The 57671-nt window shown below is 73.9% G+C and carries 53 protein-coding genes and 1 riboswitch (2 of these 54 cut by a window edge); of the genes, 32 read left to right on the forward strand and 21 right to left on the reverse strand.

Translation table 11 applies throughout. From position 1 onward, the window contains the following. The 4 genes from AB0883_RS26845 to AB0883_RS26860 all read left to right on the forward strand — a co-directional run. Nucleotides 1-117, forward strand: partial view of a metalloregulator ArsR/SmtB family transcription factor gene (locus AB0883_RS26845; protein ID WP_366644104.1) — the 3' end only. The gene continues 723 nt to the left of window position 1, outside the view; only the last 117 of its 840 coding nucleotides appear in the window; its start codon lies off the left edge, out of view; its stop codon occupies nt 115-117. 430 nt (nt 118-547) lie between these two features. Beyond that, on the forward strand, nt 548-1036 hold the full coding sequence (locus AB0883_RS26850) for a hypothetical protein (RefSeq protein WP_366644105.1): 489 nt from the start codon (nt 548-550) through the stop codon (nt 1034-1036). A 111-nt stretch (nt 1037-1147) separates the two neighbouring features. Further along, nucleotides 1148-1768, forward strand: coding sequence for a class F sortase (locus AB0883_RS26855; protein WP_366644106.1), 621 nt, complete (start codon nt 1148-1150; stop codon nt 1766-1768). A gap of 89 nt (nt 1769-1857) precedes the next feature. Next, nucleotides 1858-2937 (forward strand): magnesium and cobalt transport protein CorA, encoded by a 1080-nt coding sequence (locus AB0883_RS26860; protein WP_366644107.1) that lies wholly within the window; start codon nt 1858-1860, stop codon nt 2935-2937. Between the two features lie 6 nt (nt 2938-2943). Here the strand turns inward: AB0883_RS26860 and AB0883_RS26865 are convergent, their stop codons facing one another. From AB0883_RS26865 to AB0883_RS26890, 6 genes are all read right to left on the reverse strand, one after another. Then, nucleotides 2944-5118 carry a N,N-dimethylformamidase beta subunit family domain-containing protein gene (locus AB0883_RS26865; RefSeq protein WP_366644108.1) on the reverse strand — a complete coding sequence of 725 codons (2175 nt, stop codon included), beginning with the start codon at nt 5116-5118 and terminating at the stop codon, nt 2944-2946. Nucleotides 5119-5359: 241 nt separating this feature from the next. Then, entirely contained in the window at nt 5360-6826 is a 1467-nt protein-coding gene (locus AB0883_RS26870; RefSeq protein WP_366644109.1) for an NAD(P)/FAD-dependent oxidoreductase, read from the reverse strand. Continuing rightward, nucleotides 6823-7083 carry a (2Fe-2S)-binding protein gene (locus AB0883_RS26875; protein ID WP_366644110.1) on the reverse strand — a complete coding sequence of 87 codons (261 nt, stop codon included), beginning with the start codon at nt 7081-7083 and terminating at the stop codon, nt 6823-6825. The genes AB0883_RS26870 and AB0883_RS26875 overlap by 4 nt, the downstream gene beginning before the upstream one ends. 43 nt (nt 7084-7126) lie before the next feature. Further along, nucleotides 7127-8314 (reverse strand): FAD-dependent oxidoreductase, encoded by a 1188-nt coding sequence (locus AB0883_RS26880; protein WP_366644111.1) that lies wholly within the window; start codon nt 8312-8314, stop codon nt 7127-7129. After that, the gene (locus AB0883_RS26885; RefSeq protein ID WP_366644112.1) at nt 8311-9231 is read right to left on the reverse strand and encodes a dihydrodipicolinate synthase family protein; all 921 of its coding nucleotides are present in this window, start codon (nt 9229-9231) and stop codon (nt 8311-8313) included. The genes AB0883_RS26880 and AB0883_RS26885 overlap by 4 nt, the downstream gene beginning before the upstream one ends. Before the next feature lie 73 nt (nt 9232-9304). Further along, the gene (locus AB0883_RS26890) at nt 9305-9841 is read right to left on the reverse strand and encodes a helix-turn-helix domain-containing protein (protein WP_089000224.1); all 537 of its coding nucleotides are present in this window, start codon (nt 9839-9841) and stop codon (nt 9305-9307) included. A 300-nt stretch (nt 9842-10141) separates the two neighbouring features. Between AB0883_RS26890 and AB0883_RS26895 the strand changes: the two genes are divergently transcribed. The 18 genes from AB0883_RS26895 to AB0883_RS26980 all read left to right on the forward strand — a co-directional run bounded on the left by AB0883_RS26895 (nt 10142) and on the right by AB0883_RS26980 (nt 30615). Then, nucleotides 10142-11749, forward strand: a complete 1608-nt coding sequence (locus AB0883_RS26895; RefSeq protein WP_366644113.1) for an ABC transporter substrate-binding protein — start codon at nt 10142-10144, stop codon at nt 11747-11749. Nucleotides 11750-11756: 7 nt separating this feature from the next. Then, a complete protein-coding gene (locus AB0883_RS26900) occupies nt 11757-12845 on the forward strand; it encodes an ABC transporter permease (protein WP_366644114.1) in 1089 nt (362 codons plus the stop codon). Next, the gene (locus tag AB0883_RS26905; RefSeq protein ID WP_366644115.1) at nt 12842-13759 is read left to right on the forward strand and encodes an ABC transporter permease; all 918 of its coding nucleotides are present in this window, start codon (nt 12842-12844) and stop codon (nt 13757-13759) included. The genes AB0883_RS26900 and AB0883_RS26905 overlap by 4 nt, the downstream gene beginning before the upstream one ends. A gap of 3 nt (nt 13760-13762) precedes the next feature. Then, nucleotides 13763-14740, forward strand: a complete 978-nt coding sequence (locus AB0883_RS26910; RefSeq protein ID WP_366644116.1) for an ABC transporter ATP-binding protein — start codon at nt 13763-13765, stop codon at nt 14738-14740. Further along, entirely contained in the window at nt 14737-15720 is a 984-nt protein-coding gene (locus AB0883_RS26915; protein ID WP_366644117.1) for an ABC transporter ATP-binding protein, read from the forward strand. The genes AB0883_RS26910 and AB0883_RS26915 overlap by 4 nt, the downstream gene beginning before the upstream one ends. 10 nt (nt 15721-15730) lie before the next feature. Next, a complete protein-coding gene (locus AB0883_RS26920; RefSeq protein ID WP_366644118.1) occupies nt 15731-16969 on the forward strand; it encodes an amidohydrolase family protein in 1239 nt (412 codons plus the stop codon). Then, the gene (locus AB0883_RS26925; protein WP_366644119.1) at nt 16966-18612 is read left to right on the forward strand and encodes a DUF885 domain-containing protein; all 1647 of its coding nucleotides are present in this window, start codon (nt 16966-16968) and stop codon (nt 18610-18612) included. The genes AB0883_RS26920 and AB0883_RS26925 overlap by 4 nt, the downstream gene beginning before the upstream one ends. Nucleotides 18613-18654: 42 nt before the next feature. Next, nucleotides 18655-19032 (forward strand): nuclear transport factor 2 family protein, encoded by a 378-nt coding sequence (locus tag AB0883_RS26930; protein ID WP_366644120.1) that lies wholly within the window; start codon nt 18655-18657, stop codon nt 19030-19032. Beyond that, nucleotides 19029-19355, forward strand: coding sequence for a TIGR04076 family protein (locus tag AB0883_RS26935; RefSeq protein WP_358088666.1), 327 nt, complete (start codon nt 19029-19031; stop codon nt 19353-19355). The genes AB0883_RS26930 and AB0883_RS26935 overlap by 4 nt, the downstream gene beginning before the upstream one ends. Continuing rightward, nucleotides 19352-20356 (forward strand): LLM class flavin-dependent oxidoreductase, encoded by a 1005-nt coding sequence (locus AB0883_RS26940; protein ID WP_366644121.1) that lies wholly within the window; start codon nt 19352-19354, stop codon nt 20354-20356. Before AB0883_RS26935 ends, AB0883_RS26940 begins: the two co-directional genes overlap by 4 nt. A 172-nt stretch (nt 20357-20528) precedes the next feature. Next, complete coding sequence (locus AB0883_RS26945; RefSeq protein ID WP_366644122.1) at nt 20529-22913, forward strand: discoidin domain-containing protein; 2385 nt, start codon at nt 20529-20531, stop codon at nt 22911-22913. A 70-nt stretch (nt 22914-22983) separates the two neighbouring features. Next, nucleotides 22984-25029: a glycosyl hydrolase family 28-related protein gene (locus AB0883_RS26950; RefSeq protein ID WP_366644123.1), complete on the forward strand. Its 2046-nt coding sequence runs from the start codon at nt 22984-22986 to the stop codon at nt 25027-25029. Nucleotides 25030-25303: 274 nt separating this feature from the next. Further along, nucleotides 25304-25978 carry a tryptophan 2,3-dioxygenase family protein gene (locus AB0883_RS26955; protein WP_366644124.1) on the forward strand — a complete coding sequence of 225 codons (675 nt, stop codon included), beginning with the start codon at nt 25304-25306 and terminating at the stop codon, nt 25976-25978. A 100-nt stretch (nt 25979-26078) separates the two neighbouring features. Beyond that, nucleotides 26079-27383, forward strand: coding sequence for a tryptophan 2,3-dioxygenase family protein (locus AB0883_RS26960; protein ID WP_366644125.1), 1305 nt, complete (start codon nt 26079-26081; stop codon nt 27381-27383). Then, on the forward strand, nt 27380-28558 hold the full coding sequence (locus AB0883_RS26965; RefSeq protein WP_366644126.1) for an aminotransferase class V-fold PLP-dependent enzyme: 1179 nt from the start codon (nt 27380-27382) through the stop codon (nt 28556-28558). The genes AB0883_RS26960 and AB0883_RS26965 overlap by 4 nt, the downstream gene beginning before the upstream one ends. Continuing rightward, a complete protein-coding gene (locus AB0883_RS26970) occupies nt 28555-29586 on the forward strand; it encodes a methyltransferase (protein ID WP_366644127.1) in 1032 nt (343 codons plus the stop codon). Before AB0883_RS26965 ends, AB0883_RS26970 begins: the two co-directional genes overlap by 4 nt. A 109-nt stretch (nt 29587-29695) precedes the next feature. Continuing rightward, the gene (locus AB0883_RS26975) at nt 29696-30067 is read left to right on the forward strand and encodes a hypothetical protein (RefSeq protein WP_366644128.1); all 372 of its coding nucleotides are present in this window, start codon (nt 29696-29698) and stop codon (nt 30065-30067) included. A 131-nt stretch (nt 30068-30198) separates the two neighbouring features. Further along, complete coding sequence (locus AB0883_RS26980) at nt 30199-30615, forward strand: YchJ family protein (RefSeq protein WP_366644129.1); 417 nt, start codon at nt 30199-30201, stop codon at nt 30613-30615. Nucleotides 30616-30654: 39 nt separating this feature from the next. On the opposite strand, the gene AB0883_RS26985 is transcribed toward AB0883_RS26980, so the two are convergent. The 8 genes from AB0883_RS26985 to AB0883_RS27020 all read right to left on the reverse strand — a co-directional run bounded on the left by AB0883_RS26985 (nt 30655) and on the right by AB0883_RS27020 (nt 38336). Then, nucleotides 30655-31200: a gluconokinase gene (locus tag AB0883_RS26985; protein ID WP_366644130.1), complete on the reverse strand. Its 546-nt coding sequence runs from the start codon at nt 31198-31200 to the stop codon at nt 30655-30657. Continuing rightward, complete coding sequence (gene manD / locus AB0883_RS26990; protein WP_366644181.1) at nt 31190-32524, reverse strand: D-mannonate dehydratase ManD; 1335 nt, start codon at nt 32522-32524, stop codon at nt 31190-31192. Before manD ends, AB0883_RS26985 begins: the two co-directional genes overlap by 11 nt. Further along, nucleotides 32452-33405, reverse strand: a complete 954-nt coding sequence (locus tag AB0883_RS26995) for a sugar kinase (RefSeq protein ID WP_366644131.1) — start codon at nt 33403-33405, stop codon at nt 32452-32454. The genes manD and AB0883_RS26995 overlap by 73 nt, the downstream gene beginning before the upstream one ends. Then, nucleotides 33402-34040, reverse strand: coding sequence for a bifunctional 4-hydroxy-2-oxoglutarate aldolase/2-dehydro-3-deoxy-phosphogluconate aldolase (locus tag AB0883_RS27000; protein WP_366644132.1), 639 nt, complete (start codon nt 34038-34040; stop codon nt 33402-33404). The genes AB0883_RS26995 and AB0883_RS27000 overlap by 4 nt, the downstream gene beginning before the upstream one ends. Nucleotides 34041-34044: 4 nt before the next feature. Continuing rightward, nucleotides 34045-35193 carry a galactonate dehydratase gene (gene dgoD / locus AB0883_RS27005; RefSeq protein ID WP_366644133.1) on the reverse strand — a complete coding sequence of 383 codons (1149 nt, stop codon included), beginning with the start codon at nt 35191-35193 and terminating at the stop codon, nt 34045-34047. Nucleotides 35194-35200: 7 nt separating this feature from the next. Then, nucleotides 35201-36016 (reverse strand): carbohydrate ABC transporter permease, encoded by an 816-nt coding sequence (locus tag AB0883_RS27010; RefSeq protein WP_121398463.1) that lies wholly within the window; start codon nt 36014-36016, stop codon nt 35201-35203. Continuing rightward, the gene (locus AB0883_RS27015; protein ID WP_366644134.1) at nt 36013-36963 is read right to left on the reverse strand and encodes a sugar ABC transporter permease; all 951 of its coding nucleotides are present in this window, start codon (nt 36961-36963) and stop codon (nt 36013-36015) included. The genes AB0883_RS27010 and AB0883_RS27015 overlap by 4 nt, the downstream gene beginning before the upstream one ends. 77 nt (nt 36964-37040) lie before the next feature. Further along, nucleotides 37041-38336 (reverse strand): sugar ABC transporter substrate-binding protein, encoded by a 1296-nt coding sequence (locus AB0883_RS27020; protein ID WP_366644135.1) that lies wholly within the window; start codon nt 38334-38336, stop codon nt 37041-37043. 140 nt (nt 38337-38476) lie between these two features. On the opposite strand from AB0883_RS27020, the gene AB0883_RS27025 reads away from it, so the two are divergent. Next, entirely contained in the window at nt 38477-39238 is a 762-nt protein-coding gene (locus AB0883_RS27025; protein WP_366644136.1) for a FadR/GntR family transcriptional regulator, read from the forward strand. A 141-nt stretch (nt 39239-39379) separates the two neighbouring features. Here AB0883_RS27025 and AB0883_RS27030 read toward each other — a convergent pair whose 3' ends face one another. From AB0883_RS27030 to AB0883_RS27045, 4 genes are all read right to left on the reverse strand, one after another. Further along, nucleotides 39380-40753, reverse strand: coding sequence for an MFS transporter (locus AB0883_RS27030; protein WP_366644137.1), 1374 nt, complete (start codon nt 40751-40753; stop codon nt 39380-39382). A 199-nt stretch (nt 40754-40952) separates the two neighbouring features. Beyond that, nucleotides 40953-42014, reverse strand: coding sequence for a hypothetical protein (locus AB0883_RS27035; protein ID WP_366644138.1), 1062 nt, complete (start codon nt 42012-42014; stop codon nt 40953-40955). A 52-nt stretch (nt 42015-42066) separates the two neighbouring features. Then, a complete protein-coding gene (locus tag AB0883_RS27040; RefSeq protein ID WP_366644139.1) occupies nt 42067-43137 on the reverse strand; it encodes a hypothetical protein in 1071 nt (356 codons plus the stop codon). Nucleotides 43138-43183: 46 nt separating this feature from the next. Beyond that, complete coding sequence (locus AB0883_RS27045; protein WP_366644140.1) at nt 43184-44815, reverse strand: serine/threonine-protein kinase; 1632 nt, start codon at nt 44813-44815, stop codon at nt 43184-43186. A gap of 272 nt (nt 44816-45087) precedes the next feature. On the opposite strand from AB0883_RS27045, the gene AB0883_RS27050 reads away from it, so the two are divergent. Further along, complete coding sequence (locus tag AB0883_RS27050) at nt 45088-46647, forward strand: ATP-binding protein (protein ID WP_366644141.1); 1560 nt, start codon at nt 45088-45090, stop codon at nt 46645-46647. 22 nt (nt 46648-46669) lie between these two features. Here AB0883_RS27050 and AB0883_RS27055 read toward each other — a convergent pair whose 3' ends face one another. Together AB0883_RS27055 and AB0883_RS27060 are read right to left on the reverse strand one after the other, a co-directional pair. Further along, the gene (locus tag AB0883_RS27055; protein WP_366644142.1) at nt 46670-47524 is read right to left on the reverse strand and encodes an SPFH domain-containing protein; all 855 of its coding nucleotides are present in this window, start codon (nt 47522-47524) and stop codon (nt 46670-46672) included. Nucleotides 47525-47617: 93 nt separating this feature from the next. Next, nucleotides 47618-48853: an MFS transporter gene (locus AB0883_RS27060; RefSeq protein ID WP_366644143.1), complete on the reverse strand. Its 1236-nt coding sequence runs from the start codon at nt 48851-48853 to the stop codon at nt 47618-47620. 249 nt (nt 48854-49102) lie between these two features. Between AB0883_RS27060 and AB0883_RS27065 the strand changes: the two genes are divergently transcribed. From AB0883_RS27065 to AB0883_RS27080, 4 genes are all read left to right on the forward strand, one after another. After that, nucleotides 49103-49834, forward strand: coding sequence for an RraA family protein (locus tag AB0883_RS27065; protein WP_366644144.1), 732 nt, complete (start codon nt 49103-49105; stop codon nt 49832-49834). A gap of 69 nt (nt 49835-49903) precedes the next feature. Beyond that, a riboswitch (SAM riboswitch) is annotated at nt 49904-50015 on the forward strand. A 273-nt stretch (nt 50016-50288) separates the two neighbouring features. After that, a complete protein-coding gene (locus tag AB0883_RS27070) occupies nt 50289-51143 on the forward strand; it encodes an ABC transporter substrate-binding protein (RefSeq protein WP_366644145.1) in 855 nt (284 codons plus the stop codon). 40 nt (nt 51144-51183) lie between these two features. After that, on the forward strand, nt 51184-51963 hold the full coding sequence (locus AB0883_RS27075) for an amino acid ABC transporter permease (RefSeq protein WP_366644146.1): 780 nt from the start codon (nt 51184-51186) through the stop codon (nt 51961-51963). A 2-nt stretch (nt 51964-51965) separates the two neighbouring features. Continuing rightward, nucleotides 51966-52703, forward strand: a complete 738-nt coding sequence (locus AB0883_RS27080) for an amino acid ABC transporter ATP-binding protein (RefSeq protein ID WP_121399320.1) — start codon at nt 51966-51968, stop codon at nt 52701-52703. Between the two features lie 54 nt (nt 52704-52757). Here the strand turns inward: AB0883_RS27080 and AB0883_RS27085 are convergent, their stop codons facing one another. Next, entirely contained in the window at nt 52758-53459 is a 702-nt protein-coding gene (locus tag AB0883_RS27085; protein ID WP_366644147.1) for a phosphotransferase, read from the reverse strand. 154 nt (nt 53460-53613) lie between these two features. On the opposite strand from AB0883_RS27085, the gene AB0883_RS27090 reads away from it, so the two are divergent. The 4 genes from AB0883_RS27090 to AB0883_RS27105 all read left to right on the forward strand — a co-directional run. Then, complete coding sequence (locus tag AB0883_RS27090) at nt 53614-54723, forward strand: N-acetylmuramoyl-L-alanine amidase (protein ID WP_366644148.1); 1110 nt, start codon at nt 53614-53616, stop codon at nt 54721-54723. A gap of 120 nt (nt 54724-54843) precedes the next feature. Next, on the forward strand, nt 54844-55257 hold the full coding sequence (locus tag AB0883_RS27095; RefSeq protein WP_366644149.1) for a VOC family protein: 414 nt from the start codon (nt 54844-54846) through the stop codon (nt 55255-55257). Nucleotides 55258-55497: 240 nt separating this feature from the next. Continuing rightward, nucleotides 55498-56718: a GAF domain-containing SpoIIE family protein phosphatase gene (locus AB0883_RS27100; RefSeq protein WP_366644150.1), complete on the forward strand. Its 1221-nt coding sequence runs from the start codon at nt 55498-55500 to the stop codon at nt 56716-56718. Nucleotides 56719-56825: 107 nt separating this feature from the next. Continuing rightward, a protein-coding gene (locus tag AB0883_RS27105) for an FMN-binding glutamate synthase family protein (RefSeq protein ID WP_366644151.1) crosses the window boundary here: on the forward strand, nt 56826-57671 show its 5' portion. Its footprint extends 729 nt past the window's final position; only the first 846 of its 1575 coding nucleotides appear in the window; the start codon lies at nt 56826-56828; the stop codon falls past the right edge of the window.

The following is a 57671-nucleotide window of genomic DNA, read 5'->3' on the forward strand; positions in this document are numbered from 1 at the left end:
GGCCAGCTCGACGGCAGCGGCGGCTGGCCGGAGTTGCTGGCCAGCCTCAAGTCGCTGCTGGAGACCGGGGAGCCGCTGCCCGGCCCGCGCCCCGAGAGCGCCACCGCGCGGGGCTGACACACGCCTGCCCGGCGCGCGGGCCGGCACCGAACCTCCGCTGCCGGCGGCCGCAACGGCGGTGCGTCCGGCCCGGAGCACAAACGCGTCCCGCCGGCAGCAAACCGCCTAGGACCGGGCCAACGCGGCGGGCCGGACGCGTACGGCCCGACGCGGGGCACGCTTCCCGAGCCGGGCCGGGACGGCCCAGCCCCGACAGCACGACCCCCGGCGGCATCGGCGCGGCCAACCCTCGCGGGCGGGCCGTGCCGGCATTTCCGCTGCTCCCTCCGCCTCGCGGGTGGACACGTGACGGCAACGAGGATTTCTCATTTTCACCGGATCGGGGCCCCAACCCTCCTAGGGTTGGTCACACCGGTGCTAGTCACGGAGTTGGCCACCCGAACGACGTCCCACGCAGTCAGCGGACGAAAAGTGAGGGAAGACGCGTATGAAGGCAAAGACAGTTCTCGTATCGGCGGCGCTCGGCGTGGGTCTCGGCACGCTCCTGCTCCCCGGCGCGGCGCTGGCCGACACCGTCGTGTCACCGGCCACCACGCCGGTCGGCGGCACGGTCGTGCTCACCGCGACGACCTGCAACCCGAAGTCCGGCGACGCGATCTTCCGCGTCACCGGCCCCGACCGCGACCAGAACGTCCGGTCCACCACCGCGGCGGCCGGCGGCGGCCTGAGCGCCGAACTCTTCACCGCCGGCTTCACCCTGGGCACCTACACGGTGACCGCGACCTGCGGGGACGGCAGCGCGGCCGGCAGCGCGACGTTCACCGTCACCCCGATCGGCGGGGCCCAGGCCGGCGGTCGCGGCGACGACGACGGGACCGGGGCGCTGGCGGCCGGCGGCGCCCTGCTCGGCTCCGCCGCGGGCGGCGCACTGATCCTGGCCCGCCGCCGACGCCACATGGCAGCGGCCACGCTCTGACCGACGGCCCCGCGCCGTCCACTCCTGGAAGCCGTCCATCCCTGCAACGGGTGCCCGCACCGGTGAACCACCGGAGCGGGCACCCGGGCGAACGCGTACGGAGGTGGGATCGTGTCCTGGCGCAGGCCCGGCTGGGCGGTGACGGTCATCGTCCTGCTCGCCACGTCCGGGCTCGGCCTGGTCGCCGCGGGACTGGCGACGACCCCGCCCCGCCCGCCACGGCCGGGGGCCGCCGACGCCCCCGCATCGGCCCGCTCCGCGCCGTCGGTGCCGCCGTTGCACCGGGCCGAGCCGGTCGACGTGCGGATCCCGGCCATCGACGTACGGGCGCGGATCGTCCCGGTGGGCGCCGACGCCGACGGGCGCCTGGAGGTGCCGCCGCTGGACCGGCCCACCCTGGCCGGGTGGTACCGGCACGGTGTCAGCCCCGGCGAGACCGGCAACGCGGTGATCGTCGGGCACGTCGACTCCGCCGCCGGCCCCGCCGTCTTCTTCGACCTCGGCCGGCTGCGACCCGGCGACACCGTGCGGATCACCCGCGCCGACGCCAGCGTCGCCACCTTCGCCGTCGACGGCGTCGCGTCGTACCCGAAGGACCGCTTCCCCACCGACCTGGTCTACGGGCCCAGCGACGCGACCGGCCTGCGCCTGATCACCTGCGGCGGCCGGTTCGACCGGGACACCGGCAACTACGTCGACAACGTCGTCGTCTTCGCCACCCGGGTGCCGTGAGCCCCGGATCGGCCGCAGCCGAGTACGGTGTCCGCGCGGACATCGGGCGCGACGGAGGGGGACGGGTGGCTGGTCGGGTGGGAGAACGGGTGAGGCTGTCGGCCGTGTTCGACCGGCTGCTCGGCCGACCGCTGCCCGGGCAGCGCGCGCCAGAGCCCCCACGCTCCAATCCCGACGCCGTGGTCGACTGCGCCGTCTACGTCGACGGGCGGCGCGAGCCCGGCCGCCCCCACTACGCCGACGCGTACGCCCGCAGCCGTCGCGGCCGTGACGCCTTCGTCTGGCTGGGCCTGCACGAGCCCGACGCGGCGGTGATGGCGGCCGTCGGCCGCACCTTCGGGCTCGACGACCTGACCGTCGAGCAGGCCCTCGCCGACGGCCACCGCCCCACGGTGCGCCGCGACGGCGACGTGACCCTGCTGGTGCTGCGCACCGCCCGTTACGTCGAGCACGCCGAGCTGACCGACACCTCCGAGGTGGTCGACACCGGCGACGTGATGGTGCTGCTCGGCGACCGCTTCGCCGTCACGGTGCGGCACGGCGCCGCGGGCGCGCTCACCTGCGTGCGCGCCGACGTCGAGCAGCGCCCGGCGGTGCTCGCACAGGGGCCGTGGGCGGTCGCGTACGCGGTCTGCGACCGGATGGTCGACCTCTACCTGGAGGTCGCCGGGCACGTCGAGCGGGACCTGGAACGCGTCGAGGAGGCGGTGTTCGCCCGCGACCGCTCGGCCGACATCCAGCACGTCTACCAGCTCAAGCGGGAGATGGTCGAGTTCAGGCGGGCGGTGCAGCCCCTGCAGGCGCCGCTGCGCTCCCTGCTCGACCAGCGGCCCGACAACCCGCCGCGCGGGCTGCACCGGTGGTTCGTCGACGTGGACGCCCGGCTGACCCGGGCGGTGGACCGGGTGGCCGCCTACGACGATTTGCTGAACTCGATCGTGCAGTCCCGGTTGGCGCAGCTCGCGGTGGAGCAGAACAACGACATGCGCAAGATCGCCGCGTGGGCCGCCATCGCCGCCACCCAGACCGGCATCGCCGGGATCTACGGCATGAACTTCGCCAACATGCCGGAGCTGCAATGGCGCTACGGCTACCCCACCGTGCTCGGCCTGATGGCGCTGACCGCGTTCACCCTGCACCGCCTCTTCCGCCGCTCGGGCTGGCTCTGAGCGCCGTCACTCCATCGTGGACGGCTCCGGGATCGCGGGCGCGGGGCTGGTGCGCGGCATCGGGACCTCGGTGGCCCGGACCGCCGGGGCCGACGCCAGCATCCGGTCGAAGACGTTGCGGAACAGCGTCGACATCGCCGGATCGTCCGCCAGGGCGCCGACGAACGAGATCGAGGACGCGCTGAAGACCAGGGCGCCACTGGGCCGCTCCAGGAAGACCAGCGCGGCGCCGCGGCCCCCGGGGTTCTCCCCCCGGGCGATGACCTGCGCCGGGGACGCCTCGCCGGCCAGTCCGCGCAGCCCGTCGGTCTCCCAGCCGCTGGCGGCGCCGTTGTAACCCGTGCGGCCGAACCTGCTGCCGACCACCAGGCCGGTGCCGGCCAGCAACGGGTGCTCACGCAGCACCTGGTACGGCGCGTACGTGCCGGCGTCGGTGTAGTTGGTGCCGAGCAGCTGCGAGGCGGGCAGGCCCAGCTCCGTGTAGATGTCCCGCCTGCCGTCCGCGCGGCGGTAGGTGACCATCGTACGGCCGGAGTTGACCTGCACCCGCTCGTACAGGCCGTTGCCGCCCGGATAGATCAGCCGGCCGCCGCCGGCCTGGAAGTTGACCAGGCGCTGCCGCATCGTGTCGGACCAGTACTCGGGATGGCTGCCCAGCACGAGCACCCGGTAGTTGGTGAGCCAGCCGTCGGAGCCGTGCAGGTCGGCGTCCTCGTAGACGTCGAAGGCGAGCCCCTGTCGGGACATCCAGCGGGTCAGCAGCAGATCCGAGAAGAGGGTGTGGTCGCGGATCCCGGGGTCGTCGACGTTCAGCTCCGTCGACGGCCGACGCAGGGAGAGGGGGCGCCGGCCGGTCGTGTCCGGGCAGTACTGGCTGTGCCCGCCCCAGCTGTTGTAGGCGTTGTAGGTGAAGGTGGGCAGCAGCACCGCGATCTTGCTGGTGGGGCGGGTCGGCCGCACGAGGAACGGCACGTACCGGTGCAGCCCGTTCGGGCCCTCCAGCCGGGCGGCGTAGAGGCCGGGCTGCCAGTCGGCGGGGACCCGGAACTGCAACCGGTCCGACCACCCGCAGCCGACGCCGAGGAACCCCACCGGCAGCGACTGCACCCCGCCGGTCACGGGCAGCGGCGCCGAGACGACCACGGGGGCGCCGGGGTTGGGCGCCAGCCGCACCATCGACGCGGTGAGCGACGGGAATCCGGTCGACACCGCGATCCGCGCCACCTCGCCCTGCGCCACGCTCGGCGTGTTGGCGTAGCCCTGGAGGGCGGCCTGGGTCTGCACCGTCCAGCCGGAACCGACCCTCTTCCCGGTGCCGCTGTTCATCCAGGCGGCCCGCCGGTCGGGGCCGGCGGTGGTGTGGTTCGTCAACCGGTACTGCGCGAGCGCGCCGGCCTGCCGGGCGGTGGCCGCGTCCGGCGGGATCGCGTACAGCGCCCCCTGGCCGGTGAACCACACTCCGTCGTTGAGGAAGAAGTTGCGGAACCCGGAGCCGATCCGCAGGCCCGAACCCGATGCCCAGGTGCCGCCGCCGAGGTGCCGGTGCCAGCGGATGTCGCCGTAGTGGTAGGCGTAGAGGACCCCGGAGGTGTCCGCCTGCAACACCGCGCCGGCGAAGCCGCCACCGATCCGCGCCCCCCGGACCGTCCACGTCCTGCTGACCAGGTCGTACTGGTGCAGGAACAGCTCGCCCGCGGCGTTCTGCCCGTAGAACGCGCCGTGGAACCCGCACAGCCGCGGGTAGCGCTCGAATCCGCTGCCGATCTGCCCGCCGCTGATCCAGGTGCCGGCGCCGGTCGTCGCGTTGGTCAGCCGGTAGCGGTAGTAGTGCACGGTGCCGTCGCCGCGTACGGCGTAGAGCGAGCCGTCGAGCCCACCGAAGACCGCCCGGAACTGGTGCCACCCGGAGCCGATGCGGCGGCCCGAACCGCTCGCCCATCTGAACGCGCCGGTCTGCCAGCCCGTGTGCCGGTACCAGTGCAGCGCGCCGTCGGCCTGGATGGCGAAGATGACGCCGTACCCGCCGCCGACCAGGCGGATGAACCGTTGCTGCGGGTCGTAGCGGGGCACGGCGGCCGACGCGCCGGACGGGCCCGCCAGCAGCAGCGGCGGCACGCAGGCGGCGATGACGGCACCGTCGCGCAGCAACCGTCGGCGCGGCACGCCCCCCAGGTTCGGCATGTTCCCCATGGCGACCCCTCTCCGGCGAGGCGGATGTGCTGGGCAACCTACGGAACCGACGGCGACGGCGTGGCCCCGCCGAGCGCCCTCGGCGGGAAATCGGATGATCCGCGAGCACCTGCGACCGGCCGGCCCGCGCCGGTCCCGCCGATCAAGGGATTGACGGAGTGCGATTGATAGTTGTCGATCGAGGGTGCGGCCGCTCGGCGGCCCGATCAGCGGCCGGCGGCGCGCGCTCCGGTCAGGGCGCGCAGGGCGGCGTGTCGCCGGTCGCGAGGGCGCGCAGCGGGACCGGCTTGACCGGCGCCTGCGCGGTGAACGCCCCGACCTCCTCCGGCCCCCGGCCGGTCAGCGTGCAGATGAGCTGGCAGAGGCCCGGCTGGCAGGACCGCCCCTGGCACAGGCCCATCCCGGCGCGGGTCACCAGCTTCACCGCGTTCGCGGTGCCCAGGTGCGGGTTGGCCCGCAGCGCGCGGCGCACGTCACCGGCCCGCACCTCCTCGCAGCGGCAGAGCACGGTGTCGTCGGTGACCAGGCTGCCCAGGGCCGCCCGGTCCGGCGCGAACCGGTCGAGCACCTGGGTGACGAAACGTCGCCGGCGGCGCAGTTCCCGGCGCACCGGGCCGGCCAGCACGGCGGCCCGGCGCTCGTCGAGCAGCCCCAGGTCGCGCAGCACGCCGAGGGCGGCCAGCCGGCCCTCGACCTCCGCCTGCTCGGCACCCGCGACGCCGGTCAGCTCGCCGGCCACCGCGATCCGGGGCACCGAGGTGCGCAACCACTCGTCGTGCCGGACCACCCAGCCGCCCGCGGGCGAGTCCCAGGTCACCGCGCAACCGGCCTGCCGGGCCAGCTCGACGGAGGGGACGAAGCCGTACCCCAGCGCCAGCACGTCGCAGGGCACGTCCCGGTCGGTCCCGGGCACCGGCTGCCCCGTGGCGCCGACCTCGGCGAGGGTCACCCTGCTCAGGTCCGGATCGCCGTCGGCGCGGCGGACCACCGTGGCGAACCGGACCGGCACCCCCGCCCGGCGCAGCACGCGCAGCGCACCGAAGCCCTCGGCGATCTTGCCGCCCGCGCCCGCCACGGCGGCCAGCCCGGCCGGTCCGGGCACCAGGTCGCGGCGGCGTTGGACCAGCGCGACCTCGACCACCCGGGCACCGGCGCGCACCAGCTGGGCGGCGACCACCAGCAGCAGCGGGTGGCCCCCGGCCAGCACGAACCGGCCGCCCGGCAGCAGGCCCTGCGCCTTGACGAACGTCTGCACGCCGCCCGCCGTGAGCACTCCCGGCAGGGTCCAGCCGGGAAACGGCACGGGCAGGTCGTACGCGCCCGCGGTGAGCAGCACCGCCCGGGGTTCGAGCAGGCGGACCCCGGCCGGGCTGTGCGTGGCGACCCGGTAGCGGCCCGGCGGCGGCTGCCCGCCCGCGTACCCGTCGAGGCCGGCCCGGGTGCCGAGGACGCCCCACACCGTGGTGTCGGCGAGCCACCGGACGCCGGGAGCGGCGGTGGCCTCGGCGAGCAGCGCCCGACCGGCGGAGGACGACGCGGCCGGCGGGGCGAACCCGGCCGGCGGCCGGCGGTGGATCTGCCCGCCCGGCTGCTCCTGCTCGTCGACGACGGTGACGGCGGCGCCGTGCCGGCCGAGGGTGGCGGCGGCGGCCAGCCCGGCCGGGCCGGCGCCGACCACCACCACGTCGGGCGCGCTCACCGGGGCACCGCCGTGCCGACCCGCATGCCGTCGCGCACCCGGACCAGGCAGGAACGCTGGCAGGGCACGTCGTCCACCGTGACGACGCACTCGAAGCAGACGCCCATGTTGCAGTACGGCCCCCGACGGGCGCCGCCGCGCGTGGTGCCGACGGCCCGCTGCCCGGCGGCGAGCAGCGCGGTGGCCAGCGACTCGCCCGGGTGGGCGCACACGGGCCGCCCGTCGACCTCGATGGTGACCGGGGCGGGCCGGTGCATCGCGGTGCGCCTCGGCGCGTGCGTCAGCTCAGGAGGGCGGTGTTCAGACAAAGTTCAGCGCTCCGAAGCGGGCGGGTGAGTAGTCCTCGATCGACCGGTCGGCCTCGCCGGAGACGACCATGGCGGCGAGCAGCCGGGCGTAGGTGAGGCCGAGGGTGAAGGCCGAGCCGCCGGTGGCGACGTAGAGTCCCGGCCGGCGCGGCACCGCGCCGAGCAGCGGCAGATGGTCCGGGGTGAGCGTGGTCATGCCCGTCCACGTCCGGATCACCGGCAGGTCGCACACCGCCGGCACCACCCGGGCGGCGTCGGCGTTGCCCACCAGCGACTCGTACCGCAGCTCCGGGTTGGTCTCCAGGTCGACCCGTCCGGCGCGGCTGACCAGCTTGGCCGGCCATCCGCCACCGATCAGCACGTTGCCGTCCTCGGTCTGCTTCATCGACAGCCGCCGGCCGACGTGCTGGATCAGGTGCGGCAGGAACGGCCGGCTGCGGGCGGTGGCGCTCATCGTCAGCCCGACCGGGAAGACCGGCAGCCGGACGTCGGCCATCGCGGCCAGCTCGGCGGTCCAGACGCCGCCGGCGAGCACGACCGTGTCGGCCAGGTGGGTCTCCCCGGCGGTGTCCCCCGGGCCGGCCCCGGTGCGCAGTTCCCAGTGCCGGCCGCGCCGGTGCAGCCCGGTGACCCGGCAGCCGGTGCGCAGCACGGCACCGTGGCGGCCGGCGGCCCGGGCCAGCGCCGGGGTGACCAGCCGGGGGTTGGCCTTGCCCTCGCCGGGCACGTGACCGGCGGCGAGCACGGTGTCCGCCAGGTACGGCGCGAACCGGCGCAGCTCCGGGCCGGAGAGCACGGCGACGTCGAGGCCGTACTCGCGTTCCAGGGCCGCCTTGCGGTCCAGCACGGCGATCTCCGCCGGGGTCTCGGCGAGCATCAGCCCGCCGGTGCGGGACACCCCGCAACGCTCGCCGAGCTCGTCCTCGATGGTCGCCCAGGCCCGCACGGCGTCCAGGTGCAGCGGGAGCGCGCGGGCCGCCGCCCGGGCCGCGTCGTCGCCGTGCTCGACCATCCGGAACTCCAGCTGGAAGTGCAGGCTGCCCGCGTTCTGCCCCGAGGCGTGCCGGTTGACCTGGTCCTTCTCGACGAGCAGGACCCGGTTGCCGGCGCGGGCCAGGTGCCAGGCGGTCGCGCAGCCGAGCAGTCCGCCGCCGACGACCGCCGTGTCGTACGCGGTCACGGCAGCAGGTCGAGCTGGGTCATGGTGGCCCGGACGCGGTCCTGTTCGGCGAGGGTCAGCGGGAGCAGCGGCGCGCGCACGTGGCCGGCCGGCACGCCGCGCAGCGTGAGCGCGTACTTCATGATCGCCTGCGCGTTGCCGAACCGCGCGCCGTAGTCGGGCCCGAACCAGTCCTCCATGATCACCCGGTCGCGGGCGCCGAGCATCCGGGCCCGGTCGAGGTCCCCGGCGCGCAGGGCGCGGAAGAAGTCGGGGTGGTCGGCGCCGAGCACGGCGCCGGCGCCCATCAGCCCGTCGCCACCGATCGTGGTCATCAGCTCGATGCCCACCTCGTTGGTGGGGATGCCGAAGTAGCGCACCCGGTGCCGCAGGGCCACCAGGCTCCGGACGAAGCCGCCGAAGTCCGGGGTGGAGTTCTTGACCGCCACCACGGTGTCCAGCGCGCTCAGCTCCAGCAGCAGGTCGGCGTCCAGGTCGACGCCCGTGCCGCGCGGCCAGTTGTAGACGCAGAGCGGGATGTCAACCGCCTCGGAGACGGCCCGGTAGAAGGCCACCACCTCGGCCCGGGTGGGCACCACGTACGGCGGCGGGGTGAGCAGGATGCCGTGCAGGCCGGCGTCCCGGGCGGCCTCGGCGTGCCGGATCGCCTCCGCCGGCGTGTACGCGTTGCAGCCGCCGAGCACGGTGAGCCGGTCGCCGACCCGCTCGGCGGCCGTCCGGAACAGCTCGGCCCGTTCGTGTTCGCTGAGACTGAACCACTCGCCCGTGGTCCCGCCGACGATCACCCCGTGCAGCCGCTCGGCGGCGAGCCAGTCCAGTTGCCCGCGCCAGGCGGCGAGGTCCAGCTCGCCCGTGGCGGTGAACGGGGTGGTGACGGCCGGGAGGTAGCCGAACCAGTCGACGCTGTCACGGTCCACTGCGGGTCCTTTCGACGGGCGGCGTCGTACCGCCCACGTGCGCGACGCGGGCCGGGTGACGTGCCGGGGTGGGTCAGGGGGTCGGCGGGGTGACCGCGATGATGAGCCGCGCCCGCTGGTCGCTGGCGTTGCGGTAGAGGTGGGGCAGCCGGGAGTCGAAGGTGATGGCCTCGCCGGTCTTCAACACGTACTTCTCGCCGCCGATCTCGGCGACGACCTCGCCGGTGACGGCGATCGCGCACTCGGTGGAGGGGTGCGCCCACGGCTCGGTGGAGCTGGCGTCGCCGGGTGCCAGCTCGGCTTCGAGCACCTCCAGGTCGCCCCGCCCCGGCGTGAGGCGGTCGTAGGCGATCTGCCCGGGAGGCGCGGCGAGCCGGGACCGCGAGCCGGGCCGGCTGATGTGCACCAGCGGGGCGTCCGGCTCGGAGAACAGCGCCGCTATCGAGGTGTCGAAGACCTTGGCGAGCTTACGCAGGGTGGCCAGGCTGGGGTCCGTGGCGCCGTTCTCGATCTGGCTGAGCAGGGCGGGCGACACGTCGGCCGCGGCCGCGAGCTGGCGCAGCGTGAGGGAGTGCTGCTGGCGCAGGTCGCGGAGCTGGTCACCGAGCATGCGTCTTTCCTCGTTCCAAACAGTGTGGCTAGAAATGTTTGACGTGACTATACGCCGCTGTCTAGGGTGGTCAAACACAAGGTGAACGTGTTTGGCGCTACTAGACAAGCGGCGTCGAGGCACGAACCGGACACGAGTTCTGTCCGGGTACATCCAACCCCATGACGGCACAACGGCGCAGACCCGCGAAGCCGCCACGGTTGGCACCAACGGCCCGGCCGCGGCGTCACCGACGTCGCCGGGTGTGACAGCCCCAGAGCCCGTCCCGCGCGGGCCGGCCCACACGAAGGTAGGAACAGCATGTCGGTGTCCCCTCGCCGGCTCCGCGTCGGAGCGATCGCTCTGGCGGCGCTGGCCATAGCCTCCAGCACCGCGTGCAGCGCGGGCGGCAGCGGAGGAAGTGGTGACGGCGGTTCGGCCAAGACCCTCACCGTCAACACCTCGTTCGTCCTCAAGACCCTCGACCCCGGCCGGATCTACGAGGCGACCGGCCTCACCGCCGTGCACTCGCTCTACGACACCCTGCTGACCTTCGAGGGCTCGGACGTCAGCAAGCCGGTCCCGGCGCTGGCCGAGTCGTACGAGGCGTCGCCCGACGCCAAGACCTTCACCTTCAAGCTGCGCGAGGGCGTGAAGTTCTCCGACGGCACCGCGCTGACCGCCGACGACGTGGTCTTCTCCCTCAACCGGCTGAAGAACGTCAAGGCCAGCCCGGCCGTCATGGTCAGCGGCCTCACGTTCGCCAAGACCGACGAGCGGACCGTGGTGGTCACCTCGGCGACCGCCGACCCGAACATCCCCGTGGTGCTCGCGATGCCCTCCACCGGCGTCGTGAACTCCAAGGTCGCCAAGGAGCACGGCGCGACGGACGCCGCCGACGCCGCCAAGAGCGACACCGCGCAGCAGTACCTCGACACGAACTCCGTCGGCAGCGGCCCGTACGTGCTCAAGTCGTACGACCCGTCGGCGCAGGTGGTGCTGGAGGCCAACCCCAACTACTGGGGCACCAAGCCCGAGTTCAGCCGCGTCGTGCTGCGCAACATGGACGTGCAGACCCAGAAGCTGACCATGCAGCGCTCCGGCGGCTCCGAGATCGCGCTGGACATCTCCGGCAAGCTGCTGGAAGGGCTGCCGGGCAGCCTGAAGACCTCCGGCGTGCAGGACACCGTCTACTTCCTCTTCCTCAACGCCGACCCGGCCGTCTCGCCGGTGACCTCGAACGCGAAGTTCAACCAGGCGCTGCGCGCCTCCCTGGACTACGAGGGCCTCGCCGCGCTGTACGGCAAGGGCGCCGCCCCCGGCGCCGGGCTGGTGGCCCCCGCCTTCCCGGGCGCGCTGCCCACCGAGGAGCAGTCGAAGCGTGACGTGGCGAAGGCCAAGGCGTTGCTCACCGAGGCGGGGCTGACCAACCCCACGGTCAAGTTCAACTACCCGGCCATCACCTACAAGGGGGTCGACCTGGGCACGGTCGCGACGAAGGTGCAGGGCGACGCCGCCGAGGCCGGCATCAAGCTGGAGCTGACCCCGCAGCCGCTGACCACCTTCCTCGACGAGATGCGTACGGGCAAGATGGCCCTCGGGTTCACCCCGCAGAGCCTGAACTACCCGGTCGCCGACTCGCTGATCAACAACATGTCCCCCGGCCAGGCCACCGCGCTGCGCTCGGGCTGGACCGTGGAGCGGGCGGACCCGGCCGTCGTGGCCGCCGGCAAGAAGGTCACCGAGACCCTCGACCTGGCCGCCCGGGCCGCCGCCATGCAGCAGTGGCAGCGGGCGATGAACGCCGCATCGCCGTACGTCGTCCTGGCCAGCAACTCCTCCACCGTGGTGGCGAGCGGCGACCTGACCGGCACGGACTACACCGCCGCCGGTTGGCAGGTCGACCTCGCCGCGGTGGGCCGGGGGTAGTCACTCCATGACGACGACAGTCGACGACGCCGAGCCGGGCACGGTCACCACGACCGTGTCCCGGCCCCGGCCGCACCGGGCACTGCTGTTCTTCCTGCTCAAGCGGGTGGCCATCACGGCCGGGCTGCTGCTGGGCGTCACGATCGTGACATTCGGCCTGGTCACCGTGGTGCCCGGCGACCCGGTCACGGCCAACCTCTCCGACCAGGCGCTCAACGACCCCGCGACGGTGGCCGCGTTCCGCGAGAAGTGGGGCCTGGACCAGCCGCTGTACGTGCAGTACCTGCAGTACCTGGGCAACCTGTTCCAGGGCGACCTCGGCATCTCCCAGCAGACCGGCCGGACGGTGGCCGACGACCTGTTGCAGTACGTGCCGGCGACCATGGAACTGGCCATCCCCACCATGGTGCTGGCGCTGCTCATCGGCACCGGGATCGGCATGCTCGCCGCCGTCCGCAACGGTCGGGTCACCGACCAGCTGATCCGCGTCGGCGCGCTGCTCGGTCTGTCCACGCCGCCGTTCTGGCTGTCGCTCGTCGTGCTCTACGTCTTCTTCTACCAACTCGGCCTGGCGCCCAGCGGCGGCCGGCTCTCGACCGACTTCAGCCCGCCGCCGACGGTGACCGGCATGTACACGGTCGACGCCGCCCTCGCCGGCCAGTGGGACGTCGCCTGGGACGCCGCCCAGCACCTGGTCCTGCCGGTGCTCGTGCTGACCAGCCTGACCGTGGCGATGCTCGTCCGGTTCGTCCGCTCGTCCATGCTGGAGGTGCTCCAGCAGGACTACATCCGGGCCGCGTACGCCAAGGGCCTGCCCGCCCGGGTGGTGTTCCGTCGGCACCTGCTGCGCGCCGGCCTGGTCCCGGTCATCACCGTCTCCGGGCTGGCCTTCGCCTCGCTGCTCTCCGGCACGGTGCTGGTGGAGAACATCTTCGGCTGGCCGGGCCTCGGCCAGTACGCGTACCGCAGCGCGACGGCGCTGGACCTGCCCGCGATCCTCGGCGTCAGCCTCTTCGTGGCGCTGGTCTACACGCTCGTCAACCTCACCGTCGACCTGCTGTACGGACTCATCGACCCGAGGATCCGCCTGTCATGACCACACTCGCACCCGATCCCGTGGCGCCCGACCCGAAGGCGACCGGCGCGCTGGCCCGGCGCCGGTGGCCGGGGCGGCTGCGCGGTCGCTCGACCGGGCGGCCCATCTGGCGGCAGCCGATCGCCGTGGCGGCCCTGGTCATCCTCGGCGGGTGGCTGCTGGCCGCGCTGTTCGCCCCGCTCGTCGCGCCGTACGACCCGCTGGCGCAGAGCCCCGACGCCTACGCGCCGCCGTCCGGCACGCACTGGTTCGGCACCGACTCCCTCGGCCGGGACGTGTTCAGCCGGGTGATCCACGGCGCCCGCCTGTCGATCCCGCTCGCGCTCGCCATCGTCTCGCTCGCCCTGCTGGTCGGCGGCCTGCTCGGCCTGGTCGCCGGCTACGTGGGCCGGTTCGTCGACGAGGCGCTGATGCGCCTGACGGACCTGGTCTTCGCGTTCCCGCAGATCATCCTGGCGATGGCGGTCACGGCCGCGTTCGGGCCCAGCACCCGCAACGCCGTCCTCGCGCTGGTCATCGTCTCCTGGCCGGTCTACGCCCGGGTCATCCGCAGCGCCGTGCTGACGATGCGCGGCGAGGACTACCTCAGCGCCGCCCGGCTGCTCGGCGTCGGGCCGATGCGCGCGCTGCGCCGCGACGTCCTGCCCAACAGCGTGGGTCCGGCGATCGTGCTGGCCACCCTGGAGCTGGGCAACGCCGTGCTGCTGCTCTCCGCGCTGTCCTTCCTCGGCCTCGGCCCCCGCCCGCCGGCCGCCGAGTGGGGCTCGATGGTCGCGCTCGGCTCGCAGGACCTCTCCATGTGGTGGGTCAGCGTCTTCCCCGGTCTGGCCATCCTCACCGTGGTGATGGCCTTCAACGTGCTCGGCGACGCGCTGCGCGACCGGATCGACCCCCGCTACGCGAAGGGACGTTGAGAAATGGCACCCCTGCTCGAGGTCGACTCCCTGGCCGTCACCCTGCCCGGCCCCACGGGGCCGCTGCCGATCCTGCACGACGTGTCGTTCACCGTCGACGAGGGCGAGATGGTCGGCATCGCCGGGGAGAGCGGGTGCGGCAAGAGCCTCACCGCGCAGACCCTGCTCGGGCTGCTGCCCGCCGGCGCCAAGGTCACCGGGTCGGCCCGCTTCGCCGGCACCGACCTGCTCGGCCTGGACACCAGGCGCTGGCAGAAGGTGCGCGGCGCCGGCATCGCGATGGTCTTCCAGGACCCCACCGCCGCGCTGCACCCGATGCTCACGATCGGCCGGCAGCTCACCGAACACATGCAGGTCCACCTGGGCCTGGACCGGCGGGCGGCCGACCGGCGGGCCGTGGAGCTGCTCGAGCAGGTCCGCATCCCCGACCCGCAGCGGGCGGTCCGGGCGTACCCGCACCAGTTCTCCGGCGGCATGCGGCAGCGGGCGGCCATCGCGATCGCCCTCGCCGCCCGCCCCCGGCTGCTGATCGCCGACGAGCCGACCACCGCGCTGGACGTGACGGTGCAGGCCGGCATCCTGGCGCTGCTGGAGCAGTTGCGCGCCGAGACCGGGCTGGCCGTCGCCTTCATCACCCACGACCTCGGGGTGCTCAGCGCGCTCACCACCCGCGGGTACGTCTTCTACGCCGGGCGGGTGGTGGAGACCGGGCCCACCGGGGCGCTGCTCACCGCGCCGCGCCACCCGTACACGGCGGCGCTGCTCGGCGCCCGCCCGCACGGCACCCAGGCCGTCGGCACGCTGCGCCCCATCCCGGGCGGGCCGCCGGCGCCGGGGCAGGCGCCGCCCGGATGTCCGTTCCAGCCCCGGTGCGGGTTCGCCGAGCCGTCCTGCGGCACCGCGCCGCCCCCGCTCTCGCCCGCCGGCGCCGACCGGTCGGTGGCCTGCGTGGTCCGTCCGCACCTGGAGGTGGCGGCATGAACGAGCCGGTCGGCTCGGGCAACCTGCTCGAGATCAGCGACGTCGAGGTGGAGTACAAGGCGCGCGGCCGGGGGCCGGTCCGGGCCGTGGCCGGGGTGAGCCTCGACGTGGCGCCCGGGCAGATCGTGGGCCTGGTCGGCGAGTCCGGCTGCGGCAAGTCGTCGCTGGCCCGGGTGGCGGTCGGGCTGGCCGCGCCGAGCGCCGGGGCGATCCGGTTCGCCGGCCGGCCGGTCACCCCGCTCGGCTGGCGCCGCCGGCCCGTGCCGCAGGTCGGGCTCCAGATGGTCTTCCAGAACCCGTACGCGTCGCTGAACCCCCGGCGCACCATCGGCGCCCAGCTCCTCGACGGGGTGCCCGACACGGTGACCGGCGCCGCCCGCCGGGCGCGGGTGGCCGAGCTGCTGGACCGGGTCGGCATGCCGGCCGGGGCCGCGGAGCGCTACCCGCACCAGTTCTCCGGCGGCCAGCGGCAGCGGCTCGCCATCGCGCGGGCGCTCGCGCCGGAACCCCGGATGATCATCGCGGACGAGCCGGTCACCGCGCTGGACGCCTCGTCCCAGGCACAGGTGGTCAACCTGCTCGTCGGGCTGGTCCGGGACCTGGACATGGGCATGCTGTTCATCTCGCACGACCTGTCCCTGGTGCACGAGATCGCCGACGTCACGGCGGTGATGTACCTGGGCCGGATCGTGGAGACCGCACCCACCCGTCAGCTGTGGCGCTCGCCCCGGCACCCGTACAGCCGGGCGTTGATCGACGCGGTGCCGCAGATCGGCCCGCACCCGCAGCTGCCCAGGACGCTCGCCGGCGAGGTGCCCGACCCGGCGCACGCGCCGACCGGGTGCCGGTTCCGGCCGCGTTGCCCGCACGCCTTCGCGCCGTGCGGGGAACAGCCGCCCACGCTCGACCTCGGCGGCCGCAGCGCCGCCTGCTGGCTCAACGACCCCACGGTGGCGCCGACCACCGTGCCCGCCGCGTAGAGGACTCCGCATGCACATCCCCACCGAACAGGTCCTGGTCAACCTCGCGCTCTACGACGGCGTACGGGACGACGTCCAGCGCGACAGCGGCGTCTGGATCGGCGCCGACGGCACGATCCGCGCGGTCGGGCCGGTCGACGACGTCCTCGCCGAGGCCGGTGGCGCCCGGGTGGTCGACCTGCACGGCGACCACGTCATGCCCGGCCTGACCAACATGCACGTGCACCTCTCGCTCGGGCTGCCCGGCCACTTCGGCGACGAGGTGCACCGGTCGAACCTCGCCGAGCTGGTGCTGCTGATGGCGGACTCGGCGCGGCGGACCCTGCACTCCGGGGTCACCACCGCCCGACTCGTCGGCGAGAGCCGCTACGCCGACTTCGCCCTGCGCAGGGGGATCGAACGCGGCGCGGTGGACGGCCCGCGGATCTTCACCGCCGGGCACGCCCTCTGCTGCACCGGGGGGCACGGCTGGGAGGCCGACGCCCTGGAGGCCGACGGGGCGGACGGGTTCCGCCGGCTCACCCGGCAGCAGATCCGGGCCGGCGCCGACCTGATCAAGGTGTGCATCTCCGGCGGCATCGCCGGCGAGTTCGAGTCGATCGACACCCCCCAGCTGCTCGACGACGAGCTGGCGGCGGTGATCCGGGTGGCGCACGACTGGGGGCGGAAGGTCACCGCGCACGCCGGCCCGGCCGACTCGGTGCGCCGCGCCGTGGAACTCGGGCTGGACTGCGTCGAGCACGGCTACGAGCTGACCGACGAGGTGACCCGGCTGATGGCCGACCGGGGTGTCTGGTACGTCCCGACCATCGTGGTCAGCCGCTGCGAGCAGTTCTTCCGCGACTCCGGTGTGCCGGGCTGGCTGATGGACCGCGCCCTGGCCGCCGGGCCCCGGCACTGGGAGAGCCTCCAGCACGCCATCCGCAACGGGGTGCCGATCGCGCTGGGCAGCGACATGCCGCCGCACGCCGGCTACGACGAGACGACCGCGACCGTGCGGGAGCTGGAGTTCATGGTGGACGCCGGAATGCCCGTCGCCGACGCGCTGAGGTCCGCCACCATCCGCCCCGCGCAGTGGCTGGGCCAGGCCGACACGCTCGGCAGCGTCGAGGTCGGCAAGCACGCCGACCTGCTGGTCCTGCGCGACGATCCCACCCGCTCGGTGTCCGCGCTGCGCACCCTGCACGCGGTGCTCAAGGGTGGCGTCGCCTACCGCGACGACCACGGCCGCCTCGGCGTCGCCCGATGACGACGATCACCGAGGTCGCCGACGGGTACCTCGACGCGCTCGCCGAGCTGGACCCGGAGGCCGCCGAGGCGGCGGGTCGTACCCCCGGATCGCACTTCGCGGACCTCTCCCCCGACGGCTTCGCCGCCCGCGCGGAGCTGGCCCGCCGCACCGCCACGGCGGCGGCCGGCGCCGACGCCGGCGGCACCGCGCAGCGGGCCCTCGCCGGCGCGCTGACCGACCGGCTGGCCAGCGAGGTCGACCTGTACGACGCGGGCTTCACCACCCGGCTGCTCGCCCCGCTGGCGACGCCGGTGCACCTGGTCCGGCAGGTCTTCGACAATCTGCCCCGCAGCAGCGAGCGGGACTGGGCGGTCGTCGCCGCGCACCTGCGCCGGGTGCCCGCGGCGCTCGGCCAGTACGCCGACACGCTGCGCTGGTCGGCACAGCGGGGACACCTGGTCGCCCGCCGGCAGGTGCTGGCGGTCGCCGACCAGTGCACCGCCTGGGTCACCGCCGACGACTTCTACGGCCGGCTGGTCGCCGCCCACCCGGGCGGGCCGCTGGCCGGGGAGCTGGCCGCCGGGGCACGGTCGGCCGCCGCCGCGACGGCGGACTTCGCCGCGTTCCTGCGCACCGAGCTGGCGCCGCGGGCCACCGACGTCGACGGCGTCGGCCGCGACCTGTACGCCGTCACCGCCCGCAGCTTCCTCGGCGCGAGCGTCGACCTGGACGAGCTGTACGCGTACGGCTGGGCGGAGCTGGCCCGCACCGCCGCCGAGCAGCGCGCGGTCGCCGCCGAGCTGGGCCACCCGGACGTGGCGTCGGCGCGGGCCGCGCTGGACGCCGACCCCGCCGGCCGGGTGCCGGTCGGGCCCGACCTGGAGCGGTGGCTGCGCGAGCGCACCGACCGGCTCACCGACGCCCTCGACGGCCCGCACTTCGACATCCCGGCCGCCACCCGCCGCGTGGTGTGCCGGATCAGTCCCGCCGCCTCCGGCGTCATGTACTACACCCCGCCCGACGCCGGGTTGACGCGGCCGGGCGGGATCTGGTGGTCGACGCCCTCGGGCGAGTCGACGGTGCCGGTGTGGCGGCACGTCGGGACGCTCTGCCACGAGGGGCTGCCCGGGCACCACCTGCAACACGCGATCACCCTCACCACCGCCGAGCTGCACCCGTGGCAGCGGTCGCTGTGCCAGGTGCACGGGTACGCCGAGGGCTGGGCGCACTACGCCGAGCGCCTCGCCGACGAGCTGGGCCTCTACGCCGGTCCCGCCGAGCGGCTCGGGATGCTCGACGGGCAGATGTGGCGGGCCGCCCGGGTGGTCATCGACCTCGGCCTGCACCTGGACGTGCCGATCCCGGCCGGGACCGGTTTCACCGACGCGCGCCGGTGGACCCCCGGGCTGGCCGTGGACTTCCTGATCCGCGTCGCCGGGCTGGACCCGGCGACCGCGCGCTTCGAGGTCGACCGGTACCTGGGCTGGCCGGCGCAGGCGTTGGCCTTCAAGGCCGGGGCGCGGCTCTGGCAGCAGGCACGCCGGGAGGTCGAGCGGCGCGAGGGCGCCGGGTTCGACCGTAAGCGGTTCCACCACCGCGCCCTGCGGCTCGGCCCGATGGGGCTCGACCCGCTGCGCGCCCGCCTCGCCGAACTCTCCTGATCCACCGACACCCCCGTCCGCCCCGACCGGAAGCGAGCCCCGATGACCGTTGACGATCTCACCGCCGCCATCACCGACATGTACCGGTCGTTGGGCGACCGGGCGGCGTTCGACGCCCGGCTGCACCCCGAACTGACGATCTGGGAGTCCGACGCGCCCGACCTGCTGGACGGTCTGGCCGCCCTCGACGACCTGCGGGACCGCCGGGCGGCGGCCCGGGGACCGGCCGCGCCGCCGACCTCGGTCGCCCCCGAGCAGTTCCGGGTCGAGTCGTGGGGCGACACCGGCCTGGTCCGCTACGTCCTGCGGGCCCGGTACGCGGCCGGACAGCCGGACGACTGCTTCCGGGTGACGGACGTGCTGCGCCGCGACGAGCGGGGCTGGCGGATCGTGCACCACCACGCGGAGGCGCTGCGATGAGCGCCGAGGAACCGGTCACCGACCTGTACGACCTGCGGGTCGTGGTGGAACGGATCGAGGGCCGCTCCGTCTGCGGCCTCCAGCCCGGGGACCACATCGACCTGACCGAGTCGAACCGGCTGCGCATCCCGGCCGGCAAGCACTTCTGCCTCTACGCCCTCGCCGCGTGCCTGCCGCTGCTGCCGGCCAAGCAGCGCCCGTTGCCGCCGGAGGACTGGCTGGCCCGGGACTGCCACGTGGCCTGCCCCGATCCCGACGAGCGGGTCATCCTACGCATCGAGCGGACCGGCCGGCGCCAGATCCCGACTGGAGAACTGACGTGAGCACCGACGACGGACGCCGACTGGTCGGCATCGGACTGCAGTCCGACAAGAGTGCCGACGAGTACGCCGCGCTGGCCGAGCTCGCCGAAGGGCACGGCTTCGACGTGCTGTCGGTCTTCGGTGACCTGATGTACCAGCCGCCGTTCTTCCCGCTGCTGGTGGCCGCGCGGCACACCCGGCGGATCCGCCTCGGTCCGGCCTGCCTGAACCCGTTCACCATGCATCCGGTGGAGATCGCCGGACAGGTCGCGGCCCTGGACCTGGCGTCGAACGGGCGGGCCTACCTCGGGCTGGCCCGGGGCACCTGGCTGGACCAGGTCGGGGTGCCCCAGGCCCGGCCGCTGCGGCGGATCGCCGAGACGGTCGACGTGGTCCGGCTGCTGCTGTCCCGTGACGACCGGGGCTTCCAGGGCCGGGAGTTCACCGTGGCGCCCGGCACGGCGCTGCGCTACGCCCCGGTCCGCGCCGACGTGCCGGTCCTGGTGGGGACGTGGGGTCAGCAGACCGCCAGGACGGCCGCCGCGTTCGCCTCGGAGGTCAAGGTCGGCGGGTCGGCCAACCCGGCGATGGCCAAGACCATGCGCGCCTGGCTGGACGACGCCACGCCTGCCGGCCGTGACCCCGTCGGCGTGGTGCTCGGCGCCGTGACCGTGGTCGACGAGGACGGCGCCCTGGCCCGTCGGGTGGCCCGTACGGAGGTGGCCATGTACCTCGCCGTGGTCGCCGCCCTCGACCCGAACGTCGACATCGACCCTGAGCTGCTGGCGCGCATCCAGCAGCACGTCGCCCGCCAGGAACACGACCTCGCCGGCGCGCTGATCGGCGGGGACCTGCTCGACCTGTTCGCCTTCTCCGGCACTCCCGAGCACGTCGCGGCGCAGGCCGCGGCGGTGTTCGACGCCGGGGCGACCCGGGTGGAGTTCGGCACGCCGCACGGGTTGACCCCGGCCGGCGGCGTCGACCTGCTCGGCCGCCGGGTGCTGCCGCTGCTGCGGCAATGACACCGTGGCGGGGGCGGGCGTGCACCGGCCCGCCCCCGCCACGGACCCGCCGCCCCGCCCCGCTTTCACGGGCAGTCGAGTTCTTTCGTCACGAGATCCAACTCTTGCGCTCACAAGTCCGGTACTGACACCATGCCCATCGATACCTTTCCGTGTCGGAGGGAGCAGGACCATGGCGGTGTCGCGCCGGAGACTGATCGGATCACTCGCCGCGGGCTCGGCCCTCGCCGCCGTCGCGCCGACCGACCTGGTGGCGGCCCTGCGCGGCACCGCGTACGCGGCCAGCCCGCCGGGCGACGTCGTCGGCAAGGTCTCGGTCGGCTACCAGGGCTGGTTCAGCTGCCCCGGTGACGGCGCGCCCATCGGCGGCTGGTGGCACTGGAGCCGCGACCGGTTCCAGTCACCCTCCCCGGCCAACACCACCATCGTCTCCTGGCCCGACATGCGGGAGTACGCCCGCGGCTACACCACCGCCTACCCGACGCTCGGCAACGGCCAGCCGGCGCAGCTCTTCTCCTCCTACGACGAGCAGACCGTCGACACCCACTTCCGCTGGATGCGCGAGCACGGCTGCGACACCGCCGCCCTGCAACGGTTCAACCCGTTCGGCGACGAGGGGCCGACGCGCGACGCCATGACGGTCAAGGTCCGGGGCGCGGCCGAACGCCACGGCCGCAAGTTCTACATCATGTACGACGTCACCGGCTGGACGGCGATGCAGTCCCAGATCAAGGAGGACTGGCTGAACCGGATGTCCGCGCACACCGCCTCCCCGGCGTACGCGCGGCAGAACGGCCGGCCGGTGGTCTGCGTCTGGGGCTTCGGCTTCAACGACGACGGCCGCCCCTTCGCCCCCGCCGCCTGCCTCGACGTCGTCAACTGGTTCAAGGCCCAGGGCTGCTACGTCATCGGCGGTGTGCCGACGTACTGGCGGCAGGGCGTCAACGACTCCCGGCCGGGCTTCTCCGAGGTCTACCACGCGTTCCACATGCTCTCGCCGTGGATGGTCGGGCGCACCGGCACCCTCGACGGGCTCGACTGGTTCCACACCAACGTCAACGTCCCCGACCTGGCCGACTGCGCCGCGCACGGCATCGACTACCAGCCGTGCGTGATGCCGGGCGACCTGTCGGCCGGGCACCGCCGCCACGGCGACTTCTACTGGCGGCACCTCTACAACATGACCCGGCTGGGCGCCCAGGGCCTCTACGTGTCGATGTTCGACGAGTTCAACGAGGGCAACCAGATCGCCAAGACCAGCGAGACGCAGGCGACCACGCCGGCGGGGGCGGGCATCCGCGCGTTGGACGAGGACGGCGTCGCCTGCTCCGCCGACTACTACCTGCGGATCACCGCCGACGGCGGCCGGATGTTCAAGGGCCAGCTCGCCCTGACCCCGGTACGGCCGACGCCGCCCGTCGTCGGTGGCGGCCCGGCGCCCGGGGGCGACCTCGCCGCCGGGCGGCCCACGTCGGCGAGCAGCCAGAACGGCGCGTTCGCCGCCGGCAACGCCGTCGACACCGATCCGAACAGCTACTGGGAGTCCACCAACGGCGCCTTCCCCCAGTGGTGGCAGGTCGACCTCGGCGCGGCGCACGCGGTGACCCGGATCGTGCTGGCCGTGCCGGCCGGCTGGGAGGCGCGCACCCAGACGCTGACGGTGCAGGGCAGCACCGACGGCGCGACCTTCCGCGCGCTCGCCGGGCCGGCCGGGGTCCGGTTCGACCCGGCCACCGGCAACACCGCGACCCTCACCGTGCCGTCGGCCACCGCCCGGCACGTGCGGGTGACCGTCACCGCCAACACCGCCTGGCCGGCGGCCCAGCTCGCCCGCGTCGGGGTGTACGCGGCGACCGGGACGCCCACCCCGCCCACGCCGCCGGGCGGCCTCACCGTGACCGGCCGCACCTCGACCAGCGTGTCGCTGGCCTGGACGGCGTCGACCGACGCGGACGGCGTGACCGGCTACCAGGTGCGCCGCGACGGGCAGACCGTCGCGTCCGTCCCGGGCACCTCCGCCACCGTGGGCGGGCTGACGCCCCGCACCGCGTACACCTTCACGGTCGTCGCGGTGGACGGCGCCGGCACCCTGTCGGCGCCGTCCAGCGCGGTGTCGGTGACCACCGACCCGGCGCCCGGGACCGACCTCGCCCGGGGCCGGCCGGTGACGGAGAGCAGCCACGTCCAGACCTACGGCTGCGCCAACACCGTCGACGGTGACGCCGACACCTACTGGGAGAGCGCCGGCAACGCCTTCCCACAGTGGGTGCGGGTCGACCTCGGCACGGTCGTCCCCGTCGGACAGGTCGTGCTCCGGCTCCCGCCCGCCGCCGCCTGGCAGCGACGCACCCAGACGGTCGCGGTCGAGGTGAGCCCGGACGGCACCACCTGGAGCACGCCCGTCGCGCCGGCCGGCCGGGTCTTCGATCCGGCCACCGGCAACCGGGTGACGCTCGCCGTCCCGCCGACACCCGGCCGGTACGTGCGGATCCGCGTCACCGGCAACACCGGCTGGCCGGCGGCGCAGCTGTCCCAGCTTGAGGTGTACGCCGCATAGCGGCGGTCACTGCCGGCCGCGCGGCACAGTCGCGCGGCCGGACCCGTCCCACCACGAGAAGAGTCCCGTCATGCCCCTGAGCAGATACTCGCCGCCCGGACCGTCGTCGCGGCGACGGCCCCGGGCGGCGGTCGCCGCCACCCTCGCGCTCGTCACCGCCCTCGGCGTCCTGGCCGGCGCACCCGGCCCGGCCACCGCCACCCCACCCGCCGGCACCGGGCCGGTCGTGACCAGGGCCGGCCTCGACCCGCTCCTGGTCGCGGGACGCGGCGCCGACGTCGACTTCGTCGAGCAGGAGGCGGAGAACGCCACGACGAACGGCGAGGTCATCGGCCCCGACCGCACCGCCTACACCCTGCCGGCCGAGGCCTCCGGGCGCAGCGCGGTCCGGCTGACCCCCGGCCGGTACGTGGAGTTCGTCCTGCCCCGCGCCGCCAACGCGATCACCGTGCGCTACAGCATCCCCGACGCCCCGCGGGGCGGCGGCATCACCGCCCCGCTGGACGTCGCGGTCAACGACCGGCGGGTCCGGACGATGACTCTCACCTCGCAGTACGCCTGGCTCTACAACCAATACCCGTTCTCCAACGACCCGACCGCCGGGCTGCTGCACCCGGACTGGTGGATCACCGAGTGCTCGTGCGTGCCGGCTGCCACCACGCCGTACCCGAGCATCCCCACCCCGTTCCGCCCCAGCCACTTCTACGACGAGCAGCGGCTGCTGCTCGGCCGGACGTACCGGGCGGGCGACCGGATCCGGCTCACCGCCCCGGCGGGCAGCAACGCGGCGTGGACGGTGATCGACCTGCTCGACTCCGAACTCGTCGGTCCGCCGCGCGTGCGGCTGCGCGCCGCGAACGTCCTGGCCTTCGGCGCCGATCCGACCGGCCGCCGCGACTCCGCCGCCGCCCTGGACCGGGCCATCGCCTTCGCCCGGCGGGCGGACGTGCCGGTCTACCTGCCGCCCGGCACGTACCAGGTCAACCGGCACGTCATCGTCGACGACGTGACGATCGAGGGCGCCGGCAGCTGGTACACGATCATCAAGGGGCGCGAGGTCGCGCTGCCCACGCCCGCCCCGGACGGCTCGGTGCACACCGGCGTCGGTTTCTACGGCAGGAGCGCCGCCGACGGCGGCAGCCGCAACGTGCACCTCTCCGGCTTCGCCATCGAGGGCGACGTACGCGAGCGCATCGACACCGACCAGGTCAACGCGATCGGCGGCGCGATGAGCGACTCCACCATCGACGGGCTGCACCTGCGCCACACGAAGGTGGGCATCTGGTTCGACGGGCCGATGACCAACGTGCGGGTCACCAACACGATCATCGTGGACCAGATCGCGGACGGGCTCAACTTCCACACCGGCGTCACCGACTCGCTGGTCGCCCACACCTTCGTCCGCAACACCGGCGACGACGGGCTCGCCATGTGGTCGGAGAAGGTCGGCAACGCCCGCAACCGGTTCGACCACAACACCGTGCAGTCGCCGGTGCTGGCCAACGGCATCGCCCTCTACGGCGGCACCGACCTCACCGTGTCGCACAACCTGGTCGCCGATCCGGTGCGCGAGGGCAGCGCGATCCAGGTCGGGTCCCGCTTCGGCGCGGAGCCCTTCACCGGGCGGCTGCTGATCACCGGCAACACCACCGCCCGCGCCGGCACGTACGAGCTGAACTGGAGGATCGGGCTGGGGGCCATCTGGTTCTACGCGCTCGACCGCGACATCGACGCGACCATCGACGTGATCGGGGACAGCTACCTCGACAACACGTACAACGCCATCATGCTGGTCAGCGACTGGCCGGTGAAGGACCTGCACTCGATCACCGGCGTCCGTTTCCAGGACATCCGGGTCGACGGCGCGGGCACCTCCGTGCTGAGCGCCCGCGCGGCGGGCTCGGCCTCGTTGCGCAACGTCGACGCCCGCAACGTCGGCGCCGTCGGCGTCAACAACTGCGGGTCGTTCAACTTCCCGGCGACCGGCTCGGAGTTCGCCCTCACCGACCTCGGCGGCAACGACGGCGGCTGGCTGGCCCCGTGGCAGTTGCCGAACACCATCACCTGCGACGACCGCCCGCCGGTCGTGCCGCCGCCGCCACCGTCGCGCTGGTGAGGCCGGGCCGCCGGCGGCGCGCCCCATCGGGGCGCGCCGCCGGCGGCCGTGTGACATGTCAGCCGCCCAACGCTATTGACCCGTGTTGATCTATGTGTTATTCCGCCGCCTTTACACATCGCAGAAAATGGCGGAAACCTCCCCTTTCCGGAGTCGGGCACGGCCCGCAACGAAGGCGTGACACATTGCCTTTCGTCGTTGCATAATGGCCGCCGCACGCGCTGTCGGGCCGACGGTTCCCGACGCAGCGACGCTGACCGAAGGGGACAATTCCGTGAAGCGGGACCACTCACCTGTTCTTCCTGGCGACGGCGCCACGGACTACGCGCGCTACATGCGCACGGACGCGCTGCTCGACCTGCAACGGAGTCCGGCGGACATGATCCACCGGGACGAGTTGCTCTTCCAGGTGGTGCACCAGTCCACCGAGCTGTGGCTGAAGCTCGCGGGGGCCGAGCTGACCGAGGCGGTCGCCCGCCTCCGCGCCGGCGAGCCGGCGGCGGCCGAGCCGCTGCTGGCCCGGGCGACGCTCGGGGTGCGGCTCATCACCGACCAGCTGGAGATGTTCCGGCACCTCTCCCCGGCCGACTTCGAGGCCATGCAACCGGCCCTGGGCAAGGGCTCCGGCGCCGAGTCGCCCGGTTGGCGGCGGGTCCAGGCCGCGAGCCGACAGCTCGGCCTGGCGTTCGCCGACCACCTCGCCGCGCGCGGGACCGCCCTGTCGGAGCTGCGCCGGGCGGACCCGACGGACCCCACCCACCTGCTCGCCGAGGCGATGATGGAGTGGGACGAGCGGGTGTCGCTGTGGCGGGTGCGGCACTACCAGGCCGCCCTGCGCGTCGGGGGCCACGCCCCCGACGGCGCCGAGGCCACGATGCTCGCCAAGCTCATCGGGCACCGGTTCTTCCCCGAACTGTGGCAGGCCCGCGTGAAGTCCGTCCCCGCATGAGAGCCACCGTTCCCGTGCCGAACGGTCCCGACAATCCCCACCCACCCCTTAATTCGTCAATTGTCTCCCCGTCCCCGGTTGACACGGGCCGAATATCGAGGTGCGGTTCGTGCGTGAACTGACGAGTTGGCTGTCGGGCACCGCCGATGCCGACAGTTTTCCCTACTCCCCCGTACTGGCGGAGTTCCACCGGGTCGGCAAACACTTCGTCGAAAAGGAGCTCCTCGCTCTGCTGGACAAGATCCGGGCCCAGGTGAGCGCCCCGACGGCCGGCCGACCGGCGCCCGCCGTCGGGCTGCTGCGCGACTTCCTCGACGTCGCGCTCGACAAGTGGGACGGCCGGTACGACTACCGCAGCTACCTGGCCCTGCGCGTGCTCCGGCTGCCCTGCGGGGTGGACGACCGGCCGGGCGGCGAGGACGACGGGTACGCCGACGGGTCGGTCGGCCAACCGGACGGCGCGCGCCGCGACCGCGACCGACTCCTCGTGCGCCTCGTCGCCGACGCGCTGGCGTTCGAGCTGGCCGCCGGCTCCGGCGCCACCGACCTGCTGCCCGAGGACCGCCCGAGCCCGGAGGTGGTGGCCAAGCGCCACCGGCTCGGCGTCCGAGCCGCGTCCCCCGCCCTCGCCCGCCTGGGCCTCGCCGGGGCGGTCCACGACCGGGAGCCGGCCGCCGTGCTGCGGGCCCTCGCCGCCGAGCGCGACCCCGCCGGGGAGCCGGCCCTGCGGCTGAGCATGCTGCCGGTCTATGTGTCGCACGACGAGTACCTGTTCATCCGGGTGCTCCAGGCGTACGAGTGCCTCTTCGCGGGGCTCGTCGAGGAGCTGCGCGCCACGATCGCCGCCCTGCGCGCCGGTCACGCCCGGCCGGCGGCCGACCGGCTGGCGTACGCCTGCGCGCAGCTCACCGCCGCCGGGCCGCTGTTCTCGCTGCTGGCCACCATGCAGCCGACGGCGTTCCAGACGTTTAGGCAGTACACCGAGGGGGCCAGCGCCATCCAGTCCCGCTCCTACAAGCTGATGGAGTCGCTGTGCCGCACCCCGGAGGGGACGCGGCTGGAGTCGCCCGCCTACCAGCAGGTGCCGGAGGTGCGCGACCGGGTGCACGCCGGGCAGCCGTCGGTCGACGAGGCGTTCCGCGCGGCCGTACGCGGGGGCCTGCTCACCGGTACGGACGGCGAACTGGTGGCGCGGGCGATGCGCGCGTTCGCCGACGCCGTGCTCCAGTGGCGGCGCACGCACCACCGGCTGGCCACCCGGATGCTCGGGCCCCGCCCGGGTACCGGCTACACGGAGGGCACGCCCTACCTGGCCGCCGTCCGGTCCATCCCGGTCTTCACCTCCGTCGCCCACGAGCCGGGACCCTCGGCGCGGACCGACCCGACCGGAGGCACCCCCGAGTGAACCCGCCCGCCCCGGCACCCGGCCCCGACACGCCGGAGTGCCTCGACGCCACCGCCCAGGCCGCCCTGCGCGCCGAGTTTCCGCTGCTCGACACGTGCGTCTACCTGAACAACAACTCCACCGGCGCCGTGCCGAGAGGCGCGGAGCACGTGCTCACCGGCTACTGGGAGACGCTGCGCGGCTGGCGCGACGACGTCTGGCAGGACTGGCACGTCGGCCTCGACCGCTACGCCGACTCGGTCGCCGCCCTCATCGGCGCGCCCCCGGGCAGCGTCGTCACCGACGCGAACCTGAGCACGCTGCTCGCCAGGGTCGCGTCCTGTTTCGACTACCGCGCGCCGCGCGACCGGGTCGTCATGACGGACCTGGAGTACCCGACCGTGCCGTTCATCTTCAACGCGTTCCGCCGCTACGGCGCGCGCCCGGACGTCGTCGGTTCGGGCGGTCCCCGCTTCGACGAGGACGCCCTCGAAGCGCGCATCGACGAGCGGACGCTGCTGGTGTGCGTCCCGCACGCCAGCTTCTCCTCCGGCGCCACCCTCGACCTGCCCCGGCTGGTGCGCCGGGCCCACGACGTCGGTGCCCTGGTGGTCGTCGACGCCTTCCAGACCGTCGGGGTCGTGCCGCTGGACGTGACGGCGCTCGGCGTCGACGTCGTGCTCGGCGGCGCGCACAAGTGGCTGTGCGGCGTCGCCACCGCGTTCCTGTACGTCCGCCCCGACCTGGCGACCCGGCTGGAACCGGCGGCCACCGGCTGGCAGGCCGGCGACCGGGCGCTGACCTTCCAGCCGTCGACGGGCTGGGCGCCCGGCGCCCGACGGTTCGCCGGCGGTACGCCGTACCCCCTCACCTCGCTGGTCTCCCAGGTCGGCCTGGACCTGCTGGCGGGGGTGGGCGCCGCCGCGATCCGGCGGCACTCGCTCGCCTGCACGTCCCGGGTCATCCAGCGGGCGACGGCGGCCGGCATCGACGTGGTCAGCCCGACCGAGCCGCACCGGCGCGGCGGCGTGGTGTGCCTCGACGTCGCCGACGGCGAGGCGGTCAAGCGGCGACTGGCCGCGCGGGACATGGTCTGCAGCTGGCGCGGCCACCTGCGGGTCGGACCGCACGTCTACAACACCATCGAGGAGATCGACGCGTTCATGGACGCACTGGAAGAGGAGCTGGGCCGGTGAACGTCACCCTGTCACCGCGGGCACTGATGAGCCTGCTCGCCAACGGGCCCAAGGCCATGGACGTGCTGGAGACCGCGCTCGGCATGGGGCTGCTCGACGCCCTGGAGCCGGGCCCGGCCCGCCTCGGCGAGCTCGCCGAGCGGTTCGGCGTACGGCCCCTGCGGCTCTACAAGTTCCTCGACTGCCTGGAGAGCCTCGGCTTCGTCGCGCGCAGCGAGCCGGGCGACGACATCGCCTCGGCCACGTACCGGGCGGCGCCCGGCCTGCGCGACGCCGTCGCGGCGGTGGTCGGCCCGGACGCCATCGAGCGGGACCGGGACCGCTACCCCTGGCGGCGGCTGCACGGCCGGCTGGGCGAGAGCCTGCGCGGCGAGGTCAGCATGGGCGACGACGACTTCGCCTGGCCGCCGAAGACCGACGAGCAGACCGCCGACTTCGAGCGCAGCATGGCCGTCGGGCTCGGCCCGGTGATCGAGGCGGTGCACCGCAACGCCGACCGGCTGTGGCCGGGGCGCAGACGCCTGCTGGACGTCGGCGGCGGGGACGGCACGCTCGCGGCGCACGTCCTCGACGACGCCCCGGGGCTGCGGGTCGACGTGTACAACCTGCCGGCGGTGGCGCCGCTGGTGCAGGCCACCCGGGCCCGCAGGGGGCACGCGGACCGGCTGGGGTTCGTCGGCGGCGACTTCCTCGCCGAGCCGCTGCCGTCGGGCTACGACGCGCTGGCGTTCGTCCGGGTGCTGCACGACTGGCCGAACGAGGTCGCCCGCCGGCTGGTCGAGAAGGCGTACGCGGCCCTGGAGCCCGGCGGGATGCTGCTGATCTGCGAGGAGTTCCGCACCCCGGACCGGCTGGCGATGCAGTTCTTCTGGAGCTACTTCCTCATCGGGGTCGACAGCTGCGTGAGCCGGCTGCGGGAGGTCGACTTCTACACCGGCCTACTCAAGGAGGTCGGCTTCGAACGGGTGGTGGTGCTGCCCGGCGGCTGGGAGCTGGTCTGCGCGTACAAGCCGGGGACCGGGGGGTGACGCACCCGCGCGGGGGCCGGGCCTGCTCCCGCGCCGCGGCGGCCCCGGCGTTTGACCGCCGGGGCCGGGGGAAGACCGTGCGCCCAGGGCCGATTCCCGAGGAGCGACGATGGCGGACGCAGGACGGGCCAGGAAGGCCACCGGGGCGCGCAAGGCCCCGATGAAGCGGGCGGCGGCGGCGAAGAAGGTGGCGACGGCCACGAAGCGGGCCACCGGGGCGACCGCGGCCAAGTCTCCGGGTGAGAAGCCGACCGCGACGACCGCCCGCGTGGCCCGGAAGAAGGACACCTCGGCCACGGCGACCCCGGCCCGCGCCCGCAAGGCGCCCGCCACGGCCGCGCCGGCGAAGAAGGCGCCCGCGAAGAAGGCGGTGAAGGCCGCGGCGACCCGCGCCGGCGCGGCCTCGAAGGCCCCGGCCCGCAAGGCGACGACCATGGAGTCGTTCGGCACCCGACGGGCGCCCCGGACGAGCGCCGGCTGACGCGGGAGGGCTGGGGGCACCCCGGCCCGGTCGCGGCGCGCCCGTCACCGGCGTCGGGGGCCCGACCCCGTCTGGCCGCCCGGCCGGGGTCCGGACGCCGGCCGCGCCGGGCCGTCGGCCAGAATGGGCCGGTGGCGAAGCGACCCCGCCGGCGGGCGGCCGACGACCCGGACCGGCCCTGCCCCTGCGGCTCCGGCCAGCCGTACGCCGGATGCTGCGGGCGGCTGCACCGGGGCGAGGCGGACGCGGCGACCGCCGAGGCGCTGATGCGCTCGCGGTACAGCGCCTTCGCCGTCGGCGACACCGCGTACCTGCTGCGCAGCTGGCACTCCTCGACCCGGCCGGGCCGGCTCGACCTCGACCCCGGCCAGCGCTGGACGGGCCTGGAGATCGTCGACACCGACCGGGGCGGGCTGTTCGACGCCACCGGCACCGTCGAGTTCCGGGCCCACCACCGCGCCGGCGGCCAGCCGGGTACGCAGACCGAGCGCAGCCGGTTCGTCCGCGAGGACGGCCGCTGGGTCTACCTCGACGCGCTGCCCGACTGACCCCGGTCGCGGCGCCGGGGCACCGCGACCGGGACGCGGTCAGCCGTGCGCGGTGACGCCCTTCGACAGGCCGAGCCGACGCACCGCCGCCGAGACGAGCGCGTCCGGCGTCAGCGACACGTCGAGCACCAGCACCGACTCGTCCGGGTGGGGCCGTTCCAGGGTCGCCAGCTGCGACTCCAGCAGGCTCGCCGGCATGTAGTGCCCGGCGCGCCCGGCCATCCGCTCCCGGATCACCTCGGCCGCCCCGTCCAGGTGCACGAACTCGACGCTCGGCGGCCCCTGGCGCAGCACGTCGCGGTAGGACCGCCGCAACGCCGAGCAGGCCAGCACCGTCGACACGCCCTCGGCGGCGCGGGCGGCCATCCAGCCGGCCAGCTCGCGCAGCCACGGCAGGCGGGCGGCGTCGTCCAGCGGTACGCCGGCGCGCATCCGCGCCACGTGCTGCGGCGTGTGGAACTCGTCCGCCTCGGCGAAGGTCAACCCGGTCGCGGCGGCGATGCCCAGGGCGACGGTGGTCTTGCCGGCCCCGGACACCCCCATCACGACGACGTGCCGCGTCGGGGACGCGCCCTCACCAGTCATGGACGGTGCCGTCCTGGAGCCGGTTGAACGGCAGGTAGGCCGGCACGTACGGGAACTTCGCGGCGGCCTCCTCGTCCAGCTCGACGCCGAGCCCGGGCTGCTCCCCGGGGTGCAGGTAGCCGTCGGTGAAGGTGAACGACTGCCGGAACACCTCGTTGGTGAGCGCCCCGTGCTGCATGTACTCCTGGATGCCGAAGTTGTGGATGGCCAGGTCCAGGTGCAGGGCGGCGGCCATGCCGACGGGCGAGATGTCGGTCGGCCCGTGGATGCCGGACTTGATCTGGTACTGGGCGGCGAAGTCCAGCAGCTTGCGCATGGCCGTGATGCCGCCGGTGTGGGTGACGGCGGAGCGCACGTAGTCGATGAGCTGCTCGCGGATGAGCGTCTGGTAGTCCCAGACCGTGTTGAAGACCTCGCCGATCGCCAGCGGCGTGGTGGTGTGCTGGCGCACCAGCCGCAGCGCCTCCTGGTTCTCCGCCGGGGTGCAGTCCTCCAGCCAGAACAGGTCGTACGGCTCCAGCGCCTTGCCGAGCTTCGCCGCCTGGATGGGGGTCATCCGGTGGTGGCCGTCGTGCAGCAGCGGCAGCTCGGGGCCGAACTCGTTGCGGACCGCCTCGAACACGCCGGGCAGGTGACGCAGGTAGGAGCGGGTGTCCCAGTCCTCCTCGGCCGGCAGCGGGGTGCGCTGCGCCGGCTCGTAGTCGTAGCGCTTGCCGTCGGCGCTGGGCTGGGTGGCGACCCCGTACACGGCGTTGATGCCCGGCACCGAGGTCTGCACCCGGATCGAGCGGTAGCCCTGGTCGAGGTGCCGGCGGATCGAGTCGAACAGCTCCGGCAGGTCCCGGCCGGAGGCGTGTCCGTAGGCCATGATGCCGGTGCGCGACGCACCGCCCAGCAGCTGGTACAGCGGCATGCCGGCGGCCTTGGCCTTGATGTCCCACAGGGCCACGTCGACCGCCGCGATGGCGGCCATGGTGACCGGACCGCGACGCCAGTACGCCGAGCGGTAGAGGAACTGCCAGGCGTCCTCGATGCGGTGCGCGTCCCGGCCGATCAGCAGCGGAACGACGTGGTCGCGCAGGTACGAGGCGACCGAGAGTTCCCGTCCGTTGAGGGTGCCGTCGCCCAGGCCGGTGACGCCGTCCTCCGTGGTGATCTTCAGGGTGACGAAGTTGCGGTCGGGGCTGGAGACGATGACGTCAGCGGCGACGATCTTCACGGGGTGCCTTTCTTCTTCGGGGTGCTCGGCGGCTAGCGGAGGACGTCTCCGGCCTCGTGGCCGTCGAGGAGGGACAGTTCGGCGCGGCGTGGCAGCCCTTCCCAGTCGCCCGGGCTGGAGACCGCGAAGGCGCCGAGGGTGGCCGCGCGGCGCAGCCGGCCGGCCAGGTCGAGCCCGTCGAACCAGCCGGACAGGTAGCCGGCGGTGAACGCGTCCCCGGCGCCGACGGCGTCGACGGCGGTCACGGTCAGCGCCTCGGCGTGCCGCACCCCGTCGCGGGTGTGCGCGCGGGCGCCGTCGGCGCCCAGCTTGACCAGGACCGTGTCCACGCCCCGCCGCAGCAGGTCCGCCACGACGGTGGGCTCGTCGGCGCCGGGGTCGCCGACGAGGTCCAGCTCGTCGGCGGAGGCGACGACGGTCGAGGCGAGCCCGGCCAGCGGGGTGAGCACCTCGCGGGCGGTGTCGCGGGACCAGAGGCGCTCGCGGTGGTTGACGTCGAGGCAGACCGGGATGCCGGCGGCGACGGCGGCCTCGGCCGCCCACCGGGTGGCCGCGCGGGCGGTGTCGGACAGCGCGGGAGTGATGCCGCTCAGGTGCAGCATCCGCGCACCGGCCGCCAGCGGCGCCCGCAGGTCGTCGACGTCGAGGGCGGAGCCGGCCGAGCCGGCCCGGTGGTACTGCACCCGGGTCAGGTCGGCGGTGCGCCGCTCCAGGAACATCAGTCCGGTCGGCCGGTCCGGGTCGCGGGTCACGCCGTCGACGGCGACGCCCTCGGCGCGCAGTTGCCGCAGCACGTACTCGCCGAACTCGTCGGCGCCGAGGCGGCCGACCCAGGCGGCGCGGTGGCCCAGCCGGGCCACCGCGACGGCCACGTTGGACTCGGCGCCGGCCAGGTGCATCGTCAGCGGTCCCCCGGCGGCGAGCGGCCCGGCCGAGCGCAGCGACACCAGGGCCTCGCCGACGGTGAGCAGGTCCGGTGCGGTCATGACGCGGCCGGCTCCCGCACGGCGGCGAGGTAGGTGCGCGCCCGCGCCCGCAGCGCGTCCAGGTCTCCGCCGGAGGCGGCGTCGCCGACCAGGGGGCCGCCGAGGCCGACCGCGATCGCGCCGGCCCGGAAGTAGCCGGGCACGTCGTCCAGGCCGACGCCGCCGACGGCGACGAACGGGATGTCCGGGAAGGGGTCGCGCACCGCCCTGAGGTACGCCGGGCCGCCGACCGACGCCGGGAACAGCTTGACGGCCGACGCCCCCATCCGCACCGCGGTGTACGCCTCGGTCGGGGTGAGCGCCCCGGCGGCGACCGGGAGGCCCCGGCGCGCCGCCTCGGCGATCGACTCGACCACGGCCGGCGTCACGACGAACTGCGCGCCCGCCGCGGCCACGTCGGCGACGTCGGCGGTGGTGAGCACCGTGCCGGCCCCGACCAGCGAGCCGGCGGGGGCCGCCGCGCGCAGCGCCTCGATCGCCCCCGGGGCGTCCGGCGTGGTGAGGGCCACCTCGACGACGCGTACGCCCTCCTGGAGCAGCGCGGTGCCGGCGGCGATCGCGGCGGCGGTGTCGGTGCCACGGATGATCGCGAGGATGCGGGCGGCGGTGAGTTCGACGGTGAGGTTGACGGTCATGTGATCACCATTCCGCGTAGGAGCCGTCGCGGTGCCGCCACGTGGGGCTGCGCCACGCGTGTCCGCGCTTGTCCGCCGCCCGTACGGCGTCCTCGTCGATCTCGATGCCGAGGCCGGGTGCCGTGAGCCGCTCGACGTACCCGTCGACGAACGTCAGCGGGGTCTTGTCGAGGCAGTAGTCGAGCACCTCGGCGCCGAGGTTGTAGTGGATGCCGATGCTCTGTTCCTGGATCAGGTAGTTCGGCGTGGCGAAGCCGACCTGGAGGCAGGCGGCGAGCGCGATCGGCCCGAGCGGGCAGTGCGGTGCGAGCTGCACGTCGTACACCTCGGCCAGCGCGGCGATCTTGCGGACCTCGGTGATGCCGCCGGCGTGCGAGAGGTCCGGCTGGGCCACCGCGATGCCGGCCTGGAGCACCGGCAGGAACTCCTGCCGGTTGTAGAGCCGCTCCCCCGTCGACACCGGCGTGGTGGTGGAGCGGACGAACTCGCCGATGAGGTGCGAGTTCTCCGGCACCACCGGCTCCTCCAGGAAGAACGGCCGGTACGGCTCGAGCAGCGGGGCGACCCGGCGGGCGGTGGCGAGGGTGAACCGGCCGTGGAAGTCGACCGCCACGTCCCGCTCGTCGCCGAGCACCTCGCGGGCGGCGGCCACCCGCCGCACCACGCCGTCGATCTCGGCGACGGACGCGACGGCGCTCATCCGGCCGGAGGCGTTCATCTTCACCGCGGTCAGGCCGGTGGCGACGGCGGCGGCGATCTGGTCGCGTACCTCGCTCGGCTCGTCGCCGCCGACCCAGCCGTAGACCCGGATCCGGTCCCGGACCGGGCCGCCGAGCAGCTGGTGCACCGGCGCGCCGAAGTGCTTGCCGGCGATGTCCCACAGCGCCTGGTCGAGCCCGGCGACGGCGCTGGCCAGGATCGGCCCGCCCCGGTAGAACGAGCCCTTGGTCATGACCTGCCAGTGGTCCTCGATCCGCAGCGCGTCGCGGCCGACAAGCAGCTCGCTGAGCTGCTCGACGGCGGTGCGGACGGTCTCGGACCGGCCCTCGCAGGTCGCCTCGCCCCAGCCGACGATCCCGGAGGACGTCTCGACCCGGACGAAGAGCCAGCGCGGCGCGACGAGGAAGGTCTCCACCCGTTCGATCGTGGTCACGGTGTCCTCAGCCCTTCGTGGCGCCGGCGGTGAGGCCGGAGACGACGTACTTCTGCACGAACAGGGCGATCAGCATGATCGGCAGGGTGACCACCGTGGCCGCCGCCATCAGGCCGCCCCAGTCGATGCTGGCGTAGCCGACGAAGTCGAAGATCGCCACCGGGAGCGTCTTGGTGTCGGCCCCGGAGAGCACGAGGGCGAACATGAAGTTGTTCCAGGAGAAGATGAACGACAGGATGCCGGCGGTGGCGATGCCGGGCACCGACAGCGGCAGGGTGATCCGCCGGAACGCGCCGATGTGGGTCAGCCCGTCGACGAGCGCCGCCTCCTCGAGTTCGGCCGGCAGGCCGTCGAAGTAGCCCATCATGATGTAGACGATCAACGGCAGCGACACGAACATGTGGCTGAGGATCAGCACGGTGAACCCGCCGACCATCTGCAGGTTCGAGAAGACGTAGTACCAGGGCACCAGCAGCGAGACGCCGGGGATGACCCGCGCCATGAGCACGACGAGCGCGGACTTCTTCATGTTGAAGCGGCTCATCGAGTACGCGGCGGGCACGCCGAGCAGCAGCGACAGCACGGTGGCCGCGAGCGCCACCCAGAGGCTGTTGCCGATGAACTGGACGTAGTTCGCCTGCTGGAGCACGTTGGAGTAGTTGTCCAGCGTCGGGGAGAAGACGAACGCCTTGTCGGTGTCGTAGATGTCGACGTTCGTCTTGAGTGACGCGGCGACCATCCAGACCAGCGGCGCGATCAGCGCCAGCACCACGAGGACGAGGGCGACCGTCCGGAAGATCTTGTAAGGCCTGCGCAGCTTCATCGCTCCATGCCCTTCTTGCGGTAGGTCAGGGCCCACATCACCCCGATGATGATCAGGAAGAAGATGATGAGGACGGTCGATGAGACGCCGTAGTCGTTGTAGTCGAAGCTGAGCCCGTAGGCGTACACGTTGAGGGTCTCCACCTCGTGGAACGACCCGCCGCCGCGCCCCTTGGTGGCGTAGAGGATGTCGAAGGTCTTCAGGGCGTCGATGCCGCGCAGCAGGATCGCGACGATCACGGTGGGCATCAGCAGCGGCAGGGTGACGTGCCGGAACCGCTGCCAGGTGCTGGCGCCGTCGATCAGCGCCGCCTCCTGCGGCTCGTCGGACAGCGACGTCAGGCCGGCGAGCAGGATCAGCACGACCATCGGCGTCCACTGCCAGATGTCGATGAACATGGTCGTCGGCAGAGCCGAGCTCTGCCCGGAGAGCCAGGGCTGGGGGCCGATGCCGACCCAGCCGAGCACCTGGTTCGCCATGCCGATGTTGGGATCGAAGATCAGCCGCCACATCATGCCGACCGCGACCGGGGTGGCCACCAGCGGCAGGAGGATCGCGACCCGGACCCACTTCTCACCGCGGAACGGCCGCCACAGCAGCAGGGCGATCGCCATGCCGAGGACGACCTCGAAGAAGAGCACGACGCCGGTGAAGAGCGCGGTGCGCCACACGGCCGGCCAGAACCGGTCGGTGTCGCCGAGCACGTCGAGGTAGTTCTGGATGCCGATGAACTCGCTCTCGGCGCGGACCGAGCCCTCGGCGTCGGTCAGGCTGAGGTACCCGGTCCACGCGACCGGAAAGACGATCAGCACGGCGACGAACAACATGGCGGGTGCCGCGAAGAGCCACTTGCGGTGCTCGTTGGCCCAGCGCGACCAGGCCGAGGTCTCCGGGGACGCCGGAAGCGCCTCGGGCGATCTTTTGACTGGTGTGGTGACGGCTGACATCAGGTCTCCGGGTGGGTCAGGGCAGCGGCCCGACGCGGGGTGGCGGAGCCGGTCGGCTCCGCCACCTGCGCTTCGGGCTACTTCGCCTCGTCGTCGAGGAACTTCTGGAACGCCTCGTTCGCCGCGTCCGCCGAGGCGGCCGCGTCCTTGCCGGTGATCGCGTCGACGATCGGCTGGCCGACGATCTCCCGGGCCTGGGCGACCTTCTCGACCAGCGGCCGGTCGTGGCCCACGCCGTTGGCGGTGCTGACCGTGGTGGCCTCGGCGAGGTCCTTCGGGTAGGTCGCCGCGCCCTCCGGGTTCTCCCAGACGGAGGTACGGGCGCTGGGCACGCCGGCCTTCTGCTGCGTCAGCGCCTGCTCCTTGCCGGCCGCCCACTGGATGAACTTCCAGGCGTTGTCCTGGTTCTTCGAGGCCTCGTTGACGCCGAGCGCCCAGGACGGGATGTTGTACGGCTTCGAGCCGGCCGGGCCGGCCGGGAAGGCCGCGAACCCGACGGTCTCGGAGACCTTCGACTTGGCCGGGTCGGTGGCGTTCTTGTAGAGCGAGTTGGCCTCGGTGTAGAAGGCCGCCTTGCCCTGGGTGAAGATCGCCATCGCCTCGGACCAGCTCATGTCGGTGCTGATGTTCTCCGGGCCGTGCTCACGCAGCAGCCCGCCGTAGTAGGCGTACGCCTGCTTGGCCTGCTCGCTGTTGATCGAGGCCTTGCCGTTGGCGTCGACGAAGTCGCCGCCGAAGCTGTAGAGGAAGCTGGAGAACTGGGTGACGGCGGCGGCCTTGCCGGTGCGGGACACGAAGCCCGCCACGCCCGGGTTGTCCGCCTCGACCTTCGCCGCCTGCGCCTTGAGCTCGTCGAGGGTCTTCGGCGGAGCGGTGAAGCCGGACTTCTCCAGCAGGTCCTTGCGGTAGTAGAGGACCTCCTGCTCGGTGATGATCGGCACGCCGACCACCTTGTCCTCGTACGTGGTGGCCTGCACCGGCCCGGACTGGAAGTCGCCGATCTCGAACGCGCTGTCCGACTTGCTCTTCTCGGTCAGGTCGGCGAGGTACTTGTTCTTGGCGAACAGCTTCCCCTCCTGCAGCGGCCGGTACATCATCACGTCCAGGTCGGTGGACCCGGCGTTCAGCTTGACGTTGTACTGGTCGGAGAGCTGGTCCTCACCGAGCTGGGTGACCTCCACCTTCAGGCCCGACTGCTTCTCGAACTCCGGCAGGGCCTTCTTGATGTTCTCCGTCCAGACGTGGTTCACCAGCGTCACGCGAACGGTGTTCGAGCCGCCGGCGTCGTCTCCGCCGCCACCGCAGGCGGACAGGCCGAGGGCGACGACCATCGCCAGGGAAGTCCCAATAACTGATCGACGTCTCACGTCCATCTCTCCTTATGCCGTGGCCGTGGCCGCCGCCCTGACGGGGTGGGCTGCCACCTCGCGGTTTACATCCGCTTAACAACCGGATGCTAGGCCGAAAAAACAGATTTATACAAGGGGTAGACCCAACTGATATGCTCCGTTGCGTGAAATCGTCCTCCCCGGGGGCTGTGGCCGCCCAGCTCGCCCCTGTCGAGGCTGGCCTGCACGCACGCGTCCTCGATCGCCTCGGCACGGCCATCTGTGACGGCGAGCTGGCTCCCGGGTCGGTGCTCAACATCGACGATCTGGTCGACCGCTACGCCGTGTCCCGCTCGGTCGTCCGTGAGGTGCTGCGGGTGCTCGCCTCGATCGGGTTCATCGAGACCCGTCGCCGCGTCGGGGTCATGATCCGCCCGCCGGAGGACTGGAACGTCTTCGATCCGCAGGTGATCCGCTGGCGGCTCGCCTCGGCCGGCCGCATCGTCCAGCTTCGCTCGATCACCGAGCTGCGGACCGCCATCGAGCCGCACGCCGCCTGGCTGGCCGCCAGCCGGGTCGGCCACGACGAGGCGAGCGACCTGGTCGGGCTCGCGGCGAAGATGTGGGCCGCCGGCAAGGCCGGCGACGAGGAGCGGTTCCTCCAGCTCGACATAGAATTCCACCGTCGGATCCTGGTCGCCTCCGGCAACGAGATGTTCGTCCGGTTGCAGGACCTGATCGCGGAGGTGCTCACCGGCCGGCACCAGCACCACCTGATGCCGCACCACCCGCACGAGCAGGCCCTCCAGCTGCACGCCGAGGTGGCCCAGGCGATCCAGCGGCGCGACGGCGAGCGCGCCCGGCGGGCCATGGTGCAGCTCATGGAGCAGGCCTTCGACGAGATGAGCTCGATCTGGGAGCAGACCGGCGAGACCGCCGGCGCCTGAGCGCGACCACCCGCCCCACGCAGTCCCGCGACGGCGCAGCCGTCGACCCCGCCGGCCACCGGTGGTCGTTCCCGCGCCTTTCCTCCCGGCTGACGGGCGACGGGCCCGGCGGCGGTCGCACGGACCGCCGCCGGGCCCTGCTCAGCCCGCGTGCCCGGCGGCCGTCCGCTCCGGCCGGCGGCCGGCCGAGCGGCCGGAGCGGGTCAACAGCAGCAGCGCCACGATCAGGTACGGCACGGCGGCCACCGCGAACGCGACCCCGTTGCCGGCCCCCGTGGCGAGCAGGCCGTAGCCGCCGTAGACCGCGATGACCGTCACGTCGGTGGCCATTCCGGCCAGCGAGGTCACGGTGGCGCGGCTGCCCCCGCTGATCCGCGCCTGCAACCGGGCGTCGGCGAGCACGGTGGCGAGCTGGAAACCGCAGAACGCGACCGCGACCAGCGCGAAGCCGACCGGCCGGGCGGACAGCGCCCCCGCGACCAGGGCCAGGGCCGACAGCGCCAACAGACCGGCGTACCCGCGGGCGGTCAGCCGCTCCCCCGCCGGGGCCAGCAGACCGCCCGCGGCCACCCCGAGCCAGGTGAGCAGGAGCAGCAGCGGCACGGTCGCCTCGCCGACGCCGGTGTCCCGGGCCAGCAGCGGGGTGTACTCGTCGAGGGCGCCCCAGACCGCCGCGACGACCGCGACCAGCAGCACCGCCGCGCGCACGGCCCGGTCGGCGTGGACCTCGGCGAGCCCGGCGCGCAGGCTCGCCCACCAGCCGAGGTCCTCGTCGTCGTCCGCCCCGCCGTCGCGTCCGGTCCGGTCCGGTCCCCCGTCGGCCGCGACGACGGCGGTCGCGGCGGCGGCCCTGGCGGGCGCGGAGCCGACATCGGCGGCCGGGGCGTCGGCCCCGCCGGGTGCGGCGTCCACGTCGGCGGTCGCGGGCGGGCGGTGTTCCGGGAGGCGGGTGGCGACGGCGGCGGCGAGCAGGCAGGCGAGCACGCTCGCCACCCCGACGGCCGGGTAGCCGCCGACGGCGAACACGGGGCCGGCCAGCAGGATCGAGGCGAGCACCCCGATCGTCCCGGCCGTCTTCGCCCGGCCGATGACGCGGGCGTAGCGGCCGGCGGCGCCCAGGCGGTCGAGTTCGGTGAAGACCAGCGCCTCCAGCGCGCCGGAGGCGAGCGCCCCGCCGGCGCCCCAGAGCACGAAGCCGACGGCGAAGGCCGGGTACGAGGGCAGGAGCACCCAGAGGGCGAAGCCGGCGGCGGTGACCACCGGCGCGAGGCTGAGCAGCAGCCGCCGGGAGACCGCGTCGGCGAAGGCGCCGGAGGGCACCTCCAGCAGGATGCTGGCGGCCGACCAGATCACGAACAGCGACGAGATCTGCCACACCGACAGGCCGGTGTCGCTGAACAGCAGTGCGTACAGCGGATAGAGCAGGACGAGTTCGCTGAGGAACGCGTACCCGTAGAGGGTGGCCGCCAGCCGGCGGACGCGCGCGTCGGGCACGCGCGGAGGGTGGACAGTCATGGGACCTTCCCGTGGGGACGAAGCGGACGCCGGACGTACGGCGACCGCGGCGGCCCACGGCAGTGGCCCCTAGCAGTGCATCAACATCGCCACGTCATGCCCGCGATGGTAGCGGCGCCGGCCCGGGTCGTCACGCCCTTCGCCGGACACACGCCGGGGCGGGATCCGATGTGGATCCCGCCCCGGCGGCGGTACGCGGTCAGCGGCGGCGCTGCTCGCCGTCCAGCGGCGGGATCACCATGGTGGCCTCGCTGTCCTCGCCCGCCGGGCGGGACGGGGCGGTGGCGTCGCCCGAGGTGACCTGGGTGGCGGCCGGTCCGCCCTGCCGCGGCACGGGCACGGTCGGGTCGGTGTCGGCGCGGGGACCGGAGACCACCTGCGTGGCGTCCGGGTCCGCCGCGACGCGCGGGCCGGCAACCACCTGGGTGGCCTCCGGGTCGGTGTCGAGGCGCGGGCCGGCGACCACCTGCGTGGCGTCCGGGTCGCCGCCCACCGGGCCGCCGTCCGTGGCCGCCCCGGCGAGGTGGGCCGCGCTGTCGCGGCGTCCGGCCTGGTAGGCGCGCGCGTGCTCGGCGATCAGCTGTGACTCCCGCTCGGCCCGGCTCAGCCACGACTCCCAGCGGCTCTGCATGGGACGGACCAGCCCGCCGCCCACGCCGACGACGAGGATGCCACCGACGGTGGCCAGCACCGCGATCAGCACCGGCGTGGTGACCGCGGTGGCCACGCCGATCTGGTTGAGCGCGGCGATGACGCCCAGGCCGAGGATGAACACGGAGGCGACGGTGGCCAGGATCCGGCCGTACGACAGCCCGCCCAGGGCGCCGCTGATGATGTCCTTCACCGCGTTGGCGATGGCCGCGGCGACCACGACGATGACGATCGCGACGAAGGCGCGGGGCAGCCAGGCGATCACGCCCGCGATCAGGTCGGAGATCGGGTTCGGGCCCCAGATGCCGAAGGCCAGCTGGAGGGTCACCAGCAGCACCCCGTAGTAGGCGAGCTTGGCGACGATGTCACTGGCGTCGTACCGGGAGCGGGCCAGGGCCCGCCGGATCCCGCCGCGTTCCACGGCCCGGTCGAAGCCCACCCGCTCCAGCACCTTGTCCACGATCTTCAGCACGGCCTTGGCGATCAGCCAGCCGGCCACCAGGATCGCCACGAAGGCGACGGCCTTGGGCAGGAACAGCATCACCGACCGGAGGGCGTCCCCCACCGCGTCGCCGAAGTTCTCTCTCATCGGAATTCCTCCACACGGCATCCGGGTTCGTCCGGCCCGACCTACCCCCGGCGGCGACCGGGGAAACGCCCCGTCAGCGGCGTCGGCAGTCGTAGGACACCGGGGTCTCGGCCTGCACCGGAGCGGGTGAGGTGATGTTGACAGTGGCCGTCTCGGTCGTGGTGCCCACGCCGCTGAAGGTCCAGCGCAGCGTCAGCTCGACGGTGCGCTGGCCGCGCCCGACCCGCTCGGTCAGCAGGCTGCCGGGCGCGCTGCCGGTACGCAGCCACTGGTAGCGGATCTCCCCCGCCCGGCCGTTTGTCGACACGGTGGCGACCACGTCGACGGTGACGTCGCACCGGTCACCTGCCGGCTGGGGCACCGCCACCGTCACACCCGTCACCTCCAGCGGGCTGATCCGCTGCCAGAGGTAGAGGCCGACGACCGCGAGCAGCGCGACGGTCAGCAGGGTCGACAGCACCGAGGTCACCGTCCGCCACACCGGGCGCCGCCGTGGCGGCGCGGGCACTGGCCACGCGGGCGCCGGAGGCGGGGTGGCCGGCACGCCCGGCCCGAACCGCACCTCCCCGCCGGGCGCGGTGCCGGCGGCACCGGTGGGTCCGCCGAAGAGCGTCCCCGGGCCGAATCCGGTGGTACGCCCGGTCGCGGTCGCGCTCGCGTGCCCGGCTCCCACGGCCGTCGCCCCCGTGCTCCGCTGCCCCGGAGCGGGCTGCGCCGCCGGCCACGGCACGGCCCGCCCGCCCGGGGCGCGCTGCGGCGTCGTCGGCTCGCCGTAGGCCGGGTGCACGGTCGCCTCGTCCTGGGCCAGGTACACGGTCGCCTCGTCCTGGGCCAGGTGCACGGTCGCCTCGTCGCGGGTCAGACGCACCGTCGCCTCGTCGCGGGTCGGGTGCGCCGTGGGCTGCCCGGTCGCGCGGTGGGCGGTCGGCTGCTCCGCCGCCAGGTACACGGTCGCGTCACCCGGAGCCAGGCGCGCCGTCGGCTCCCCGGCGGCCAGGTACACGGTCGCGTCCCGCGAGGGCAGGTGCGCGGCCGGCTCGGCCGGCGGCTGCGGCCGGCGGACGTCGAGGCGGGCGGTCGCCGCGTCGTCGTCCGGCTGCCGGTGGTTGGGCAGCGCCCCGGTCGGGTCGTTCGGCTGGGTCACGGCGGCCCACCCTCCGTCGTCGTGGTCGGCATCCGGGTGTCCGGGCTCAGCCCGAGGTGCAGGACGGGTACAGCGTCACGTGGACCGGCGAGCCCTCGGGCGAGGCGTTGCCGGCCTCGTCCACGGCGACGACCCGGACCGGGATCCGGGTGCTGGTCGCCGGCCGGGGCAGGTCGCCGAGGACGCCCCGGAACGACCCGCGTCCACCGGACGCCATGGTCACCTCGGTGGTGCGGCCGTCCAGCGTGTACCGGAAGCTCACTCTCAGCTTCCCGGCCGTCGTACGGTCGTCGGAGACGACCGCGGAGATCGTGCTGGACGTGGGCCCGTACGGGCAGCCCCGGGGATCGAGTCCGGTCGGACCGGCCGCGACCCGCCCGACGGAGGGCGCGACGGTGTCCGCCGGCGCGGCGCTGGTGCTGGCCGACGCGGTCGGCGGGGCGGGGGCGGACGTGGTCGGCGAGGCGGCCGGCTCCGGTGCCGCCGTCGTGGCGGCCGGCGCGACGGGAGGGGCCGGCGTGGGCGTCGTCCCGGCCGCCGGGGTGGGCGGCGCGACGGCCGACGTGGACGGCGTGCCCGTCGGCTCCGTCAGCTCCGTCGGCGCCTCGGGTGCGGCCGGCCCGGCGGCGGGCAGCGGCTCGTCGCGGCCGGCGTAGGTGAGCCCGGCGCCGCCGAGCAGCAGCGCCGCCGCCAGCCCGCCGCCGACCAGCGCCGCGCGGGCGCGGCCGGATCGCTGCCACGTCCACCGGCCCGACCCCTCGCCGAACGCGGTGCTGGCCAGGCTGGTGGCCCCGCCGGTGCCGTCGGGGAACGGGAAGAGGGCGGCGAGCAGGGCCGCCCGCCGGGCCAGCTCGCGCAGGCCGCGCTCCTCCCACCGCTGCCCGTACGCGTCGGCCGCCACCCGCTCCAGCAGGGCGAGGAAGACCTGGGCGGGTTGCGGTCGCTCGGCCGGCTGCTTGGCCATGCCGTGCCGCAGCAGGTCGTGCACCGGCACGGGAGCGGGTTCGGTGGGGATCGGCGCGCGGGCGTGCTGCTGGCGCAGGGTGATCAGGTCCCGCCCGTCGAAGGGCGGCCGGCCGGTCAGGCACTCGTAGAAGGTGGCGGTGGCCGCGTAGATGTCGCAGGCCGGGCTCGCCGGCGCGCCCGTCCACTGCTCGGGCGCCATGTAGCGGGGAGTGCCGGTGACGCTGACCCCGGAGCTCTCGCCCACCGGCATGGCGATGCCGAAGTCGGCCAACTTGCTGGTGCCCTCGGCGGTGACCAGCACGTTCTCCGGCTTGTAGTCGCGGTGTACGACGCCCCGGGCGTGCGCCGCGCCGAGCCCGGCCAGCGAGCCCTTGAGGACGCAGAGCGCCGACTCCGGCGTCGTCGGTCCGTGCGCGCGCAGCATCTGCCGCAGCGACACGCCGTTGACCAGCTCCATGACGATCGCCGCGCCGCCGGGCGACTCGACGTACTCGTAGAGGCGGGAGACGTGCGGGTCGTCGATCCCGGCCAGCAGCCGGGCCTCGGCGCGGAACGCGGTGCGGAACGCCGGATCGTCGCCGATCCCGCCGGTGAGGTACTTGATCGCGACCGGTGTGCCGGTCGCGTCGTGCACGGCGAGGTCCACCCGGCCGGACGCACCGGCGCCGAGTTGCCGCACCGGGCGGTAGCCGGAGACCTGCCAGCCGGTCACGCGTGCACCTCCCCGCCCCCGGGGGCGGTGGGGCCGCCTCCGGGGGTCATTGTGGTCGCGTGCGGCGGCGCGGCCATCGGCGCAACGGCTGTTTCCGGCTGCCGTACGTCCGGGGCGTCCCGGCGGGTGGCGGCATGGTCGGTTACGGACACACGGCCACTGGTACCACCCGCCGGCAAGCGTGCCGCGCAGCGCCCTCCCGCCCGGCCGACTGCACTAAGGTGCAGGCCGTGGGCAGCGAGGCGACTCCCGAGGCATCCACCCGACGGCCGATGACGACCCGTCGGTGGCTCACTGTCCTGTTGCTGACGATGACCGCCCTGGTCCTGCTCGGCGGGGGCGCCGGCGCCGCCGCGCTGAGGCACACCGCCGCCGTCTCCAACCACCTCGCCGACCGGGTCGCCCCGGCCCGTACGGCCGTCGGCCAGCTCGACAGCGGCCTGCTCGCCCAGGCGGCGGCCGTACGCGGCCACGTCGTCACCGCCGATCCGCGGTTCCTCGACTCGTACCGGCAGAGCGTCGAGAGCGAACGCGCGACCATGTCCCGGCTGCGCGGTCTGCTCGCCGACGAGCCGGCGGCGCTGGGCGACCTGGACCGGGCGCAGCGGCTGGCCGACCGCTGGCGCACGGAGTTCGCCGAGCGCCTGGTCGCCTCCCGGCAGGCCGGCGGGACGCCGGAGGAGCTGGCGCCGCTGGTGACCGGGGACGCGGAGACCTTCGCGGCGGTGCGCGCCGAGCTGACCGGGCTGGTCGGCCGCCTCGACGGGATCCGCGACGCCGGCCGGGACGACCTCGACAGCGCCCGGGCGCTGCGGGACCTGACCTTCGTGGTGATCCTGGCGGCCCTGCTGCTGTGCGGGATCGTCGGATCCGTGCTGGTGCGTACGCGGGTGCTGCGGCCGCTGGACCGGCTGGGCGCCTCGGTGCGGCGGGTGGCCGGCGGCGACTTCCGGCACCGGCTGCGGCCCGACGGCCCGGCCGACATCGCCCGGCTGACCAGCGACGTGGAGACGATGCGCCGCACCGTGGTGGAGGCGTGGGAGCGCAGCCAGCACGACCGGGACGCCCTGGAACAGCAGGCGGCCGAGCTGCGCCGCTCCAACGAGGACCTGGAGCAGTTCGCGTACGTCGCGTCGCACGACCTTCAGGAGCCGCTGCGCAAGGTGGCGTCGTTCTGCCAGATGCTGGAGCGCCGCTACGCCGACCAGCTCGACGACCGGGCCCGGCAGTACATCGGCTTCGCCGTCGACGGGGCGAGCCGGATGCAGGAGCTGATCAGCGATCTGCTCACGTTCTCCCGGATCGGCCGGGTCTACGGCGACCTGCGGGAGGTCGACCTGGCCGAGGTGTTCGCGCAGGCCGAGGTGAACCTGTCCCGGGCGGTGGACGAGTCCGGCGCGACGATCACCCGCGACCCGCTGCCCACCGTGCGGGGCGAGCCGACCCTGCTGACCATGCTGTGGCAGAACCTGCTGGGCAACGCGGTCAAGTTCCGCAGCCCCGAGAGGGCGCCGCTGATCCGGGTGACGGTGACGGACACCGGGGAGGCGTGGTCCTTCGCCGTCGAGGACAACGGCATCGGCATCGACCCCCGGTACGCCGAGAAGATCTTCGTCATCTTCCAACGCCTGCACCCCCGGGGCACGTACCCGGGCACCGGCATCGGGCTCGCGGTGTGCAAGAAGGTCGTCGAGTTCCACGGCGGCACGTTGAGCCTGGACGAGGGGTACCGCGACGGGACCCGCTTCGTGTTCACGATTCCGCGGCTGCCGACGGCTGCCGTACCCGCGCAGGCGGGCGAGCCGGCCGCGGAGTCGGCGGCCGAGGTCTGAGAGTCTTTCCCACCGCCCCGGATCAGGCCTGCGGGCGCCGGTGGCCGTCGCCGGGCACCGGCGCGGCGGGTTCCGGCCGCCCGACCGGCGGGCGCTCCGCCGCCGGTGGCTCCGCGCCCCGGGTGAACTTGTCGAAGAAGCGCAGCAGCTCCACCGGGAACGGCATCACCAGCGTGCTGTTCTTCTCCGCCGCCACGTCCACCACCGTCTGCAACAGCCGCAGCTGGTAGGCCCCCGGCGTGCTCGCCATCGCCCGGGAGGCGTCGGCGAGCCGGCGGGACGCCTGGTACTCGCCGTCGGCGGCGATCACCCGGGCGCGGCGTTCGCGTTCCGCCTCGGCCTGGCGGGACATCGACCGTTTCATCCCCTCGGGCAGCGCGACGTCCTTGACCTCGACCCGCTCGATCAGCAGCCCCCACGGCCCCTCCGTCGGCGCGTCGATGACCGCCTTCAGCTCGGCGTTGACCCGGTCCCGGTCGCCGAGCACGGTGTCCAGGTCGGCCTTGCCGATCACCGAACGCAGGGCGGTCTGTGCCACCTGGAGCACGGCCGAGGGGTAGTCGTGGACGTTGACCAACGCCTTCACCGGGTCGACGACCCGGTAGTAGACCACCGCGTCTACGGTGAGGGTGACGTTGTCCCGGGTGATCGCCCCCTGCGGAGGCACACCGATGACGGTCGTCTGCATGCTGACCCGGACCATCCGGTCGGCGACCGGGACGATCAGCCGCAGGCCGGGCTCCCGGACCGGCGCCAGCACCCGGCCGAAGCGGAAGACGACGCCGCGCTGGTACTGCTGCACCAGCCGGACGCTCAGCGCGCCGACGAGCGCCAGGAGCGCGACCACGATCACCACGCCGACCACGACCGTTTCCACGGCACCCCCGATCCGAACGGCTCCCCGGCCGGCCCTTTCCCGCTGCGGCGGGAAGTAGTCCCGGCACCGCCGGTGGCCGGCCGGCCCGTCGGATCAGCCCGCCGATCCGCCGCCGTCGAACCTGCGGGCGGCCACCAGCGCGATCCCGCACGCCGCGACGGCGCTCAGCGGGGCGACGAGGAAGCCGACGACGACCTCCCCCGTCGCGTCCAGCACCGCGCCGGCCACCGCCGCGCCGCCCGCGCTGCCGACCGAGAACGCCGTCGCCGCCCAGGCGAACGCCTCGGCCACCGTGCCGACGGGCGCCACGTCGTCGATCGCGACGAAGGCGATGGTCAGCAGTGCCGGAAGCGCGAGCCCGCTCACGGCCATCAGCGCCAGCATCACGGCCGGGGCCGGGGTGAGCAGCAACGGCAGGTAGCCGGCGGCGAAGACCCCGACGGCACGCGGCAGGGTGGCGTACCGGCGCAGGCCGCCGAAGCGTACGTAGAGCAGGCCGCCGACCAGGGCCCCGGTGGCCTGCGCGGCGAGCAGCCAACCCGCCCAGGATCGGGCCCCGGCGGACTCGGCGTACCCGGTCGCGGCGACGGCCACGCTGCCCACCGCCGCGCCGACCAGCAGCAGCGCCCCCAGAACCAGCCGGAGCCGGTTGGCGCGCAGCGGCCCGGCCCAGTGGCGTACCGCCGGCTCACCGCGCCAGCGGCGGACCGCGTCGGTCGTGGCGAACCACGCGGTGCCGGCGGCCTGGAAGAGCGCGGCGGCGGCCAGACCGCCGCTCGGGCCGGCCAGGCCCACGGCGGCGAGCGTGACCACCGGGCCGAGGATGAAGATGGTCTCCTGCACGGCGATGTCCAACGTGTACGCGGTCTGCACCCGGTGCGCGGGGAGCAGGTCGCGCCAGAGCACCCGCAGGCACGACTCGAAGGGCGGCGCGCCCGCCCCGGCCAGGGCGGCGGCGAACACGGTGACCGGCAGGTTGACGTGTGCGGCGGTGAGCGCGAAGCCGATCGTCGACGCCGTCACGGCCAGCCACAGCACCGGCGGCTGTCGCCAGCGCTGCGCCAGCCGGGCGAGCATCGGCTGGCCCACGGCGGTGCCGGCGGTGAACGCGCCGACCAGCAGGCCCGCGACGGTCAGTGTCATCGTCTCCCGTGCGAAGACGAGCAGGGCCAGCGGGGCGGCGCCCAGCGGAATCCGGCCGAGCAGGCTGGCCGCCAGCACCCGGGCGGTCTGCGGCGCCCGCAGCACGGCGAGGGCGGAGGTGTCGGTGGGGTCGGCGGGCGCGGGATCGGCGGGCGGTACGAGTTGGCGGTGATCGGGTCCGGGCATGACTGGGCGCTCCCAAGGCGTGGCGGAGATGGACCGGGGTCGACGGAGTGCCGGGCCGGTCAGGGAACGTAGTCGGAGCGCTCGTGGCCGTCGCCGTACAGCGGAAGGTCCGGGGTGACCCAGCGACCGTGCGCGGTGGCGACGGCATGCGGCGGGGTCACGACAAACAGTCTAGACCCGCACGCCGCCACCGCAGGGGCCAGCCGGATCGGATTGGACCTCGCTGCGGCACCACCCGTGCTCCCTACGATGACGGCCCACGACCCGCCGCACCGCCGGGAGGACGTCATGCGGGAGCGCTTCGCCGAGCTGTCCACGCCGCTGGTCGCCGACGCCTGCGTACGCCTCGGCGTGCCCCCGCGCGCGGCACCGGCCGGGATCCGGGCGGTCGTCCCCGGTCACCGCCTCGTGGGCCGGGCGCTGCCGGTGCGCCACCACGGCAGCGTGGACGTGTTCCTGGAGGCGTACGGCAACGCCGCCCCCGGTGACGTCCTGGTCATCGACAACGGCGGCCGGAGCGACGAGGCGTGCGTCGGGGACCTGGCGGTGCTGGAGGGCGTCGCGGCCGGGATCGCCGGCCTCGTCGTCTGGGGCCTGCACCGGGACACGCCGGAGCTGGTGGAGATCGGGCTGCCCGTCTTCAGCTACGGCTGCCTCCCGGCGGGCCCGGCCCGCCTCGACCCGCGGGAGCCGGAGACGCTCACCAGCGCCCGGGTCGGGCCGCACCTGGTGACCGCCGACGACCTCGTCGTCGCCGACGACGACGGGGTGTTGTTCCTGCCCGCAGGGCGCGCCCCCGACCTGTTCGCGGCGGCGGAGCGCATCGGGACCGTCGAGCGGGTCCAGGCGCGGCGGATCCGCGCCGGGGAGACGCTGCGGGAGCAGACCGCCTTCGCCGACTACCTGGCCCGCCGCGCCGTCGACCCCGCCCACACCTTCCGGCAGCACCTGCGCCAGGTCGGCGGGGCGATCGAGGAGTGAGTGGGGACGCGTGAGGGTGGTCATAACGGCTGGACGGCCCACCGTGTCGGGCTGCTAGCCTCGTCGGCAGGTCATGAGCGCCAGCGTCAAGCCCCGGCTCGCTGGCCGGCAACCCTCGTCCGCGCAGGGGTGCCCCGGGTGAGGACCAGGCACCGGAGCGGCTCCGGTGCAAGCGCGGCCTGGTTCCCAGGTCGACACCGACCGAGGAGAGCCATGTCCTTCCGCATCTGCGCCCCACCGGCGGTCCCCGCCGTGGCCCCGACGTCGCCGGCACTGACCCGGCGCCGCCACATCGACACGATGCGGGTCTGCGCCACCTCCTGTCGCCCCGGCGACGCGCGCTAGGCGCGCCACCCCTTCTTTCCCGAACCATCTCAGCGGTACGCCCATCGGGCGCACCGTCGGCGACGCACGCCCCGTGCCTGTCGCCGCAGACACCCCATCGGAGACACCTGTGCGAATCCTCTCGTCCCTCACCCGGGCCGCCGCCCTCGGCGTGGCCGCCGTCCTCGCCGCCACCGCCCTGACCGCCTGCGGCGACGACGCGGCCAGCGCGACCGACAACCCTTACGGCCTGCTCCAGCCGGGCGTGCTGCGCGCCGGCACGCTCACCGACGCCCCGCCGAACGTCTACCTCAAGGACGGCAAGTTCACCGGCTTCGACAACGACCTGCTCACCGCGGTCGCCGCGAAGGTCGGCCTGAAGGTGGAGTTCGTCGGCACCGACTTCTCCGCGCTGCTCTCCCAGGTCAACAACCGCAAGTTCGACGTCGGCAGCTCCTCGATCACGATCACCGAGGCGCGCAAGAAGACCGTCGACTTCGGCAACGGCTACGACTTCGGCCACTTCGGACTCGACGTGCCGGCCGGCTCGCCGATCACCGGATTCGACCAGCTCGCCGGCAAGCGGGTCGTGGTCGTGCAGGGCACCGTCCAGGACGACTACGCCACCGGCGAGGGGCTCGACCCGGTCCGGGTGCCCGACTACAACGGCGCGATCAACCAGCTCAAGGCCGGCACGGCCGACGCCTGGATCGCCCCGGCCGAGATCGGCGACAAGTCGGCCGCCGACAGCGGCGGCAAGATCACCGTTGCGGCCAAGCTGCTCAGCCCGGCTCCCACGGCGTACGCGTTCGCCAAGGGCAACGACAAGCTGCGCGAGGCGCTGGACAAGGGCCTCGACGAGGTGATCGCGGACGGCACGTGGAGCCGCCTGCAGGCCCAGTACTACCCGGGCCGCCCGATCCCGGCCGACTTCACGCCGGGCAGCGGCACGGTGCCGGTGCCGTCGGCGTCGGCCACCTCCTGAGACGTACGGACGACGAGCGAGCGGGGCGGTAGGAGCGACGATGGATCCGTTGAGCACCCTGTGGGAGACCTTCTTCGACGCGGACTCCATGCGCGAGGCGCTGCCCGAGATGCTGACGGTGGGGCTGCCCAACACGCTGATCCTGGCGATCTCCGCCGCCCTGCTCGGCTCGGTGCTCGGCATGGCGCTGGCCGTCGCGGGCATCTCGCGTACCCGATGGTTGCGGTGGCCGGCGCGGGTCTACACCGACGTGTTCCGCGGCCTGCCCGCCGCGGCGACGATCCTGCTCATCGGGGTCGGCCTCGCGCCGCTGGGCATGCAGGTGTGGGGGCCCAACCCGTATCCCCTGGGCATCCTGGCGCTGTCACTGATCGCGGCGGCCTACATCGGCGAGATCTTCCGCTCCGGCATCCAGTCGGTGGAGGCCGCGCAGCTGGAGGGGGCCCGGGCGCTGGGCCTGTCCTGGGGCGAGGCGATGCGCCTGGTGATCGTCCCGCAGGGGATCCGGCGGGTGCTGCCGGCCTGGGTGAACCAGCTGATCGCGCTCATCAAGGACTCCAGCCTGGTCTACTTCCTCGGCCTGCTGGCCAGCCAGCGGGAGCTGTTCCGCATCGGGCAGGACTACGCGGCGAACACCGGCAACCAGTCCGCGCTGCTGCTCGCCGGGCTGTTCTACCTGACCCTGACGGTTCCGCTGACGCACGCCGTCAACTGGATCGACCGGCGGCTGCGGCACGGCCGGCAGGCCACCGTGCCGGGTGACGCCGACGACGACCTCGACCTGGCGCTGCCGGGCGCGGCGGGAGGGAACCAGCGATGACGATCGACACCACGACCTCGGTGAGCCTCAGCGTCCGCGACGTGCACCTGGCCTTCGGATCGCACCGGGTGCTGCGCGGGGTGGACCTGGACGTGGCGCGCGGGGCGACGGCCTGCGTGATCGGCCCGTCCGGGTCGGGCAAGTCCACCCTGCTGCGCACGATCAACCGCCTGATCGAGCCCGACCGCGGCGACGTGCTGCTGGACGGGCGCAGCGTGCTGGGCGACGACCCGGACGCCCTGCGGCAGCGGATCGGCATGGTCTTCCAGCAGTTCAACCTCTTCCCGCACATGAGCGTGCTGCGCAACGTCACCCTCGCGCTGCGCCGGATCCGCAGGCTCGGTGAGGACGAGGCGGTGGCCGTCGCCCGCGAGCACCTGGAGCTGGTGGGGCTCGCGGCCAAGGCCGACGCCCGCCCGGCGCACCTGTCCGGCGGGCAGCAGCAGCGGGTCGCGATCGCCCGCGCGCTGGCGTTGCGCCCGCAGGTGATGCTCTTCGACGAGGCGACCTCCGCCCTGGACCCGGAGCTGGTCAAGGGCGTGCTCGGGCTGATGGCCGAGCTGTCCGCCGGGGGTATGACGATGGTGGTGGTCACCCACGAGATGGGTTTCGCCCGCGAGGTCGCCGACACCGTGGCGTTCATGGATCGCGGGGTGGTGCTGGAGGCCGGCGAGCCGGCCGCGATCTTCGAGCGGGCCGAGCACCCCCGGCTGCGCCGCTTCCTCTCCCAGGTGCTCTAGCGCCGAGCCGGTCAGGTCGGTGAACCGACCCGTGCGGTGCCCTGGGTCTCGTCCTCAACGCGTGGGCAGGCTCCGCAGTTCCGCGGTGAGCTGTTCGAGGTACTCGGGTGGCCCGGCCTCGGCGAACCACAGCCACAGTTCGGCGGCGTGGATCGGCAACCAGGCCCGGACCGTGGCCGGGTCAGCTCCGTAGCCCTCGACGAGGACGTCGAACGACCGCGGGTCCTTCCGCGCGGCGCCCCAGGCCGCACGCGACAGTTCTCTGAGCGGGTCACCGAGGTGGGCCGCCTCCCAGTCGATGACCGCCGTGATGTCGCCGTTCGCGGCGAGGATGTTCCCGTCGGTCCAGTCGCCGTGACAGAACGCCGTGCGACCGGCCGGTGGAACGGCGAGTGGAAGCGGGGGGCCGCCGGCGTCGCGGTAGCGGCGGATCATCAGCGCGTCGTCCGGCGCGGCCGGCAGCCCGTCAGGTGGCGGCAGCTCGTGGAGCCGACGGAGCAGTGTCGCCGAGGCACGCAGCCCGTCGAGTCGTACGGCGGCGTCCTCGCTGTCCAGTCGTTCACCCGGCATGAGTGTCATGAGGATCGAGCCCGGCCTGACCTCGACGAGCTCGGGAACCGGCATGCCCGTGTCAGCGAGCGCCCGCAGGGCGAGCACCTCGGTGTCGTGGCGGGAGGGTTGCGTCATCCGCTTCTCGACCAGGCGGCGCCCCTCGCGCTCCACCAGCCGGACGTGCCCGACCGCTCCTTGCCGCATCCCGCCATCCTGCCAGGCCCGGAAGGCTGGCGTAGCGCCGAGTCTTGGCAATATCCTCCACTGCACACGCGATGCCTGGAGTTCCTTTTCATGGGGCCGCCCCGCCCCCACCTCCGGCCGCAGAGGAGATGCCATGCACGTCGAGAATTCCGCAGTGGACCGCCGAACCCTGCTGCGGGCCGGCCTCGGTGCCGCCACGGTCGCGGTCGTCGGCAGCCAACTCGCCCTCCCGTCCGCCGCGCAGGCGGACCCCGGCACCGATCTGGACTGGATCTACAGCTGCGACGAGTGGGGCGCGCGCCCACCGGCGGACCCGCTGGCGGTCAGCGCCATCCCCACCAACAAGATCATCGTGCACCACATGGCGTTCCCGAACGTCACCGACTACTCCGAGGCGCAGGCTGTCAAGCTGGCCCGCGACTGCCAGAACCTGCACATGGACGGCAACGGCTGGTCCGACACCGGCCAGCACTTCACCATCAGCCGCGGCGGGTACGTCATGGAAGGGCGCCGGGGCAGCCTGGAGCGGTTGCGGGCCGGCGACCGGCAGATGATCTCGGCGCACTGCCCGGGCGAGAACGGCCGGGCCATCGGCATCGAGAACGAGGGCACGTACGTCACCGAGACGCCGCCGGAGGCCCTGCTGGACTCGCTGGTCACGCTCTGCGCGACCATCTGCCGGCGGTACGGGCTGCACGCCCACGACATCTTCGGCCACTGGGACTTCCGCACCACGCTGTGCCCCGGGGCCGCCTTCTACGGGCAGTTCCCCGCCCTGCGCCGCCGGGTCTTCGAGGCGCTCGGCACCGACCTCGCCGACGTGCCGGCCCGCCGCTGGCCGGACCTGTGGCGCTTCGTCGGTTCCCCCTCCGTCCGGGTGGTGCAGTACCTGCTGGCCCACCGCGGCTACACCGTGCCGGTCAACAGCGTCTTCGACGCCGCCACCGTCGCCGCGGTGCAGGACTGGCAGTTCCGCAACGGCATCCCGGTCGACGTCGACGCCACCCTCACCGCGCCCACCTGGGAGACCCTGGTGCCGGAGCTGGGCAAGGACGCCACCGGCCTCCCGGTCACCGCCGTGCAGTTCCTGCTGAACTTCCGGGGCCACCCCGGGGTCGCCGTCACCGGCGAGTACGACCACCCGACCAGGACGGCCGTCAAGGACATCCAGCGCAGCCACGGCCTGCCGGCCCACGGCAAGCTGGACCTCGACACCTGGTGCGCGCTCGTCGGCGGCGTCGTACGCCGGTCGTTCCGCCACTGACCACCGCCGCCGGCCCGTGGGGGCGCACCGCCCCGGCGGGCCGGCGAAACGCGGCGCACCTCACCCCCGCCAGGCTCCTGATCTGCGACGATGACTCCGTCACGACCGGAGGAGGGTGCTGTGGCGTCTCGACTCAACCCGTACTTCAGCTTCCCGGGCAACGCACGGGAGGCGATGGAGTTCTACCACCGCGTGTTCGGCGGTTCGCTGTCGATGGACACCTTCGGCTCGATGGGCACCGACGATCCCGCGCTGGCCGACAAGATCATGCACGCGATGCTGGAGACCGACCGGGGCTTCACCCTGATGGGCTCGGACACCGCGCCCGGCATGGAGCACGACCCCGGCACCAACGTCTCCGTCAGCCTCAGCGGCGACGACGCCGACGACCTGCGCGGCTACTGGGAGAAGCTCACCGAGGGCGGCACGGTGACCGTGCCCCGGGAGAAGCAGATGTGGGGCGACGAGTTCGGCATGTGCGTCGACCGCTTCGGCATCGGCTGGATGGTGAACATCGGCCAGCCCCGGGGCTGACGAGGTGTGGCGGCGGCGCGAGCGGGTAGGGACCGCTGTCCGACGGGCCCGGGGCACCTGACCGTCCGTCAACGCGGCGGACGCACGTCGCTGCGTGCCCGTGGCGACCGGATCGCGGTGATCCGCCGGCCCACGCTCCAGGCCTCGGCGACCCGCCGCTGGTCCTGACCGCCCGGGCCCGGGCCGGTCAGGCGCAGCGCCGAAGGCGGCGGACGCAGCCGGCAGGGCTAGGATCCGGTGGTGGCCGATCAGGGGCTCATCCAGGACGACGAACGGTTACGCCGCATCGAGGCCGTGACCGACGCGACGCTGTCCCGCCTCGACGCGGCCGACCTCTTCGACGAGCTCCTCGACCGCGTCCGGGACCTGCTCGACGTCGACACCGCGGCCATCCTCATGCTGGACACGCACTCCCAGCAGCTCGTGGCCACCGCGGCCAAGGGGCTGGAGGAGGAGGTCCGGCAGGGATTCCGCGTCTCCGTGGGCCGCGGGTTCGCCGGCCGGATCGCCCTGACCCGACGGCCGGTCCTCGTCGAGGAGGTCACCCCCGACGTCGTGGTCAACCCGGTCCTGCTGGCGATGGGGCTACGGTCGCTGCTCGGCGTGCCGATGTTCGCCCGGGGCGAGCTGATCGGCGTGCTGCACGTCGGCACGCTGGGCCAACGCCGGTTCACCAGCGACGACGTACGCCTGCTGGAACTGGTCGCCGACCGGGCCAGCCTGGCCAACTTCGCCCGGTCCAACAACATCGACCACAACGCCGCGCTCGCCCTGCAACGCAGCCTGCTGCCCGCCCAGCTGCCCAGCCTGCCGGGCCTGGACATGGCCGCCCGGTACGTGCCCGGGCACGTCGCCGGAATCGGCGGCGACTGGTACGACGTGTTCGTCCTGCCCTCGGGCTGGCTGGGCCTGGTCATCGGCGACGTGTCGGGCCACGGCCTGCAGTCGGCCGTGATCATGGGGCGCGTCCGCAGCGCGCTGCGCGCCTACGCGCTGGTCTGCGACGACCCGGCGGAGGCGTTGACGCTCCTCGACCGCAAGGTCGGCCACTTCGAGGCCGGGAACCTCACCACGGCGCTCTACGCCATGGTCTCCCCCGACCGGACCCGCATCCGGCTCTCCTCCGCCGGCCACCTGCGCCCCGTCCTCGCCGCGCCGGGCCAGCCGGGCGCACCGGTCCCGGTCCACGCCGACCCCCCGCTCGGTTCGGGCCGCCGGCCGCCGCCCCGGCAACAGACGGAGGTGGACTTCCCGCCCGGCGCGGTGCTCGTCTGCTTCACCGACGGCCTCGTCGAACGCCGTTACGAGGTCATCGACGTCGGTCTCGATCAGCTCGTCGACGTGGTCCGCCCGGCTCCGGCCGAGGAGGTGTGCGCCACGGTCATGGACGCCCTCGGCGCCGAGCGGCCGACCGACGACATCGCCATGCTGGTCGTCCACCGCCTCCTGACGCCGGGCTGATCCGGCGGGCCGTCGGCCGTTCCCGGGAGCGCCGTCCTGGTCGGCGACGCCGGCCGCGTGACCGCCGGCCCGTTTGGCGGGAGGCGATCGCGGAAAGAGTGGCGGGCATGAAGTGGGCAAGCCGAGCCGTACCCGCCGCCGTCGCCGCCGTCGCGGCCCTGGCCGCACGCGACCTGATCCAGCGCGAGCACGCGTTGCTGCGTACCTTCCCGGTCCTCGGCCGGGCCCGGTACCTGCTGGAGTCCATCGGGCCGGAGTTGCGCCAGTACATCGTCGCGGGCAACAACGAGGAGCGGCCGTTCACCCGCGACCAGCGCCGCTGGGTGTACGCGTCGGCGAAGCAGCAGAACAACTACTTCGGCTTCGGAACCGACAACGACATCGAGTTCACGCCCGGATATCCGATCATCAAGCACCGCACCTTCGGTCGGGCCGTCCCGCCGTCGACGCCCGGCGCCGGACACGACGTGCGGCTGCCGTGCGCCAAGGTGCTCGGCGCCGCGCGGGGCCGCGCCCACGCGTTCCGGCCCGAGTCGGTGGTGAACATCTCCGGGATGAGCTTCGGCTCGTTGTCCGGCAACGCCGTCGAGGCGCTCAACCGGGGCGCCGCCCTGGCCGGCTGCCTGCAGAACACCGGCGAGGGCGGGCTGTCGCCGTACCACCGCAAGGGCGGTGACCTGGTCTTCCAGATCGGCACCGCGTACTTCGGCTGCCGGGACGAACGCGGCCGGTTCAGTCTCGACCGGCTCAAGGACCTGGTCGCCGGCGCGCCGGTGCGGGCGCTGGAGATCAAGCTCAGCCAGGGTGCCAAGCCCAGCCTCGGCGGCCTGCTGCCGGCGGCCAAGGTCTCCGCGGAGATCGCGGCGACCCGGGGCATCCCGCAGGGACGCGACTGCGTCAGCCCGTCCCGGCACGCCGAGTTCTCCGACTGCGACAGCCTGCTCGACTGGGTG

The sequence above is a fragment of the Micromonospora sp. NPDC047812 genome (genome assembly GCF_040704175.1).
GTDB lineage: Bacteria > Actinomycetota > Actinomycetes > Mycobacteriales > Micromonosporaceae > Micromonospora.

Excerpts from the sequence above, each read along its gene's own strand:
- AB0883_RS26850 (WP_366644105.1), top strand. The coding sequence starts at position 548 with ATGAAGGCAAAGACAGTTCTCGTATCGGCGGCGCTCGGCGTGGGTCTC.
- AB0883_RS26865 (WP_366644108.1), bottom strand. The coding sequence starts at position 5,118 with ATGCCGAACCTGGGGGGCGTGCCGCGCCGACGGTTGCTGCGCGACGGT.
- AB0883_RS26875 (WP_366644110.1), bottom strand. The coding sequence starts at position 7,083 with ATGCACCGGCCCGCCCCGGTCACCATCGAGGTCGACGGGCGGCCCGTG.
- AB0883_RS26890 (WP_089000224.1), bottom strand. The coding sequence starts at position 9,841 with ATGCTCGGTGACCAGCTCCGCGACCTGCGCCAGCAGCACTCCCTCACG.
- AB0883_RS26895 (WP_366644113.1), top strand. The coding sequence starts at position 10,142 with ATGTCGGTGTCCCCTCGCCGGCTCCGCGTCGGAGCGATCGCTCTGGCG.
- AB0883_RS26900 (WP_366644114.1), top strand. The coding sequence starts at position 11,757 with ATGACGACGACAGTCGACGACGCCGAGCCGGGCACGGTCACCACGACC.
- AB0883_RS26905 (WP_366644115.1), top strand. The coding sequence starts at position 12,842 with ATGACCACACTCGCACCCGATCCCGTGGCGCCCGACCCGAAGGCGACC.
- AB0883_RS26910 (WP_366644116.1), top strand. The coding sequence starts at position 13,763 with ATGGCACCCCTGCTCGAGGTCGACTCCCTGGCCGTCACCCTGCCCGGC.
- AB0883_RS26915 (WP_366644117.1), top strand. The coding sequence starts at position 14,737 with ATGAACGAGCCGGTCGGCTCGGGCAACCTGCTCGAGATCAGCGACGTC.
- AB0883_RS26920 (WP_366644118.1), top strand. The coding sequence starts at position 15,731 with ATGCACATCCCCACCGAACAGGTCCTGGTCAACCTCGCGCTCTACGAC.
- AB0883_RS26925 (WP_366644119.1), top strand. The coding sequence starts at position 16,966 with ATGACGACGATCACCGAGGTCGCCGACGGGTACCTCGACGCGCTCGCC.
- AB0883_RS26930 (WP_366644120.1), top strand. The coding sequence starts at position 18,655 with ATGACCGTTGACGATCTCACCGCCGCCATCACCGACATGTACCGGTCG.
- AB0883_RS26935 (WP_358088666.1), top strand. The coding sequence starts at position 19,029 with ATGAGCGCCGAGGAACCGGTCACCGACCTGTACGACCTGCGGGTCGTG.
- AB0883_RS26945 (WP_366644122.1), top strand. The coding sequence starts at position 20,529 with ATGGCGGTGTCGCGCCGGAGACTGATCGGATCACTCGCCGCGGGCTCG.
- AB0883_RS26950 (WP_366644123.1), top strand. The coding sequence starts at position 22,984 with ATGCCCCTGAGCAGATACTCGCCGCCCGGACCGTCGTCGCGGCGACGG.
- AB0883_RS26975 (WP_366644128.1), top strand. The coding sequence starts at position 29,696 with ATGGCGGACGCAGGACGGGCCAGGAAGGCCACCGGGGCGCGCAAGGCC.
- AB0883_RS26985 (WP_366644130.1), bottom strand. The coding sequence starts at position 31,200 with ATGACTGGTGAGGGCGCGTCCCCGACGCGGCACGTCGTCGTGATGGGG.
- AB0883_RS26995 (WP_366644131.1), bottom strand. The coding sequence starts at position 33,405 with ATGACCGCACCGGACCTGCTCACCGTCGGCGAGGCCCTGGTGTCGCTG.
- AB0883_RS27000 (WP_366644132.1), bottom strand. The coding sequence starts at position 34,040 with ATGACCGTCAACCTCACCGTCGAACTCACCGCCGCCCGCATCCTCGCG.
- AB0883_RS27010 (WP_121398463.1), bottom strand. The coding sequence starts at position 36,016 with ATGAAGCTGCGCAGGCCTTACAAGATCTTCCGGACGGTCGCCCTCGTC.
- AB0883_RS27015 (WP_366644134.1), bottom strand. The coding sequence starts at position 36,963 with ATGTCAGCCGTCACCACACCAGTCAAAAGATCGCCCGAGGCGCTTCCG.
- AB0883_RS27020 (WP_366644135.1), bottom strand. The coding sequence starts at position 38,336 with ATGGACGTGAGACGTCGATCAGTTATTGGGACTTCCCTGGCGATGGTC.
- AB0883_RS27030 (WP_366644137.1), bottom strand. The coding sequence starts at position 40,753 with ATGACTGTCCACCCTCCGCGCGTGCCCGACGCGCGCGTCCGCCGGCTG.
- AB0883_RS27035 (WP_366644138.1), bottom strand. The coding sequence starts at position 42,014 with ATGCCGTGTGGAGGAATTCCGATGAGAGAGAACTTCGGCGACGCGGTG.
- AB0883_RS27050 (WP_366644141.1), top strand. The coding sequence starts at position 45,088 with ATGACGACCCGTCGGTGGCTCACTGTCCTGTTGCTGACGATGACCGCC.
- AB0883_RS27060 (WP_366644143.1), bottom strand. The coding sequence starts at position 48,853 with ATGCCCGGACCCGATCACCGCCAACTCGTACCGCCCGCCGATCCCGCG.
- AB0883_RS27065 (WP_366644144.1), top strand. The coding sequence starts at position 49,103 with ATGACGGCCCACGACCCGCCGCACCGCCGGGAGGACGTCATGCGGGAG.
- AB0883_RS27075 (WP_366644146.1), top strand. The coding sequence starts at position 51,184 with ATGGATCCGTTGAGCACCCTGTGGGAGACCTTCTTCGACGCGGACTCC.
- AB0883_RS27085 (WP_366644147.1), bottom strand. The coding sequence starts at position 53,459 with ATGCGGCAAGGAGCGGTCGGGCACGTCCGGCTGGTGGAGCGCGAGGGG.